This window comes from Pseudescherichia vulneris NBRC 102420 (assembly GCF_000759795.1).
In the GTDB taxonomy this organism is placed as follows: domain Bacteria; phylum Pseudomonadota; class Gammaproteobacteria; order Enterobacterales; family Enterobacteriaceae; genus Pseudescherichia; species Pseudescherichia vulneris.
On sequence record NZ_BBMZ01000006.1, the window covers coordinates 1 to 40,455 of the forward strand.

Annotated in this window: 52 protein-coding genes and 3 pseudogenes; 40 read left to right on the forward strand and 15 right to left on the reverse strand. The window is 54.7% G+C overall.

Annotated features, from left to right (window positions below; all coding sequences use genetic code 11):
- Positions 1 to 197 precede the first annotated feature (197 nt).
- The gene (locus EV102420_RS03800; RefSeq protein ID WP_042389136.1) at positions 198 to 1,451 is read left to right on the forward strand and encodes a tyrosine-type recombinase/integrase; all 1,254 of its coding nucleotides are present in this window, start codon (positions 198 to 200) and stop codon (positions 1,449 to 1,451) included.
- Here EV102420_RS03800 and EV102420_RS22460 read toward each other — a convergent pair whose 3' ends face one another.
- The 12 genes from EV102420_RS22460 to EV102420_RS03840 all read right to left on the reverse strand — a co-directional run bounded on the left by EV102420_RS22460 (position 1,452) and on the right by EV102420_RS03840 (position 6,896).
- On the reverse strand, positions 1,452 to 1,613 hold the full coding sequence (locus EV102420_RS22460) for a hypothetical protein (RefSeq protein ID WP_165570647.1): 162 nt from the start codon (positions 1,611 to 1,613) through the stop codon (positions 1,452 to 1,454).
- Between the two features lie 99 nt (positions 1,614 to 1,712).
- Positions 1,713 to 1,907, reverse strand: a complete 195-nt coding sequence (locus EV102420_RS03805) for a hypothetical protein (protein WP_042389139.1) — start codon at positions 1,905 to 1,907, stop codon at positions 1,713 to 1,715.
- Positions 1,904 to 2,506: an MT-A70 family methyltransferase gene (locus EV102420_RS03810; RefSeq protein WP_042389142.1), complete on the reverse strand. Its 603-nt coding sequence runs from the start codon at positions 2,504 to 2,506 to the stop codon at positions 1,904 to 1,906. The genes EV102420_RS03805 and EV102420_RS03810 overlap by 4 nt, the downstream gene beginning before the upstream one ends.
- Positions 2,503 to 2,661, reverse strand: coding sequence for a DUF1317 family protein (locus EV102420_RS21075; RefSeq protein ID WP_072015183.1), 159 nt, complete (start codon positions 2,659 to 2,661; stop codon positions 2,503 to 2,505). The genes EV102420_RS03810 and EV102420_RS21075 overlap by 4 nt, the downstream gene beginning before the upstream one ends.
- Positions 2,654 to 2,962: a PerC family transcriptional regulator gene (locus EV102420_RS03815; RefSeq protein ID WP_042389145.1), complete on the reverse strand. Its 309-nt coding sequence runs from the start codon at positions 2,960 to 2,962 to the stop codon at positions 2,654 to 2,656. The genes EV102420_RS21075 and EV102420_RS03815 overlap by 8 nt, the downstream gene beginning before the upstream one ends.
- A 10-nt stretch (positions 2,963 to 2,972) precedes the next feature.
- Positions 2,973 to 3,224, reverse strand: a complete 252-nt coding sequence (locus EV102420_RS03820) for a helix-turn-helix transcriptional regulator (protein ID WP_042389146.1) — start codon at positions 3,222 to 3,224, stop codon at positions 2,973 to 2,975.
- A gap of 48 nt (positions 3,225 to 3,272) precedes the next feature.
- A complete protein-coding gene (gene recT, locus EV102420_RS03825; protein ID WP_042389149.1) occupies positions 3,273 to 4,292 on the reverse strand; it encodes a recombination protein RecT in 1,020 nt (339 codons plus the stop codon).
- 9 nt (positions 4,293 to 4,301) lie between these two features.
- The gene (locus tag EV102420_RS03830; protein WP_042389152.1) at positions 4,302 to 5,201 is read right to left on the reverse strand and encodes a YqaJ viral recombinase family nuclease; all 900 of its coding nucleotides are present in this window, start codon (positions 5,199 to 5,201) and stop codon (positions 4,302 to 4,304) included.
- On the reverse strand, positions 5,198 to 5,638 hold the full coding sequence (locus EV102420_RS22600; RefSeq protein WP_174435471.1) for a hypothetical protein: 441 nt from the start codon (positions 5,636 to 5,638) through the stop codon (positions 5,198 to 5,200). The genes EV102420_RS03830 and EV102420_RS22600 overlap by 4 nt, the downstream gene beginning before the upstream one ends.
- Before the next feature lie 141 nt (positions 5,639 to 5,779).
- Positions 5,780 to 5,926, reverse strand: a complete 147-nt coding sequence (locus EV102420_RS22465; protein WP_165570648.1) for a hypothetical protein — start codon at positions 5,924 to 5,926, stop codon at positions 5,780 to 5,782.
- A gap of 71 nt (positions 5,927 to 5,997) precedes the next feature.
- Positions 5,998 to 6,150, reverse strand: coding sequence for a hypothetical protein (locus EV102420_RS22470; protein ID WP_165570649.1), 153 nt, complete (start codon positions 6,148 to 6,150; stop codon positions 5,998 to 6,000).
- A 155-nt stretch (positions 6,151 to 6,305) separates the two neighbouring features.
- The gene (locus EV102420_RS03840) at positions 6,306 to 6,896 is read right to left on the reverse strand and encodes a helix-turn-helix domain-containing protein (protein ID WP_042389154.1); all 591 of its coding nucleotides are present in this window, start codon (positions 6,894 to 6,896) and stop codon (positions 6,306 to 6,308) included.
- Positions 6,897 to 7,049: 153 nt separating this feature from the next.
- On the opposite strand from EV102420_RS03840, the gene EV102420_RS03845 reads away from it, so the two are divergent.
- From EV102420_RS03845 to EV102420_RS22615, 17 genes and pseudogenes are all read left to right on the forward strand, one after another.
- Positions 7,050 to 7,280 carry a hypothetical protein gene (locus EV102420_RS03845; protein WP_042389156.1) on the forward strand — a complete coding sequence of 77 codons (231 nt, stop codon included), beginning with the start codon at positions 7,050 to 7,052 and terminating at the stop codon, positions 7,278 to 7,280.
- A 139-nt stretch (positions 7,281 to 7,419) separates the two neighbouring features.
- Complete coding sequence (locus EV102420_RS03850; RefSeq protein ID WP_042389160.1) at positions 7,420 to 7,614, forward strand: hypothetical protein; 195 nt, start codon at positions 7,420 to 7,422, stop codon at positions 7,612 to 7,614.
- Positions 7,611 to 8,636: a DNA cytosine methyltransferase gene (locus EV102420_RS03855; RefSeq protein ID WP_042389164.1), complete on the forward strand. Its 1,026-nt coding sequence runs from the start codon at positions 7,611 to 7,613 to the stop codon at positions 8,634 to 8,636. Before EV102420_RS03850 ends, EV102420_RS03855 begins: the two co-directional genes overlap by 4 nt.
- On the forward strand, positions 8,636 to 9,457 hold the full coding sequence (locus tag EV102420_RS03860) for a DnaT-like ssDNA-binding domain-containing protein (protein ID WP_042389166.1): 822 nt from the start codon (positions 8,636 to 8,638) through the stop codon (positions 9,455 to 9,457). Before EV102420_RS03855 ends, EV102420_RS03860 begins: the two co-directional genes overlap by 1 nt.
- Positions 9,458 to 9,556: 99 nt before the next feature.
- The gene (locus tag EV102420_RS03865; protein WP_042389170.1) at positions 9,557 to 10,021 is read left to right on the forward strand and encodes a RuvC family protein; all 465 of its coding nucleotides are present in this window, start codon (positions 9,557 to 9,559) and stop codon (positions 10,019 to 10,021) included.
- A 56-nt stretch (positions 10,022 to 10,077) separates the two neighbouring features.
- Positions 10,078 to 10,683, forward strand: coding sequence for a hypothetical protein (locus tag EV102420_RS03870; protein WP_042389173.1), 606 nt, complete (start codon positions 10,078 to 10,080; stop codon positions 10,681 to 10,683).
- Positions 10,680 to 11,192, forward strand: a complete 513-nt coding sequence (locus tag EV102420_RS20810) for a hypothetical protein (protein ID WP_052512317.1) — start codon at positions 10,680 to 10,682, stop codon at positions 11,190 to 11,192. The genes EV102420_RS03870 and EV102420_RS20810 overlap by 4 nt, the downstream gene beginning before the upstream one ends.
- 2 nt (positions 11,193 to 11,194) lie before the next feature.
- Positions 11,195 to 11,557, forward strand: a complete 363-nt coding sequence (locus EV102420_RS03880; RefSeq protein ID WP_052512318.1) for a hypothetical protein — start codon at positions 11,195 to 11,197, stop codon at positions 11,555 to 11,557.
- Positions 11,558 to 11,560: 3 nt separating this feature from the next.
- Positions 11,561 to 12,028, forward strand: a complete 468-nt coding sequence (locus EV102420_RS03885; protein WP_042389174.1) for a hypothetical protein — start codon at positions 11,561 to 11,563, stop codon at positions 12,026 to 12,028.
- Positions 12,025 to 12,369: a hypothetical protein gene (locus tag EV102420_RS20815; RefSeq protein WP_052512319.1), complete on the forward strand. Its 345-nt coding sequence runs from the start codon at positions 12,025 to 12,027 to the stop codon at positions 12,367 to 12,369. Before EV102420_RS03885 ends, EV102420_RS20815 begins: the two co-directional genes overlap by 4 nt.
- Positions 12,366 to 12,569 (forward strand): hypothetical protein, encoded by a 204-nt coding sequence (locus EV102420_RS03895; RefSeq protein WP_042389176.1) that lies wholly within the window; start codon positions 12,366 to 12,368, stop codon positions 12,567 to 12,569. Before EV102420_RS20815 ends, EV102420_RS03895 begins: the two co-directional genes overlap by 4 nt.
- Positions 12,566 to 12,817 (forward strand): hypothetical protein, encoded by a 252-nt coding sequence (locus tag EV102420_RS03900; RefSeq protein WP_042389178.1) that lies wholly within the window; start codon positions 12,566 to 12,568, stop codon positions 12,815 to 12,817. Before EV102420_RS03895 ends, EV102420_RS03900 begins: the two co-directional genes overlap by 4 nt.
- A gap of 114 nt (positions 12,818 to 12,931) precedes the next feature.
- Entirely contained in the window at positions 12,932 to 13,270 is a 339-nt protein-coding gene (locus tag EV102420_RS03910; protein WP_042389182.1) for a hypothetical protein, read from the forward strand.
- 23 nt (positions 13,271 to 13,293) lie between these two features.
- Positions 13,294 to 13,971: a terminase small subunit gene (locus tag EV102420_RS03915; RefSeq protein WP_255211649.1), complete on the forward strand. Its 678-nt coding sequence runs from the start codon at positions 13,294 to 13,296 to the stop codon at positions 13,969 to 13,971.
- Positions 13,968 to 14,222, forward strand: a pseudogene (locus EV102420_RS22605) (terminase); the annotation flags it as partial. The gene EV102420_RS03915 and the pseudogene EV102420_RS22605, both read left to right, overlap by 4 nt.
- Positions 14,223 to 14,522: 300 nt before the next feature.
- Positions 14,523 to 14,990 (forward strand): annotated as a pseudogene (locus EV102420_RS22830) (LAGLIDADG family homing endonuclease); the annotation flags it as partial.
- A gap of 195 nt (positions 14,991 to 15,185) precedes the next feature.
- Positions 15,186 to 16,418 (forward strand): annotated as a pseudogene (locus tag EV102420_RS22615) (terminase); the annotation flags it as partial.
- On the opposite strand, the gene EV102420_RS03925 reads toward EV102420_RS22615, so the two are convergent.
- Entirely contained in the window at positions 16,419 to 16,838 is a 420-nt protein-coding gene (locus EV102420_RS03925) for an HNH endonuclease (protein WP_042389268.1), read from the reverse strand.
- Between the two features lie 918 nt (positions 16,839 to 17,756).
- Between EV102420_RS03925 and EV102420_RS03930 the strand changes: the two genes are divergently transcribed.
- Genes EV102420_RS03930 through EV102420_RS04010 form a run of 17 tightly spaced genes read left to right on the forward strand, consistent with a single transcriptional unit; the run spans position 17,757 to position 34,523 of the window.
- Positions 17,757 to 17,963 carry a hypothetical protein gene (locus tag EV102420_RS03930; protein ID WP_042389186.1) on the forward strand — a complete coding sequence of 69 codons (207 nt, stop codon included), beginning with the start codon at positions 17,757 to 17,759 and terminating at the stop codon, positions 17,961 to 17,963.
- Positions 17,964 to 17,977: 14 nt separating this feature from the next.
- On the forward strand, positions 17,978 to 19,642 hold the full coding sequence (locus EV102420_RS03935; protein ID WP_042389189.1) for a portal protein: 1,665 nt from the start codon (positions 17,978 to 17,980) through the stop codon (positions 19,640 to 19,642).
- Positions 19,642 to 19,947 (forward strand): Bbp19 family protein, encoded by a 306-nt coding sequence (locus tag EV102420_RS03940; RefSeq protein ID WP_042389192.1) that lies wholly within the window; start codon positions 19,642 to 19,644, stop codon positions 19,945 to 19,947. The genes EV102420_RS03935 and EV102420_RS03940 overlap by 1 nt, the downstream gene beginning before the upstream one ends.
- A complete protein-coding gene (locus EV102420_RS03945) occupies positions 19,948 to 20,397 on the forward strand; it encodes a DUF1737 domain-containing protein (protein ID WP_042389194.1) in 450 nt (149 codons plus the stop codon).
- A 10-nt stretch (positions 20,398 to 20,407) separates the two neighbouring features.
- Positions 20,408 to 21,109: a peptidase gene (locus EV102420_RS03950; RefSeq protein ID WP_255211648.1), complete on the forward strand. Its 702-nt coding sequence runs from the start codon at positions 20,408 to 20,410 to the stop codon at positions 21,107 to 21,109.
- A gap of 14 nt (positions 21,110 to 21,123) precedes the next feature.
- Positions 21,124 to 22,110, forward strand: a complete 987-nt coding sequence (locus EV102420_RS03955) for a major capsid protein (protein WP_042389204.1) — start codon at positions 21,124 to 21,126, stop codon at positions 22,108 to 22,110.
- A 50-nt stretch (positions 22,111 to 22,160) separates the two neighbouring features.
- Complete coding sequence (locus EV102420_RS03960; protein WP_042389206.1) at positions 22,161 to 22,601, forward strand: Bbp16 family capsid cement protein; 441 nt, start codon at positions 22,161 to 22,163, stop codon at positions 22,599 to 22,601.
- A 10-nt stretch (positions 22,602 to 22,611) separates the two neighbouring features.
- The gene (locus EV102420_RS03965) at positions 22,612 to 22,980 is read left to right on the forward strand and encodes a hypothetical protein (RefSeq protein WP_042389209.1); all 369 of its coding nucleotides are present in this window, start codon (positions 22,612 to 22,614) and stop codon (positions 22,978 to 22,980) included.
- Between the two features lie 52 nt (positions 22,981 to 23,032).
- Entirely contained in the window at positions 23,033 to 23,353 is a 321-nt protein-coding gene (gene gp10 / locus EV102420_RS03970) for a capsid staple protein (protein ID WP_042389211.1), read from the forward strand.
- Positions 23,353 to 23,958, forward strand: a complete 606-nt coding sequence (locus tag EV102420_RS03975) for a phage connector family protein (protein WP_042389213.1) — start codon at positions 23,353 to 23,355, stop codon at positions 23,956 to 23,958. The genes gp10 and EV102420_RS03975 overlap by 1 nt, the downstream gene beginning before the upstream one ends.
- Positions 23,958 to 26,435, forward strand: a complete 2,478-nt coding sequence (locus tag EV102420_RS03980; protein ID WP_042389215.1) for a phage tail protein — start codon at positions 23,958 to 23,960, stop codon at positions 26,433 to 26,435. The genes EV102420_RS03975 and EV102420_RS03980 overlap by 1 nt, the downstream gene beginning before the upstream one ends.
- The gene (locus EV102420_RS03985; protein ID WP_042389217.1) at positions 26,435 to 26,899 is read left to right on the forward strand and encodes a hypothetical protein; all 465 of its coding nucleotides are present in this window, start codon (positions 26,435 to 26,437) and stop codon (positions 26,897 to 26,899) included. The genes EV102420_RS03980 and EV102420_RS03985 overlap by 1 nt, the downstream gene beginning before the upstream one ends.
- Entirely contained in the window at positions 26,899 to 27,438 is a 540-nt protein-coding gene (locus tag EV102420_RS03990) for a virion core protein, T7 gp14 family (protein ID WP_042389219.1), read from the forward strand. The genes EV102420_RS03985 and EV102420_RS03990 overlap by 1 nt, the downstream gene beginning before the upstream one ends.
- A gap of 9 nt (positions 27,439 to 27,447) precedes the next feature.
- Complete coding sequence (locus EV102420_RS03995) at positions 27,448 to 30,069, forward strand: transglycosylase SLT domain-containing protein (protein ID WP_042389224.1); 2,622 nt, start codon at positions 27,448 to 27,450, stop codon at positions 30,067 to 30,069.
- A 1-nt stretch (position 30,070) separates the two neighbouring features.
- Positions 30,071 to 31,768 carry a hypothetical protein gene (locus EV102420_RS04000; RefSeq protein WP_042389229.1) on the forward strand — a complete coding sequence of 566 codons (1,698 nt, stop codon included), beginning with the start codon at positions 30,071 to 30,073 and terminating at the stop codon, positions 31,766 to 31,768.
- Positions 31,768 to 34,317 carry a hypothetical protein gene (locus tag EV102420_RS04005; protein ID WP_042389231.1) on the forward strand — a complete coding sequence of 850 codons (2,550 nt, stop codon included), beginning with the start codon at positions 31,768 to 31,770 and terminating at the stop codon, positions 34,315 to 34,317. Before EV102420_RS04000 ends, EV102420_RS04005 begins: the two co-directional genes overlap by 1 nt.
- 2 nt (positions 34,318 to 34,319) lie before the next feature.
- Positions 34,320 to 34,523: a hypothetical protein gene (locus tag EV102420_RS04010; RefSeq protein ID WP_042389234.1), complete on the forward strand. Its 204-nt coding sequence runs from the start codon at positions 34,320 to 34,322 to the stop codon at positions 34,521 to 34,523.
- Positions 34,524 to 34,555: 32 nt separating this feature from the next.
- Here EV102420_RS04010 and EV102420_RS04015 read toward each other — a convergent pair whose 3' ends face one another.
- Complete coding sequence (locus tag EV102420_RS04015) at positions 34,556 to 34,816, reverse strand: Rossmann-fold NAD(P)-binding domain-containing protein (RefSeq protein ID WP_042389235.1); 261 nt, start codon at positions 34,814 to 34,816, stop codon at positions 34,556 to 34,558.
- A gap of 192 nt (positions 34,817 to 35,008) precedes the next feature.
- Here EV102420_RS04015 and EV102420_RS22690 point away from each other — a divergent pair, with 192 nt between their 5' ends.
- The gene (locus EV102420_RS22690) at positions 35,009 to 37,072 is read left to right on the forward strand and encodes a putative phage tail protein (protein WP_042389236.1); all 2,064 of its coding nucleotides are present in this window, start codon (positions 35,009 to 35,011) and stop codon (positions 37,070 to 37,072) included.
- Between the two features lie 17 nt (positions 37,073 to 37,089).
- Here the strand turns inward: EV102420_RS22690 and EV102420_RS04025 are convergent, their stop codons facing one another.
- The gene (locus EV102420_RS04025) at positions 37,090 to 38,244 is read right to left on the reverse strand and encodes an acyltransferase family protein (RefSeq protein ID WP_217996433.1); all 1,155 of its coding nucleotides are present in this window, start codon (positions 38,242 to 38,244) and stop codon (positions 37,090 to 37,092) included.
- Positions 38,245 to 38,420: 176 nt separating this feature from the next.
- Here EV102420_RS04025 and EV102420_RS04030 point away from each other — a divergent pair, with 176 nt between their 5' ends.
- The 4 genes from EV102420_RS04030 (at position 38,421) to EV102420_RS04050 (ending at position 40,367) form a co-directional block, all read left to right on the forward strand.
- Entirely contained in the window at positions 38,421 to 38,825 is a 405-nt protein-coding gene (locus EV102420_RS04030; protein WP_042389241.1) for a putative holin, read from the forward strand.
- Positions 38,812 to 39,114 (forward strand): phage holin family protein, encoded by a 303-nt coding sequence (locus EV102420_RS04035; RefSeq protein WP_042389244.1) that lies wholly within the window; start codon positions 38,812 to 38,814, stop codon positions 39,112 to 39,114. Before EV102420_RS04030 ends, EV102420_RS04035 begins: the two co-directional genes overlap by 14 nt.
- Positions 39,098 to 39,652 carry a lysozyme gene (locus EV102420_RS04040; RefSeq protein WP_042389247.1) on the forward strand — a complete coding sequence of 185 codons (555 nt, stop codon included), beginning with the start codon at positions 39,098 to 39,100 and terminating at the stop codon, positions 39,650 to 39,652. The genes EV102420_RS04035 and EV102420_RS04040 overlap by 17 nt, the downstream gene beginning before the upstream one ends.
- A gap of 217 nt (positions 39,653 to 39,869) precedes the next feature.
- The gene (locus EV102420_RS04050; RefSeq protein ID WP_042389251.1) at positions 39,870 to 40,367 is read left to right on the forward strand and encodes a DUF2514 domain-containing protein; all 498 of its coding nucleotides are present in this window, start codon (positions 39,870 to 39,872) and stop codon (positions 40,365 to 40,367) included.
- Positions 40,368 to 40,455: the final 88 nt, after the last annotated feature.

The window sequence follows — 40,455 nt, forward strand, 5'->3', positions numbered from 1 at the left end:
AATGATGAATAGCTAGGTTATAGCTACTCATATCTATTCAAAACTAAATTCAACCCTCTGTTTTTAAGAGGGTTTTTTGTTTATAACTACTCATATCTATTCACTCTACCTCACATTTTTCGCCGGTATACGTGACGGTATTACCCCAAAGGTATATGCTCATCCCGTCATTTTTTATCATCGCACCCGGGTGAAATGTGCTTACCGATACCAAACTAAAAAACCTCAAACCGCAGGACAAAATCTATAAGGTCTCAGACCGTGACGGACTCTATGTAGCCGTTCTCACGTCAGGTAGTGTCTCGTTCCGGTACGATTACCGAATCAATGGGAGAAGAGAGACGCTGGTGATCGGGCAGTATGGCCGTGACGGTATCAGCCTGGCGGAAGCGAGAGAGGAATTAATCGCTGCCAAAAAGCTCCTGAAGTCAGGCCAGTCGCCAGCTGCGGCGAAACGCGACGGTATCAGACGTATACGCGGAGAAGAGACGTTCGCCGCTCATACCGACGCTTACATGAAGTACGTGACCCTGGCGGACAGCACCAGGCAGATGAAACAATCAGTCATTGACCGGGATATCCTTCCGGCACTGGGCAACAAAATGATGACAGAGATCAACACCGGCATGGTGCGAGACCTCTGCGATAAGATCGTCGGCCGCGGCGGGCGTGCTACGGCAATACAGGTCAGGCAGATAATAAATAGTGTTTATCGTCATGCTAACGATCGCGGTCACGGCTTCTTTAATCCTGCGGTGGCTATAAACCCCTCTGCTATCGCCACGTTCAAGCCCAAGGAAAGAAGCCTTAGCCCGGAAGATATCGGCGTCCTATTCCGCGCGCTGGATGATGTAGGCACAATGCCAACCCTGAAGCTTGCCGTTAAGCTGGTGCTGATCACCATGGTCAGGAAAAGCGAGTTTACTCTCGCCACCTGGAAGGAGATCGATTTCCGCAAATCAACATGGTCGATTCCGGCCGGGAGGATGAAGGCATCGCGTGACCACGTTATCTATCTGCCCAGGCAGGCGCAAGATATTATGGTTGCTCTGCAGATGTGCGCTGGTGGCAGTGAGTATCTGGTGCCAGGGCGTTTCAGCGCGAGCAAGCCGTTGTCTAATGCAGCTCTTAACTCAGTGATCGACCGGGCAGTAGCGCAGGCCAATGAAGATGGCGACGTACTGGAGCCGATGACGGTACACGATCTGAGGCGCACCGGCAGCACCCTGCTGCATGAGGCTGGCTTCCCGTCTGACTGGATTGAAAAGGCGCTGGCCCATGAACAGCGCGGCGTGCGGGCTGTTTATAACAAGGCTGAGTATGCAGATGGCCGTACTTATATGCTTCAGCAGTGGGCCGACATGATCGACATGTGGATAGCCGGGGAGCACACCGATCTGGTGCCATTCTCTCCGGCTAAGTATGAGAGGTGGATGGAGAAAGGTGATTAATCACGCCCGTTGCTTCACCTTCTTACCTGATGGCTGCGCCGCCCGGCGGCGCTCACTGCTACGGATGAGCTGCTGCGCGCCGTCATCACCAGGGCCGCGATGATTGCCCAGGGCGCGCATCACGCTTTCACGTTCGTAGCGCTCGATATCACTTCGCGTCACGGCGCACCTCCCGCCAGCGCAGATTGAGCCACTGGCTGACGCATACAAGCGCCAGCAGTACGCCGTAACCAATGCACCAGGCGGCGATCTGATGGTCTGTCATAGCGCCTCCTGCATTTCTGGATCTGCTGGTAACGTCATGTGTGGAACCGGGATAAGCTTAGCGGTATCAACAGCGGAATTAAGCGCAAAAAGGGCTACGATTTTCTTCTGCTCTGGCGTCATGCGCAGCGCCAGGGTTTTACCGCCCATGCTGAAGAACACTGCAACGTTATGGATCTCATCGAGCTTCATGCTGCCTGCTCCTTCTGGTTTTTGATGAACTCAGCAATGCCGGGCAGCAGGCTCACCGCCGGGGATGAACACTGGTTTCCCCACACGTCGAAACCGTGGGAGGACTGGCGGGCAAACAGCTCTATACGCGGCACATCGCCAAGCAGCTGCACCAGTTTCTCCCGCACGTAATCCGGCTTCTGTGAGTGTGCCAGGCGCGGCGCAGTGAACGACTGAACGATCCCGGCATCCATGCGCTCAGGTAGCTTTCCCTTTATGGCAAAGAGGCAATCTTCGCTGTTGGCGCGCGTCATATGGCCCATGCCCATCACCAGTTTCTCGAGCTGCCGGCTGCCGCATTTATTCCAGGTGAAGCCCTTCATGGTCATCAGGCGAAAGCCCCATGCCTCGACAACCTTCAGCGCTTCTACCGGCTGCGTCGGTACCCACCACATGGCCAGCAGACAGTTTTCAGCAGCCAAATCCCACACAGGCAGGCGGCAGATATCCTGCACTCCCATTACCGGGTACTTGAAGCCAGCGCCGCGGTCGCCGTCGGCGGCCTTGTCGCGGTACGCCCAGGGCGGGTCAGCGTAGATAAGGGTGTATTTATCGCTCATGACGCTACCTTCCTGCTGTTAAGTTCTTCCGCCAGGCGCTGCGCCTTCAGCGGGTTTTTGATTACCTTGCCGCGCGGAGCTATCCAGCCCCGGCGGTTAACGGAATAGACCAGGGTGACGCTGCCGACCCTGATGTTATCGGTGGTGTTAGTCATAGATCACCCCGCACTCGCAGCCTGCGCTGATACCGCTGTAATCACCACGGCGCAGCCCGTTGCTGAAACCAATGCAGCGCTGGCGGCGCATGGCGATCCGGGAGCGCTCCACCTCTCCACGCGCTTTGTCCATGCATTTCAGCCAGAGATTGGCCGCTACGCGGTACTGGCCACGCTCCTCACGAGCGATAGCCAGCTTTTCGATCTCCATCGCTGCCGGGGTTACCGCCACCGGCGTGCCCGGCGCTGGCCGGGCTAACACTTTCTCTTCGTGGTGCTTTTCGAGACGGGACTTAGCCATGATGCGCACCTCACGCAGCAGCGGAGCTAACGGGGCGGAAAACGCGCTGCTCAACTGGCGGCTTTTTTCCGGTAAATTCTGCCGGGCTGTTGGCCTGGCGCTTGTCGAGCCACTCCTCGATCTGATCGCCGTTCCACGCGCAGCGGCGGTCGGTGATGTAAAAACGCGGCGGAAACTTTCCTGCCTGCTCCAGGCGATCGATGGTGCTCCACGACAGCGGAACCATCTCCAGCACCTGCTTCTTGCTTAATGCAGTTTTCATAGATACTCCTCGTTGAGGTGGTGCGGCGCGTTCTGCGCCGCGCGGTGGTTATTTGAATTCAGGGCGCAGATCATTCAGCGTCGTCATGAAGCCGGAAAATAATTCGTGTCCAAGGGTGTTTTCTTGTTCCTTTATCTCCTGCTCAATTTTTTCAAACAAAGCCTTTGCATCAGGGGAAGAGGTATCGAGGCTATTAAAAAGAGCCTCAATGTAAGCACGGGCATCTTCCTGCTTTCCGTCCACGGCTTCGTCATCCGGGGCATCTTCATCAACCACCGAATATTCACCTGTAATAACAGCCGCGTTATCCTGACTGACTCCTGCTTCTCCTTTCTCGTCGATTACCACGGCGCGCTGCATCTCAATGGAGACAGGGAGATACTTGAACAGGCGGCGGATTACGGTTTTCTTCGCCATTTCATCGAAGTGATCTACCCACGGGCCGCTGCTTCCTGCCTTGCTCAACGCACGAACTTTTTCAACATCAGCACGGCTCATAACCTCAAATTGCACACCGCCATCTTTAAGGCGCGCTACGGCGTAGACATGAGTTAACTCGCCACGATCACCGCTTTCGCTCGGCACGTGGTCGAGGGTTTCTTCGAGTCCGTATGCGTAGCTGAATTTGTCGTTAACGTGGACAGTGCGTGCTGAAATACTCAGGATCTGACCTGACCGGCGGGCGAGGTCGATCATGCCGCGGTAGCCGATAATGAGCTGTGCTTCAGTAGATACGGTTTTCCAGTTGCCGTTTACCTTCTGGCGCTTATCGAACGGAATCAGGTATGCATGACCAAGCGCGCCACCAGGTTCAAGGCCGAGCTGAGCGCACTGCATTATTGCGCCGAGGAAGCTTGCCTGGTCACATGCTGCCAGTTTTGGAACCTTGCGGATCTCGGTGGTTGCAATGCGCGCCAGACGATCTGCGGTCATATGCTTTGGAAGAGCCAGGGCCATTTGAGCCTTAATTTTTGGATCAGCGAGAAGCCCAGCCAGTGTGGTTGGCTTTTCACCATGTTTGGTTACTTGCTGGCCAATAGCCGCAGCTTTGAGTGCGTTGGTAGACATTTTTTCTCCTTACTTCAATCTGAATACGCGCGATTTAGACGCAGTTTTAAATTTCTCGAACAGCCCTGGGTGTGCTACCTGAAAGGCCTGCTGATCGAATCGATTACTGACCTGCGTTTTCCATGTACAGATCGGCTTGCCATCCAGTGTCAGGACTGAATGCTCTTGCATGTAGAGCTTCAGCTTCTCTTCCGATACAGCGATTTCTTCTTCCAGTTCTTTAAAGCGTGATTTCATGTCACGCAGATCGTTAAAGAGCGTTAATGCCTTTCCATCAGCCTCAATGCTGGTTCCGGCGTCCTTATCGAACATCATGTAGATGTCACTGACGCTGGTTGCATCTGGCGGATTGAGGTTTACTACGCGATCCCAGAAGGCGATTTCTTTTTCCAGGATGGCTTGTATGGTTTCTTCGTCACGCTCGACACGGTAGATACGGAAGTCATCACCACCTATGAGAACGCCGAACACACATACCTGCTTACCTGTCACCATCATTCCGTGCATGGCCTGAGCGGTGTAGTGCACCGGGATTTCATCCGTTTGCACCTCACCCCACTCCTTAGCCTTGAATGGGCTGACAGTTTTAATCTCGATGTTTTCACCGCTGGCAGCCTCTGCATCGATTTCCGCAGCGATAAAGCCGTAGTCGCGGTGGATGTAACGGTTACCGCGATGGATGATCTCCAGTCCTGTCTCTTCAGCCAGCAGATCGATAACGTATGGCTCCATGCGCTGTCCGCGGGTGAAAACCTTCTGCTTGCTCAAATCGATAGTCTTTTCACGTGGCTGAATCTTGTCGAGATATACCTCTAGAGGGGTTCGCCAAGGACTGATGCCGAGGATCCCGGCGACATCACTGCCGCCGAGATATTTGGCACGATTAAGCTGGCCAACGTTCTGCATCATGACGCCTCACGGGCAATGATCATTTCATCAGCTAATTCGTAGGCCCTGCGTGGGATTGGCCCCTGATAGTTACCTGACGGCAGCAGCCCCTGCATGGCGTTAACTGCCAGCTTGTCGCGCAGCGTCATTCCACAATCGTGGTCACCTTCTTTATCGAGCTTGTCGGCCATTTCCCAACGCCCGACAATGCCGGTCAGTTCGCTGATGAATGCAGCCAGGGTTTCTTCAAACTCGACGCTTTCCATAGCGACATTGAGGATCTCAGGGCTCACACCGGCACGCAGGAGGTTGTCGAACGCGGGCAGGATGTACTCGGTTTTCAGAGTTTCCTGCAGCTCGACCTGGCGATCGTGCAGCTGCTCGGCCAGACGGTAATCGCGTTCAAAGATCGGCATCAGCGCCTTAAGCTTCATTTGCTGTTGAACTTTCATCTTCATACCCCGTTGGTATTCCCGCGTTTATCATCTGGTCGTAATTCAGCGTCTGACCGTTGAGCGGGTTAGTTGTTGATGACATGCGCCACAGATACCCGCATGCCAGTCTTGTGACCGTGTACTGCTTACCGCGCCACATTGCGGTTACTCTGGTTTCCACTGTGCATCCACGCTGCGGGCTTCTTTGGTAGTGAAAGCCCAGGTGACTGCTTCGCCGAGGGAGCGGAACTTCCAGCTCATCAGCCCGGAGAGGGTTACACAGTGCCAACCGTTAATGATTCTCCACTGCATTTTTCGCTCCTTGTGTTTACCATTTTGGTAACAATTGGTGCCGTGATAAGCCCCGTTTCCGGGGCGCTAACTCAGAAATTCCAGGCTTTGGCGGAAAGCTCTTTAGCCAGCTTACGCGCCTCAGGCTTACCGCTAACTTCGTAGCGCTCGCCTGTAACCTTGCCGTCTACCCCGATCACCAGGAACTTAGTGCCGCGGCTGGCATAGTAATGAGCTGTTTTCATGCTGCTGTGCTCCTCAAGTGCGTTACCAGTGAGGTAATAATTATCCATATGTGATTGGTAGTCAATAGCTATGAACATAAAAAATTACCCGAAAGGTAATATTTTAGGCGCAAAAAAACCCGCACATGGCGGGCTATTGTTTGATTTATATGAAATTATTCGGCGATTCTTGCGCTCTGCACTATCACAAAATCAACGTATGATTCGATCTTAGCTTTCTCACCTTCAGGTAACAATGCGTAGCGAGGGCGGTCATAGTTGATGACGGTTGCGTCACCAGGGGGGATCAGCATTTCGTAGGCCCGGCGACCGAACGCCCGGGCGATGGCTTCGAGATTGGCAATGGTGATGCTCACCTCGTTACGCAGCATGCGGTTAATGCTCGCCTGGCTGACGCCTGAGGCATCTGCTACGCGCTGCTGCGATGACAGCTCGCGGTTCTGGCCCATCCATAATTTCAGGTTATGCGCTGCCACCAGGCCGATCTCTGACGTGTCGACGGTATCGCGCACATCAGCCTGTAGCGCCAGGTAGTGATCCACGTCCAGCCAGTTGCGTGGCTTGTTGCCGACGGCTTCTATCTTGCGTGCTGACGCATCACCAATATTCTTCTTTCCCGACGTCCAGCGGCTGACCAGGTTAGGCTCAGTTCCCATTCTTTCCGCCAGGCGAGACTGCACGCCGTTAAACTCACGGTCGATCAGGTCTTTTAAATTGTCGCGACGAATATCATGGATGCTTTTCATTGCAGGAAAATTTTCTCTTATATGAATGATTTGATGATTCTCATTATCGCGCATTTACCCCAGAGGTAAATGAACCTTTCAGGTAACATTCCTTGATTTTTATTACCGATTGGGTGAATATTTATTATCTGAAATAAATATCAGGCAATAGCTATGAGCGAGAACGCACAGTTTGATTTTAAAAAGGCCTGGCTGGCTCTGACGCCGGATGAGCGCGAGCGGTTTGCAGTAGAGGCCGGAACCACCGCCCATTACATCCAGACGCACCTGACCGGAAAGCGTAAGATGCCCGGCAAACGCGTGATGGACGGGCTTTACAAGGCATCACGCGCCCGTAAATGGGTACGCACCAAGCCCGAGTTAGTCACCTTTTTCTACTCCTGATCTCACCTCCGACCGCCGCCTGGCGGTCTTTTCATATCTATTCGTACCGTTAAGGTAATAAATATCCATTTATGGTTGATCTTTTTTCGCTGTGAGTCGAAAATAGCCGATATCAATAGCAAAAAGTGAGGTCGCCAACGTGCAAATCATCACCCGTATGCAGGCCGCCAAAGACGGCCTGAACAAATACAACACCGGCAAGCCTTGTCGGCATGGCCACCATTCCCCGCGCTACGTGCTTAACGGTACGTGCGTGCAGTGCGCGCTGGAAAGCGCCAACAAACACCGTAACGAGTTCTCCGAAGCGCTCAGGGCAGCCCAGGGGGCAGCATGAAGCCCGCCGCGTACTACAACGAGTTCGATCCATACGCCGCCCAGTGGTTGCGGAATCTAATCGCCGGCGGTCACATCGCGCCGGGTGAAGTTGACGAAAGGAGTATTGAAGATGTCGCACCTGACGACCTGCGAGGATTTACCCAGTGCCACTTTTTCGCCGGGATCGGAGGATGGTCTCACGCCCTGCGCGTTGCCGGATGGCCCGACGATAAACCAGTGTGGACCGGCTCCTGCCCGTGCCAGCCTTTCTCCTCGGCAGGCAAAGGCGATGGGTTTGATGACGCGCGCCACCTCTGGCCAGATTTTGCCTGGCTCATCGGCGAGCGAAAGCCTGTCGCGGTCTTTGGCGAGCAGGTTGCAGCTGGTAACGCAAACGTCTGGTTCGACCTTGTACAGTCAGACATGGAAAGAATGGACTACGCCTTCGGGCTTGTCCCGTTTACGTCAGCGGGCATCGGTGCGCCGCACATCCGGGAGCGAGCTTACTGGGTGGCCGACGCCTACAACCGAAGCCACGGTAAGAGAGAAACGCTACGCCCAGGGAGGAATGCCGTTCTCAATGGCTGCCGCTCTGACACACTGGCCGACGCCCACTTGCAACGTGAATCCTCAGCCGGAAACACCCCGGGGGTTACAGAATATCGCGGGCGCAGTGAAGTTAGCGGGCTGGACAACTCCAACCACCCGAGACTGGAAGGACACGGCGGGCATGACTGCGCAGCGGGAAGGCCGGGACAGGATGGATCAGTTGCCGAGGCAGGCATACACCTGCGGCCCCTTGAGGTTAACGGTTTTTGGCGTGATGCAGACTGGCTCTTTTGTCGGGATGGAAAATGGCGTCCAGTTGAACCCGGCACATTCCCGCTGGTTGATGGGTTTCCCAAAGGCATGGGACACGGTAAGTCCTCACCACGAGCACTGGCAGGCCGTAACCGAGTCGGCAGGCTCAGAGGCTACGGAAACGCCATAAACGTATACGCCGCTGCCGCATTCATTCGCGCTTATATGGAGGTGATCTGATGGCCGGTGACTGGATAAAAATGCGTGCTGACCTGCACACGCATCCGAAAGTTGTCCGCATGGCGTCCGCATTGAAAGCGGACAGGCTTCGGATAGTTGGCGGACTACATTCCGCATGGTGTCTTTTCGACGTCCATTCTGTGGATGGTTTACTCGAAGGATATGACGCAGACACGCTCGACGACTTGATCGGATTTCCCGGATTTGCACGGGCGATGATTGCCGTTGGCTGGCTCGAAGAAAACGACAGCAACCTAGTAATGCCGCGCTTTGAGGCCCATAACGGGCAGTCAGCGAAGCGCCGCGCACAGGATGCAGACAGGAAGAGAAACGTCCGCAAAATGTCCGCTTCTGATGCGGACAAAAAGCAGACCAGAGAAGAGAAGAGAAGAGAAGATCTAAAAGATAAACCCCACTCTAAGCCATCTGTGGATAATCCGCATGTGGATAACATTGATGGTGGAGAAGGAGAACACGATCCCGGCGCGAACAATTCGGTACTCGACGGCTACGTCCCACCAGGGGGCCTGGGTGCTATCGGAAAGTTCACCATGCACGAAGGATGGAAACCGGATCCGGACATCCTCCGGCAAGCTTCACTGTGGGGCATATCGCTGACAGGCGAAATAACGAAGCAGGAGCTGGCTCAGTTCGTTTCTTACTGGCAAGCCGAGGGTAAGGCATACCATCACACGCAATGGCAGCAGAAGCTCGTACAGAGCGTTAAAACGGTAAGGTCGAAAACAAGCAAACCGGAACGACGGGATATCATGGCTGTATCGGAACCAGATAGCGAGATCCCACCGGGTTTTTGGGGCTGACGGTAACAACCAGACCGAATCTGGCTTAACGAGCGCGGAAGCGCATTTTTTTACTTGCAAATTGTTACCTGTAAGGTAATTATTACCAGTGAGGTAAATATGACGATGTGTGTAGGGATTGACCCCGGTTGCAGTGGTGCGCTGGTGCTCATGGGTTCCATGGGTAGCTACATCGATCACCTGAACATGCCAACCATCAAGGTCGGGACCAAGTCCAGGGTAAACGGCGCAGCAGTGGCCGCCTGGCTCAGGGATTACCAGATCGGGCACGCATACCTGGAGCAGGTCGGAGCTATGCCCGGCCAGGGCACCGCCAGCATGTTCACCTTCGGGCACGCCGCTGGCGTCATCGAGGGAATACTTCAGGGGCTGAACATCCCTTACACGCTGGTGACGCCGCAGGCCTGGAAGAAGTCCGCCGGGCTGATTGGCAGCGATAAGGATGCAGCGCGCAGCCGGGCTATTCAGCTGTACCCGGAACTGCGGGCACTGGATGCAAAAGCCAAGGGCCAGGCTATCGCCGACGCTCTCCTGATAGCCAGATACGGCGCAGGGCTGAAATGAAGATCCTTTTTCATATCAATTAAATCAACAGCTTATACGGGTAACAAGGGGTAAAGATGGAAAGCAAAACCAAAGAGTTAGTCAAGGCCGGGCATGAGCTGGTCGTGCTGCTGGGAAACCAGCACAGCATGATCGACGAGGCATCGCTGGTGCAGCGCCTGACCGCGCAGCTGGATATCACTGCCGCGGCGCTGCGTGAGATGGCAAAGAAGCGTGATGACGAACATGCCGATGTGCTTGCCTGGGAAAAAACTATGTTCAAGGTCTGCGGCGAAGACGGTACAAAGTCTGTTGCCGCTAAGTTTGCCTCACTGGAAGCCAGGTGCGCGGAGCTGGCGGCGGAGAATGCAGCGCTGAAAACTCCCGCACACTGGTTGGCAGCAGCAGACATTGGCGACCAGGCTGCCGAGAACGCGGCGTTAACCGGTGCCAATGATGACGAGCAACTTCTTGCGGGAATGGTGGCCATTATGGAGTCAATAACGACCCCCACTACCGACGCCTGGCAGCGCGAGCAGCGTGCGGTCGGTGCCGAATTAACAAAACAAAAAATCGAAAGCGCAATTAAAACCTGTTACCAGGATGAGCAGATCGGATTGATTGAGGCTGTTGATATTGCTAACTCATTCGCCGCCCAGCTGCGCAACGGGGAGGCTGTATGAGCGACAAATACGCAGCGCTGAAACAGGCGGCTGAGAGCAATATTAATATCCTGGAAAACATCGCTGGATATGCTCCTGAAGACATAGATGGCGACACGGTAGAGCTTCGCTTCGAAGACGAGAACGGCTGCGATACCGGTTGTGATGTGAGCATCGTAGCTCAGTGCCAGAGCGCGGCTGATGTTATGAAACTACTGCTGGCAGAGCGTGATGCTGATAAGCGGCGGATCGCTGAGCTGGAGGCGCGGGAGGTGAAACTACCACCGCTGAGCGATGACCTGATAGCTATCCTAGGCCGTCCTAATTTCACGTGCGCGCATTTGGCAGAATTGATGCGCAAGGGTGGCGACGATATACGGCGTAAAGCAGAGCATGAACAGGCGGCTGTTATCTACTGGTTCCTCAGTCTTTATCTCGAGCATGGCAATAAGTGGGAAGCCGTTGCGAAAGCAGACATTCAGTCCCGTGTCGCCATGGCATCCGCCAGCCTGAAGATTGAGGGGGAATGAGCATGGAGCGTGAGTATTTCGTTTTGAGCGTCAACCACACGGATCGGGGAAACCCATACATCGTCCTTTGGGCTGCTAATGACTCTGGTTACCGCGGGCGCGTTGAAAGCGCGGGGCGTTACACCGAAAGTCAGGTTATGTCGCAACTTGGCTATTACAACAATGGCTGCGATACAGTAGCGGTTCCCTGTGATGTGGCTGAGCCTCTAAGCCATGCCGTTAAGCCTGGATTCTTCGACACTGATGATGGCCGCTGGCTTCGCAATAACCGCGCTACATGGAGCGCATTGTTGGAAAACCTGATCGCAAAACCCAAGCACAATCCTCAGCCAGAATATCGCGGTGCGCCGCGCCGGAAGGACTAACCCATGACAATGAGCAAAGAAAGGCTGGAAGCAGTAGCGTCAGGCAGAAATTATACAGTCTCTACTGGTGATATTGAAAAAATGGCCCGTGAACTGCTGGAGCGCCGGGAGCGGGATAAGCAGGAGCCTGTAGCGTATATGGTTGGTGGTTACACCTTGCTACATGCCCATGATCCTAAAGTGGATGAGTATCTAAACAGGGCTACGCCGCTATACGCCGCGCCGCCAGCGCCGGATATCGGTGACGTCCGAGTAGGTCGACTGCCCACTATGAACCAGGATGAATACCCCGGCCTGGGTGATTGGTGGGTACAACTTCGCATAGGCGAGGATTCTGAAGAGGTATTAGCACGCGTCTATGGCGCTACGCCACAGGAGGCTAACAACCGGGCTGAAGCATTAGCCTGCCGCGCCGCCGCTCTCAATCAAACACACGCCAAGCAACCAGCAAGCAACGGAGGCCAGTCATGAGCGAATTCGACAGCAAGGCGCTCGACTTGGCACGCGAGGTGATGGGGCTGATCAGGCAGGAGCACATCGGCGGGGACGCCCAGCTAATCGCAAAAATTCAGCTCCTATTTGTGGAGGCGATGGAGTATGCCTCGCCTCAGTTGTTCGGTAATGCCGAACAACTCAACTCTCCGGCGGTTCCGGATTGTTGGGTAATTGTGCCGATTGATCCGACATGGAGCATGTTATCAGCAGATGGATGCAGCAAGCATCACGGTGGGCAGAAGTGTTCACACCATGAAAACCGCAAGCGGATATGGCGAGCCATGCTAGCTGCCGCACCGAAGCAGGAGAGCTTATGAGCGCCGAACGCCTCGATTACCAATACAGGAGTCAGGAAGGGCAAACCCTGGAAGATAGTGCGATCATCGTCAGGTGGTGGGCTATGTACTACGACCGGCTTGGTCAGCCAACAGCAGCAAGCGATTGCAGAAGGGCTGCAGGGGACATTGAGCGCATAGCAGCTATGGCTGCAGCGCAGAAGCAGGAGGGTGAGCAATGAAGGTGAAAAAGTTTGGCACCGTCACAACGGACGGAAGCGGTAATCTCTGCATCAGAAACTTCATGTTTTACCCAGAAAATGCTGAAGAAGCAGGTCTCGACCCGAATGATCCGGAGGTTATGCTTCCGGCTATCGCAAATCACCTGCTTAAGATTGTGAAGCACGGAAAGATGGAGCTTACTGACTTTAGTGCGGAGCGGATTGTTTCTGGCGCCTTGCGAAAGGCAAAAGCTGGAGGGCTGAAGTGATGTCAAAGTGTGACGCTTTACTTTACGCAATGGTCATCGGCTTTGGCCTTGCTGCTGGAGTCAGGGTTTACATTGCCTGGGAGTCATTAATCAACCTGGTGTGGGGTGCTATTCGTGCCTAAATCCCCAGCCGAGCGCAAAGCAGCGCAGCGTGCCCGCCAGGCCGCTGCCGGTGGACGCAAGATGGAGCTGATGCTCGACAAGCAGGAACTGGACATGGTGGCGCGCAACTGCGCCGCCCGTCGGCCCGGTCGCGATCCGTACGAACTCAACGAGTACATCGCGCTGCTGATCCGTCAGGACGACGCCAGCCTTAAAGAGCAGGTGGCTAAGATGGCAGGCAGCCAGTGCGGTAAGTGCGGCGATAAGCTGCCGGTCGACAGTTGCCCGTGCCAGGGTGATTCGCAGTGCTGGGCGACCAGCGGCTGGCATAACCTGAAATTAACGGTGTGACATGTCACGATTTACGTTAATCAATTGCAAATGCCGCCGACTATGGCGGCTTTATTTTGCGTGATAGTATTACCATATTGGTAATTATTACTCAGGTGGTAACAATGGCCGCGACGCCCAAACCTCACAAACGCAAATCAACGCAGTTTAAGCCCATCTCTGCAATGATGGAGGCTTACTGCCAGTCATACGTCAGAATGCCGGAAAACCAGCGTCAGGCGGCCATTGATGCAGGGTTTTCGCCCAATACGGCAGCGGCCAAAGCCAGCGTGATGATGCGTGATGAACGCATCCAGAAACGAATAGCCGAGCTGATGGAGGAACGTAATAAGCGATCCCGTATATCGGCTGACTACGTGCTAATGAGGCTGAAGGAAATAGACGAGCTTGACCTAGGCGATATCATGGACGATGACCTGAGCCTCAAGCCGCTGAGTACATGGCCGAAGGCTTGGCGTCAGTTCCTGTCAGGCGTGAAGGTGGCCGAGTTGTTCGAGGGTAAGGGCGACGAGAAAAAGATTATCGGCGTCCTGAAGTCGATTAAGTGGCCTGACAAGGTCAAGAACCTGGAGCTGATCGGTAAGCATGTCGATGTGAATGCGTTCAAGGAGCGTGTCGAGGTCTCCGGCACCGTCACGATTGCCGATCGCATGGCCAGGGCCCGTGACCGCGTTAAGAAACAGTCTGGTGGTTCCGAATGACAGCTAAACAGGAAATTTCTTTTGAAGAGCAGCTGATAGAGGACATTGCTGAATTTACTCACGATCCTCTAAGCTTTGCTATGTACTCATTCCCATGGGGAGAGCAGGGGACGGAACTCGGACATGCAAAAGGCCCCAGGGCATGGCAAGCAGAAGCGTTCGCAGAGATCAGAGATCATCTTCAAAATCCTGAAACGAGGCACGAACCTTGCCTGATAGCCCGTGCATCAGGTCATGGCATTGGTAAAGCGCTACGTCCTGACGATATATTGCCAACTCCTTTAGGGGTGCGATGCGTGTCTGATGTTAGGCCTGGTGATCTGCTATTCGGTGAAAATGGGGAGTCCGTTAAAGTAATTGGTACCAAGTTCTATGAATCATGCCCGTTTTATCGTGTGACATTCTCTGACGGCACTTCTGTAGACGTATCTTCAGGTCATCTGTGGAAGGTGAGAGGGAGAAATTCACGCAGAACAGGATCGCAATCATGGGATGTTCTTGAGACGATCGACATTCTCGAGCGTGGCGTGAAGCGCAGAAATGGCCGAACTATGGCGCGGCAATGGGAAATCCCTACTTCTCCACGTGTTATTTATCCTCAAAAATTTCTACCTGTTGATCCGTATACATACGGTGTATGGCTTGGCGATGGCGACAAGGCCAGTGGTAGGATTACCAATATTGATTCTGAAGTGTGGGAAAATATCTCCTACTTAACACGCTTAAATGGGATAACCAGAACCGCTATCGGCCTCAAGGTGGATTTGATTAATGCCGGGCTTTTTGGCTGTACCACATATAACGCCAGCGTAGATCGACGCTACATTGAGTCTGAGCATCGATTGAACGTTCTTCAGGGCTTGCTCGACACGGATGGTTGGGTTGAAAAAGGTTGTGGTGGTGCGGCTTTTGCTTCTGCATCAAGGCAGCTCACCTGTGACGTGATCGAGATCGCGCGTTCACTTGGTCTGCGTGCAAGAAACGAAAAGTTTAAGCCGAATAAATTTGCTGGCAGTTGGTCTACGCATATTACATGGGACGGCGAGACGCAGTTATTCAGAATAAACAGGAAGCAAAAGCAGTTAGTGGCCGCCGAAAAGCGGTACACCACAAAGTGGATTGAAAGTATTGAGCCAGCAGCGGAAGGGCCAGGAATTTGCTTTGAGGTTGATGGTGGCCTTTTCCTGGCTCGGGATTATGTCGTTACGCATAACAGCGCTTTCATATCGATGCTCATCAACTGGGGCATGGCCACCTGCGAGGACTGCAAGGTGGTGGTCACCGCCAACACCGACAACCAGCTGCGTACCAAGACCTGGCCGGAAATCATCAAGTGGTCGAATCTGTCCATCACGAAAGAGTGGTTTACCACCACCGCGACGGCGATGTACAGCAACGATCCGGGCCATGACAAGCGCTGGCGGGCCGACGCCATTCCGTGGTCTGAACACAACACCGAAGCGTTTGCGGGCCTGCACAACGAGCGCAAGCGTATCATCGTCGTGTTCGATGAAGCCTCCAACATCGCGGATCTGGTGTGGGAGGTAGCCGAGGGGGCGCTGACCGATGAGGACACGGAGATTATCTGGGTGGCGTTCGGTAACCCGACGCGTAACACCGGTCGATTCCGCGAGTGTTTCCGCAAGTACCGGCACCGCTGGAAGGCCAAGCAGATTGACTCGCGCACCGTCGAAGGCACCAACAAAGAGCAGCTCCAGAAGTGGGTCGAGGACTACGGCGAGGATTCGGACTTCGTTAAGGTGCGTGTGCGGGGGATCTTCCCCGATGCGTCGGAGAACCAGTTTATTCCTTCCGGCCTCACGGGCCCGGCGGTGGGCAGGGTCATCACGCCCGACCAGGTACAGCACGCGGCCACGGTCATCGGCGTCGACCCGTCGCACCAGGGTAAAGACCCGGCGGTTATCTACCTGCGTCAGGGGCTGCATTGCCGCAAGCTGGGAGAGTACCCGCGCACCACGGACGATGTGTGGTTTGCCAAGGTGATCGCCGACTTTGAAGACCTTCATCGCGCTGACGCGGTATTCATTGACTACGGCTACGGCACCGGCCTGAAATCTGTCGGTGACAACTGGGGCCGGAACTGGACGCTGATACAGTTCGGTGGTGGCACTGCCGATCCCGAGATGGGAAACAAACGCGGCGAGATGTACAAATCAGCCCGCGATGCGCTGAAGCTGGGCGCGCAGCTGGACAGTCAGGACTTAGCTGACGAGCTCAGCGCGCCGGAGTACAAGGTCAGGCTCAAAGACAGCCGGAAGATTTTGCAGGACAAGGATGAGGTCAAAGAGACGCTGGGCCGCTCGCCCAACAACGCCGACGCGTACGTGCTGACCTACGCTTTCCCGGTAGTGAAGAAGCAGTATGTGCCTGGGCAGCAGCAGGGCCAGCAGGGAAGGGCGATCACAGAATATAACCCCTACGATTAATCACCAGGTAATTTTTCTCACGATCTCGCTAACGTGAGACTGACAAACACCGAACTCTTTAGCCAGGGTTACGGTGTTGCTGTCTTTTGAGCCTCTTACATATCTACGTCGAATTTCTTCCACCTGCTCGCTGGTTAGTTTTGCCCGGCCATTCTTCTCACCATTCAGGTGTGCAGATCTATTTCTTGATGCCCTATCTCTGTTGTTGTCGAGTTGAGTGCCGATTTCAAGGTGTTCTGGATTGATGCAGGGTGGGTTGTCGCACTTATGCCTCACGACAAGGCCGTCAATTTCTGATAGCTCAATACCCTTACTCTGGCAGTAAGCTAGACGGTGAGCCTTGACTACCTTTCCCTTATAGCTTCGTACTCCGTATCCATCTTCACTTCTGTACTTTTTCCACTCGATACACTCGCTCATGGTGATCACCTTAAAAAAAAGCCCGGCGAACCGGGCGAACTGGAAGCAATGATTACGGGTATAACACAGCATCACGGGAGTGATTGGGTTGTGGCGGTGGTGCCTCCACCTGCTGGTATTAGCCAATTCCAGCGACGTACACTGCCCGGAAACGTATTCATCTGGACGGGTTTGGCTCGTCACGCGCGCATAGCCGCAATTACCACAACGGAAGGAGCACTGTTCTCACCCTGTAAGCTACTTCGCACGCTATGCTTCAGGGTTGCTGCGTACTGCACAATGCTCTTTCCTGTTGTGTGCTGACCTTACAGCCAGCGCGGTTGGAATGGTTTCGCAAACACGAAGCTTCACCAACTAGGCAGGATCACCCTGAAAGAGCCGCCTCTTTATTCTTTCAGGCTCCCGATCTATCCCGGTAGTCGTTGTGGTACGCAGTCTATTCGGCATGACAACTCTGCGCAGATGCCCCAAAGCAAACCGGCAGCCTCCCGGTTTACATGCCTTATTCACCACAACGAAGATGACTCTCTCCGATGCATTCATTCATGTGGAATGCAAAGGGATGGTGCAGAAAGCCATCATCGTTGTGCCCTCGTCTCTTCCGAGGTGTCACACCGTATCGCCGCGATGGTGAATCGCTGGTTCGTGTCTATGAAACGATGGCTTGCACATTCCGGCTACCTGTCAGGGCATGAAATACCAAGGGAACCTTTCAGACCGCTATCGGCGCATGTGCCATACACCGAAATAAAACACACACCGCCGTTTGCATTTAACGACCCGGCATAAGAGTCATTCGTTGATGCGTGTTTTATTTACCTAAAAGGTAATAATTGAGGCGCTAACTGTCAATACCCTACGCTAAATAATTCTTATGTGGTTAAATTGGTAATAATTTAAGCCCGCCGGAGTTATGTCATGTGCGTTGCAAAGACCCCAAAAGTTGCCGCCGCCCCAGAGATTCAGGCCGCCCCGCAGGAGCAGGATGCCGCCGTTGTTGACGCACGCGACGAGGAAAACCGCCGCCGCCGCGCCGCATCAGGCCGCAACTCCACGCTGCTGACCGGTGCGCAGGGTGATACCTCCACCGCTAATACCAGCGGCAAGACACTGCTCGGCCAGTAACGGAGCGATTGCAGATGGCGGAATCACTGAAAGAAAGACTCGGGAAGCAGTTTGCGCAGCTGGATAGCGACCGGTCTTCGTTCGTGTCGCACTGGCGCGAGCTGAGCGAGTTCATCGACCCACGCGGATCCCGTTTCCTCGTCAGTGACGCCAACCGCAACGACCGCCGTAACTCCCGTATCGTTGACCCCAGCGCCTCTCTGGCAGCTGATACGCTCTCCAGCGGCATGATGTCCGGCATCACTTCACCGGCGCGCCCGTGGTTCCGCCTGGCGACTCCTGATCCGGACATGATGGACTATGGACCGGTCAAGGTGTGGCTTGAGACCGTGCAGAATCGCATGAACGACATGTTCAATAAGAGCAACCTGTACCAGTCTCTGCCACTGCTCTACTCCAGCCTGGGAAACTACAGCACCGGCGCTATGGCCGTTCTTGAAGACGACGACGACATTATCCGTACCGTGCCGTTCCCGATCGGAAGCTATCACCTGGCTAACTCCGCGCGCGGCAGCGTCGACACCTGCTATCGCAAATTCAGCATGACCGTGCGTCAGCTGGTGATGCAGTTCGGCAAGGATAACGTCAGCATGTCCGTTAAGAGCATGTGGGAATCCGGGAACTACGAGCAGTGGGTAGAGGTGATGCACGCCGTCTATCCGAACGTTGATCGTGATACCGGCCGCATGGATGCGAAGAACAAGCCATACAAATCCGTTTACTACGAGGTTGGCGGCGACGGCGATAAGCTGCTGCGTGAGTCCGGCTTCGACGAGTTCCCCATTATCGCCCCACGCTGGACTGTAAACGGCGAGGACGTCTACGGCAGCAAATGCCCCGGCATGACCGCGCTGGGCCAAATCAAAGCCCTGCAGCTGGAGCAGAAGCGCAAAAGCCAGATCATCGATAAAGTAACCAACCCGCCGATGGTCGGCCCGTCCTCACTGAAAAATCAGCGCGTATCACTGCTGCCCGGCGATATCACCTACATCGACCAGATGACCCAGCAGGACAGCTTCCGTCCGGCGTATCAGGTTAATCCCGACATGTCCGGCCTGCTGGCCGACATTCAGGACACCCGGCAGATCATCGACCGCTGCTACTTCGTCGACCTGTTCCGGATGCTCCAGAGCATTAACACCCGCTCTATGCCGGTGGAAGCAGTCATCGAGATGAAGGAAGAGAAGCTCCTGATGCTCGGCCCGGTGCTGGAGCGCCTTAACGACGAGGCACTAAACCCGCTCATCGATCGCGCTTTCTCCCTGATGGTACGCAAGAACATGATCCCGCCGCCTCCAGAGGTTATGCAGGGCATGCCGCTGCGCATCGAATACATCTCCGTGATGGCCCAGGCGCAGAAGTCTATCGGACTCAGCAGCCTGACGCAGGCCGTTGGCTTTATTGGCCAGCTGGCACAGGTCAAGCCGGAAGCGCTCGACAAGCTCAACATCGACGAGGCTATCGACTCCTACGCGGAAATGTCCGGCGTGTCGCCGACCGTCATCCTCCCACAGGAGCAGGTCGACCAGATCCGCCAGCAACGCGCTCAGCAGCAGCAGCAGGCGCAGGCCGCCGCAATGGCTCAGGCCGCAGCCCAGGGCGCGAAAACTCTTAGTGAGACGCAGACCAGCGAGCCTAGCGCGCTCACCGCGCTGGCAGGCGCAGCAGGAGGCCAGTAATGACTGATACCTGGGACGACGATCAGCCAAACCCGGAGCAGGTGAGGCTCCAGCAGATCCGCACTGAGCGTGACGCTGACGATATCCGGCAGGTTATGGGCACCGAGCAGGGCCGCCGCGTCGTCTGGGCAGTGCTGGAGCAGGGAAAGGTTTTCGGCTCCACGTTCGCTATCGATCCGGCTGTGACCGCATTCAACGAAGGGCAGCGAAATCTGGCGCTGGCATTGTTTAGCCGCGTAATGGCTGTCTGCCCTGAGCAGTATCTGAAGATGGCCGATGAGGCCAACACCCAGGAGGAGAAGTAGATGCCGATTACCGACATCAAATTTGTGCGTGCCTCATCCATCGCCGAGCTGGAAACGATGGTGCCACCACTGTTGAAGGCGGGCTGGCAGCCTTATGGCGCTGTGCAGATCCGGAACACCAATAACGCCAGCGGTGGGTACGACTTCTTCCAGGCAATGGTGATGGGTGACTCAACCACGCCAAACAGCAATCAGAAGCTGACGACGGATGGTGACGCCATCACGGTGCAGAACAACGCAGGGGTAGCGGTTGCTGGAACGCACAAAATCTCGATCGTCAACGGTGTGCTGGTGCTGAAGCTCGACTCGACCGTTGCGCCGCTGATTAACGGCCAGGTGCAGAACGCCGTGCCGGTGACCAACAACGCACTGCTGTCTATCGGCACCACTAACCGCAAAGTGACCAGCACTGTAGCCGCTGGCGCGCTGACCAACTTAACCATCGTTTAAAGGTACCAACATGGGCAATGCATTGTTCAGAAAGTTTTTCCAGTCAGTGCTGATGAGTGAAGCGCCAGCACCTGAATCTTCCGGCGGCGGTGGCGATGCTCCCGCGCCAGCGGCTGATCCCTCTACGCCTGCAGGCAATGAGCCTCCAGCGTCAGAACCGGCTGAGCATGCTGCCGATCCGGAGAAGCCGGAAGGCGAAAAACCTGAAGGTGAAAAGCCGGACGGTGAGAAGAAGCAGGAAGAGAAAAAGCCGGAAGGCGCTCCGGAGAAATATGAGTTTAAGGCTGCTGAAGGTCAGGAGCTTGACGCCACTGCGCTGGAGCAGTTTGAGCCTATTGCCCGCGAGCTGAACCTGACCAACGAGCAGGCACAGAAGATGGTCGACCTGTACGGCACGCAGATCCTGCCAATGGTTCAGAAGCAGCAGGCGGAAGCCTGGCAGAAGACCACTGAGCAGTGGGCTGCCGACGTCAAGGCCGACAAAGAGATCGGTGGCGACAAGCTCACGGCCAACATTGGCGTAGCACAGCGCGCGCTTGAGACCTTCGGCACGCCGGATCTCAAAGAATACCTGAATGCTTCAGGCCTGGGTAATCACCCGGAGCTTATCAAAGTGTTCGTGAAGGTCGGTAAAGCCATGTCAGAAGACGGCATGGTGACCGGCAAAGAAAGCGGTCAGCGTACTGCTGCCGAAGTGCTTTATGGCAAATAAGAGAGGAAACAACCATGGCTGTTAAAGGCTTAACTGCGCTGACGCTGGCTGACTGGGGTAAGCGCGTAGATCCAAACGGTAAGATCGACAAAATCATTGAGCTGCTTGGGCAGACCAACCCGATTTTGATGGATATGCCGTTCGTCGAAGGTAACCTGCCTACCGGTCACCGTACCACTATTCGTTCTGGCCTGCCGCAGGCGACCTGGCGCTTGCTTAACTATGGCGTGCAACCGAGCAAATCCACCACCGTGCAGGTTACCGACTCCGTCGGCATGCTGGAAACTTACGCCGAAGTTGATAAGTCTCTGGCTGATCTGAACGGTAACACTGCTGAATTCCGCCTGTCGGAAGACCGTGCATTCATCGAAGGCATGAATCAGCAGATGGCTCAGACGCTCTTCTACGGTGATACCAGCGTTAACCCGCAGCAGTTTATGGGCCTGTCGTCCCGCTACTCCAGCAAGTCAGCTGGCAATGGCCAGAACATCATTGATGCTGGCGGTACCGGCACCGATAACACCTCTATCTGGCTGGTGGTCTGGGGCGAAAACACCGTGCACGGCATCTTCCCGAAAGGCCAGAAGGCTGGTCTTCAGATGAAAAATAAAGGGCAGGAGACGCTGTTTGATGCTAACGGCGGCCGCTACGAAGGCTATCGCACCCACTACAAGTGGGACAACGGCCTGGCTCTGCGTGACTGGCGCTACGTTGTACGTATCGCGAACATCGATGTGAGCGATCTGTCGGTCACCGCGAATGCTGCCAACATCGTCAGCCTGATGGTGAAAGCGCTGCACCGCATTCCTAACCGTGGCATGGGCAAACCTGTGTTCTACATGAACCGCACCATTGCCCAGGCGCTGGACCTGCAGTCGCTGGATAAAGCGTCCCTGGCGCTGAACGTGAAAGAGACTGAAGGCGAATTCTGGACCACCTTCCGTGGCATCCCGATCCGTGAAACTGACGCGATCCTGGAAACAGAATCCCGCGTTGTGTAACGCCTGTCATTAACTAATGGGCCGAAAGGCCCATGTATGGAGAAAGAAAGATGATCACCGACAAACTGTTGATGCTCTCCGAGAAGCAGGCGGTTACAGCTTCTGCGGCTTCGACTGATGTAATCGACCTGGGACCGATTGACGGCACTGTCCGTGATATCGGTGTGGGCGAGCCGCTGGAATGGTTCGTCAGCGCCGACACCACTGCAACAGCTGCTGGTGCCGCTACGGTCAACGTCAACCTGCAAACCAGCGCGGATAACTCCACCTGGGTAACTCTGGCAAGCTCTGGCGATCTGGCATTGTCTGCACTGACAGCCGGTAAGCGCATTGTTTCACAGAAAGTGCCTCAGGGCGTTCTGCGTTATCTGCGCCTTAACTATACCGTCGGTACCGGCCCGCTTACCGCTGGCGCGTTCACTTCCGGCATCAATCTTGATGTGGACGGGAACAATAAGTACTACGGCATCCGTTCCAAAATCACTGGCTAAGGAGCCGTAAATGTCACAGGAAAAAGCACGTTATCGCATCACGCGCCTGTCTTTCATCGGCAACCAACTGCTGGATGAAGGCGCAGAGGTGGAGTACAACGGCGAGCCAGGCAGCGCGCTGGAGCCGCTGAACGATGCCGCGAAGTCCGCCAAGAAAAAGGCGGATCAGAAGCGTGGCGGCCAACAGGATGTTAAGCCAGCAGAACCAACTGTCATCACTAACGGCAATGATAAAAAGCCTGAAGGCGAAGGTGGCGAGCAGGACGCTGATGCGCTGCGCCAGCAGTATCAGGAGCTGTTCGGTGATCGCCCTGGCAATATGAAGCTTGAGACCATCAAGCAGAAAATTGCCGATAAGCGCAAAGAACTGGGCGTTTAAGCCTCGCGGGTAAAACAGAGGGGCTTCGGCCCCTTTCTTGCAGGAGTGGAATATGGAACTGGTTAACCTGAAAAGCGGTACCGACACCTACCAGGATGAAAGCGGTAAAACGCAGACCCGCGATGATTACCCCTGGGGGCTGAGCATCAACCTGGACAACGAGACGCTGAAAAAACTTGGTGCCACGCCGCAGGCGGTGGGCACTGAAGTAATGATCACCGCACGTGCGATCATTAAAAGCACCTCATCCCGCGAGACCGAAGAGGGCACCCGCCATGATGCCAGCCTGCAAATCACTGACATGGCTATGGCTCCTGCGCATTCTGAAGAGCAGAAGAGCGCCGCTGACACGCTTTATGGTGGAGGTGAGTAATGCCTTCCGTCATCGAGATCTGCAACCTCGCGCTGAGTAACATCGGCAACAGCCGCAGCATCAACAATCTGAACGAGCAAAGCAAAGAGGCCGGGGCGTGCGATCTGCACTATGAGAGCTGCCGTGATTCTGTGCTGGCGGACTTCGACTGGAACTTTGCTACCAAACGTGTGGCGCTGGCTGACACGGGAAATCCGCCCCCGGACTGGCAGTATGCGTACCAGTACCCCACCGACTGCCTGCGTATCACGGAAATTATGGTCCCCGGCCACCGATACCCGACGGCGGCAATGCGCGTCCAGTATGAGGTCGGCGCTGACTATGCCGGTACCGGAAAGCTGATTTACACCGATCAGCCCAGAGCCTGGCTGAAGTACGTTTCCCGTGTGGCGGATGTCAACATGTTCGACGCTATCTTCGTTGAGGCGCTGGCGTGGCGTCTGGCGGCCGCCATCAACATGCAGCTGACCGGCGACGCCTCCCTGGGCAACAACGCGCTGAACATGTACGCGAGCGTCATCCGTAGTGCTGGCACGCACAGCATGAACGAGTCGCAGGAACCGGTAGCGCCGGAGAGCGAATTTACTAATGCGAGGTTGAGCTGATGGCTTTCAGTTGGATCCAGCCGAGCTTTGCCGGTGGTGAGATCGGCCCGTCTCTCTATGGTCGCGTCGACATGGCGAAATACGCCGTGGCTCTGCGCAAGTGCCGTAATTTCATTGTTCGCCAGTATGGCGGCGTAGAAAACCGTCCGGGAACGCGCTTCATCGGTGCGGCTAAATACCCTGGCATGAAGTGTCGCCTGATCCCGTTTCAGTTCTCTACCGTGCAGACGTATGCCCTTGAGTTCGGGCACCAGTACCTGCGCGTCATTAAAGACGGCGGTTACGTGCTCAACAGCAGCAACGTTATTTACGAACTGCCTATGCCGTACAACGAGCAGGATCTGAGCCGCATCAAGTACACGCAGAGCGCCGACGTGCTGACGCTGGTGCACCCGTATTATCCGCCGATGGAGTTGCGCCGGTACGCGCATGACAACTGGCAGATCCTAGCGGTGGAAACCAAGAACGGGCCGTTTGAGGATATCAACGTTGACGAGGCTGCGACGGTCTACGCCAGTGCCACAACCGGCAACATCGTACTGACGTCCAACGCGGCCATATTTGGCGCTGAGCAGGTAGGAAAACTGTTTTACCTTGAGCAGCCGGCAGTCGATTCCGTGCCGGTCTGGGAGACCAGTAAAGCCACCACCACCGGCGATATCCGGCGGGCGGATAGCAACTACTACCGGGCCAATACCAGTGGAAAAACAGGGACGCTCAGGCCGTCACATACCGAAGGTGCTGCCTATGATGGGTGGGGTGGCGACGGTGATGATGATACCGGGATCCAGTGGGAGTACCTTCATAGCGGTTTTGGGATCGTCCGCATCACATCGGTAGCTAACGGGGGCACGTCGGCAAACGCCGCGGTTATTTCTCGCATTCCTGAGAACGTGGTCGGTAGCGGGAGGGGTAGCTATAAGTGGGCGCGATTTGCATGGAACAGCGCCAACGGCTACCCGGGAACCGTCGTTTATTATCAGCAGCGCCTCTTCTTCGCAGCCTCTACTGCATACCCGCAAACTGTCTGGGGCAGTCGCACCGGCGATTACAAAGACTTTGGCAAGAGCAACCCTACCCAGGACGATGACCGGATCATCTACACCTACGCCGGGCGGCAGGTGAACGAGATACGCCATCTTATTGACGTCGGATCGCTGGTGGCCCTGACTTCGGGCGGTGAGTTTGTTGTGACCGGTGACCAGAATAAAACCCTGACCCCATCGTCTTTCTCCTTCAGCTCACAGGGATCAAACGGGGCCAGCAACGTGCCGCCTATCGCCGTGGCAAACATCGCCCTGTTTATCCAGGAGAAGGGCAGCACCGTCAGGGATCTGGCGTATTCGTTCGATGTGGATGGGTACCAGGGCAACGACCTGACCATCCTGGCTAACCATCTCTTCCAGAAACACAGCATCGTCGACTGGTCATTCACTATTGTGCCGTACAGCGCTGCATGGGCCATACGCGACGACGGCATGCTGCTGGCGCTGACCTATCTGCGTGAGCAACAGGTTTTCGCGTGGGCACCACAGCCCACCGACGGAAAATTCGAGTCCACCTGTTCGATCAGCGAGGGCGGCGAGGATGCCGTGTATTTTGTGGTAAATCGCACCGTTAACGGGCAGCAGGTTCGCTATATCGAGCGCCTTGCCAGCCGCCTGTTTACCGAAACCGAGGACGCGTTTTTCGTTGATTGCGGGCTGAGCTATGACGGCCGCAACAAAGACGCGTCACGAACTATGAAGATTACCGGCGGAGTGGATAACTGGAGCTATCAGGACGAGCTTACCCTAACCCTTTCCGGCGCAACGTATTTTGCCCAGACTGATGTCGGCGCGCAGATCCAGATCCCCTACACCGAAACAGATGATGACGACAAGCCAGTGGATAAAGAGCTTCGCTTCACTATCTCCGCCTACGTCAGCGGTAACGTCGTCAAAGTCATGGCGAGCCGAGACATTCCCCCGGCGCTACGCAACACAGCGGTTACTAACTGGCAAATAGCCCGTCAGACATTCCTCGGCCTGCAACACCTCGAGGGGAAGACGGTAAACATTCTGTGCGATGCCAACGTTGAGCCGCAGAAGGTGATCACTAACGGCACAGTGACGCTGGAGAACCCAGGGGCTGTAGTGCATCTGGGCCTCCCTGTTACTGCCGAATTTGAGACGCTCGACATTAATGTTAACGGGCAGGAAACGCTGCTGGACAAGAAAAAACTTGTCCCTTCGGTCAGCCTGGTAGTGAACGCCAGCCGCGGCATCTTCGCGGGCACCGATGCTGATCACCTGTACGAATACCCGCAGCGGGAGTTTGAGTTTTACGACGATCCAGTAGCAGACGCTACCGGCGTTGTTGAGGTGAAACTCGACAGCAACTGGGATAAAAATGGGCGCGTCTATATCCGGCAGTCTGACCCGCTGCCGCTGTCCGTACTGGCTGTTATCCCGCGACTGACGGTAGGAGGCCACTGATGATCTATGCCCGCATAGTCCCGGCCACCGCCGACCATATCGCCGAAATGCTGCCGCGTGTGCGCCAGGCCGATATTGAAGAGTTTCTGGCGATTAACGGATCCACCCCAGAGCAGGTGCTACTGACCGGCCTGAAAATATCGACGTTTGCCTGCGCCGGGCTGATTAACGGACGGGTGGTGACCATATTCGGTGTAGCGCCAGGTTCAATGATCGGCGGCACCGGCACACCATGGCTGGTGGGTACTGACGATCTGGAGCGTTATCAGCGCACCTTCCTGCGCCGCTGCGGCAATGTCGTCAATGCAATGCTGTCTGTTTACCCTTATCTTGAAAATTATGTTGATGAGCGTAACCACGTCGCTAAGGCGTGGCTCCACTGGCTGGGATTCAGGCTGGAGGAGGCCGCACCATTTGGCATCGCAGGTCTTAATTTTCATCGCTTCCACCTGGAGAGAAAATAATGTGTGATCCGGCTACCGCGCTCGCTGGTGCTGCCCTCGCAACCGGGGCGCTCTCGGCTGTTAACCAGTATCAGTCAGGTCGTCAGGCGGCGGCAGTCGCCAGTGCTAACGCTGATTCAGCCGAGGCGCAGGCTCAGGACGCTATCAACCGTGGCAACGCTGCAGCTGATGAGGCTCGCCGCCGTAGCCGTCAGACGCTGGGCACGCAGACGGCAGCCGCAGCAGCTAACGGCGCTGATATCAGCACCGGCAGCGCGCTGGATATCTTTGGCGATACCGCTCAATTCGGCGAGCTGGATGCCCTGACCACCTTGAATAACGCGAGCCGTGAGGCGTACGGTCTGCAACTTCAGGCGGATAACTTCAGCTCCCAGGCTGCGGCGTCAAAAAAGCAGGCCAATGTCGGCGCTGCAACCACGCTGTTAACCGCGCCGCTGCAGGCGTACGGCGCATACAAGATGGCTGGTGGTACGTGGTCGCCATTCTCGCAAACAGCGGCCCCAATTTCCGCAGCTGTAGGCACACCAACCGGTCGATAAGGAGAGATCATGCCAGTCGTACCTACCGTTACAGGCCGCCAGGTAGAAAGCCGCGGCGTCAACGCTCCGGCAATCGCATCGTTCAATACGCCGAATATAGGTGATGCGGTCGCTGATGTCGGACAAAAGGCCATCGGGGTACTGGCCGATGCTAAACAGCGTGCTAACGTGGCGCTGACACAGGAAGCCGCCCTCAAGCTTGATGCCGTAGGCAATGACCTGATGAACAATCCGGAGAGCGGATTCCTCTCCCTGCAGGGCAAGAACGCTATAGGGCAGGCGCAAAAATATAGTCAGCAGTTTGATCAGCAGGTTGATGAAATTGCTGCAGGGCTACCAGATGAGAACGCCCGATCCGCGTTCCTGCAGCAGGCGCAACAGCAGCGCATGGCGTTCAGCACTCAGGCCGGGCGGCATGAAGTAGGGCAGGTGCGGCAGTACGAGGCCGGGATGCAGGATGCCACGCTGAAAAACTTATCCGTGCAGTTCCGCAACCCTGAAATGGCTAATCAGGCTGGCGTAAAGGCCTACCAAAGCATTATTGCGTACGGTCAGGCCCATGGTCAGAGCGACGAAGAGATCGAGCAGAGCTGGGTTACATGGCGCGAGAATGCCGCCAACGGCGCAGCGGAGGCGTGGTACTCGCCGATGTATCAGCAGATGCTTGGCCCCGGCGGCAAGATTGAGGTGACCGACACGCCCAGCGAGGCGCAGCTGTTCTCAGCCATGATCTGGCAGGAGAGCGGCGGTAACCAGTATGGCAAAGACGGAGCGCCGTTGGTGTCCCCGAAAGGTGCCGTGGGCGTCGCCCAGGTCATGGAGTCCACCGGACCGGAGGCTGCGCGTCTTGCCGGTGTACCGTGGGATCGTGATAAGTGGCTGAATGACCCACGCTATAACGCGAAACTTGGCCAGGCGTATTTCGGCGCGCAGATGCAGAAGTATGATAATAACCCCGTGCTGGCGGTGGCCGCGTATAACGCTGGTCCGGGCGCTGTTGATGGCTGGCTTGAGAAGATAGGCGATCCGCGTACTGGTCAGGTCAGCAATGCCCAGTTCGCAGCCGCTATCCCCTACGACGAAACCCGCAACTACGTGGCGAAAGTGACCGGTAGCGCTGGCGCTATCCCGGGGTCGGCAACGATGGAAAACCTGTCACGTCAGCCTTTCTGGAATGCCATGAGCCCGGATAAAAAGTCGCAGATGATGAGTAAGGTTGCGGGTCTGTATGACATGCAGGCCGCTGCCGGGCGCGTGGCTATTCAGGGCCGCATGCAGGACGATCTCGCGAAACTGGAAGCGGGCCAGCCGGTTACTCCAATCTCTGCCCGTGAGTGGGCCGCAGTGATGCCGCTGCAGGCTGCGCCCGCCGAACGTATGCAGATGGAGAAAACCTACCAGCAGTACCAGCAGGCGATGACGCTGCAGCCCGTTTACCAGACTATTGTGCAGGGCAGCGCTCAGCAGGGAATAGCAGCCGTGCAGGCCATGATGCCGAAAGAGTCGGATCCTGACTTTAAATATAAAGCCGAGCTTTATTCTTCTGCCCAGGCGAAATTAAACCAGGTGCAGAAGGCCCGCGAATCGGATCCTGGTAACTGGCTCCAGCAAAACTCCCCCGTCGTTAAGTCGGCCTTTGCCGAGTACCAGAACAATCAGCAGTCAGGGGAGTATCTGGTATCGCGCATCCAGGCAGAAAAAGACCGCCTGGGCATCAACAGCAAAAAGGTGCTGCCGGATACCATGATCGATAGCCTTTTGCAGCGCATCGATAACACACAGGAATCCAGCGTCACGGCCATTCAGGCGGTGGCCCAGTCGTTCGGGAAATACTCCGATCAGGTCATGCAGCAGGTGCAGAAAAACGCGTACCCGGCACTTCAGGTCATCATGGCCACAGAGAATCCGCGTGCTGCTAATGCCCTGTGGCAGAGCCGCGGCGTTAAAACCTCAGACCTGCGCGGCAGCTTTGAGAAAACCGACGCCGACAGCGCTGACTCATCATGGAACGACAAGGCGAAAGACTTCGCCAGCACGATGGTAGTACAGCCCGGCGGCACTGCCGTCTGGAACAACTTCAACGAGCAGGGCAAGCGCCTGACGTACATCAACATGCAGCGCGGCATGTCAGCCTCTGACGCGGCGAAGCAGGCTTATCAGGACATTCTCGGCGAGCAGTACCAGACCAGCGGCACATGGCGTCTGCCTAACCGGGCCGGGGTAGATCTGCGTGACGTCAACGACGGGGCCGGGAAATATCTTGAGTCACTAACTGCTGAACAGATTATGCCGTTGGTTGGCGATCCGCGCCTGCCGGAAGACGTGAACCGCCAGCAGAGCCTGTCACGCATCAAAGACAGCGCTCAGTGGGTAACGAACAGCAACGAGACAGGGCTTACTCTTATGCTCAACGGCCTGATTGTTAATGGTGCCGACGGCCGACCTGTTTCCGTGTCGTTCCAGGACCTGTCTAAGCTGGGAGCGGCTAACCGCTCAACGTGGAACAATCTGCTGAAATTCACCGATACGCCTGTTAAATACACGCCCGGGCAGTCGAAGGGTTATAACGCAGAAAGCCAACGCGATAACCTGATCGACATCTTCCAGGGCGGCCAGCAGTCAGGACGATAATATGCCAATTTATACCGACGATCCGGGGCTGGGGATTAACCAGCCAATCGGCAACGCTCCATCCGGCCTGGGTGAATCGCTGCTGTCGTCCCTTCAACAGGGGTTTGATGAGGGGCCGGCTATGTCCGGCTACCGCTTCGCAAAGGCTGATGCGCTTGCGAACGATCCAAACTCTGCGGTAGTAAGCAAAGCGGATGCCGATGAACGCCTGAAGCAGTACGGCGTGAAGAGTATCAACGTGCCGGAGACTGGCGTTAGCCAGGCATTTCTCGATCACGTCGTTGCTGAGCGTCAGGATTCGCTGGCACGCCAGCAGATCGCCGCATCTGCACCGTCTGGGTGGGTAGCAACGCCGCTTAACTTTACAGCAAGCCTGGCCGGGTCGATGGCCGACCCCGGCAACGTGGCGCTGGCATTTGTGCCGTTCGCCGGTGAGGCGCGTGCAGCATCTATGCTGGGGCGTTTTGGCGAGCGCTTTGTTGCCGGATCCCGTCTGGGCGCTGCGCAGGCAGTAGCGACTGTGCCGTTTACCGCAATGGCAGCAGCTGCTGACGGCGATGACTTCACTTACGGCAATGCACTGGAGAGCACGTTTTTTAACACGCTGGCGGGCGGCCTGATGCATGCAGGCGGCGGGGTGATATCCGACCTGGTGCGCCCACGGCGCGCAGCTGAGCCTGCGGCCGCAGAAACAGCGATTCCTACCCCTGACGCGCAGCCAACGCCGGTGGTGACTCCTGACAATATTCCGGCAGGCGTCAACATACCGGAGCGCGGCACCAATTCAGATCTGGCTGCGGCCATCTCCAGCGACGCGGAGAACTACGCATACAGCCGGGCCTATGACGATGTCGTGCCGGAGTACATGGCTCAGCAGCGGGAGCTACAGACAGGGCAGATCGATAACGTGGCTGATCTGCGCGCCGAATTGACTGCTAACCAGCGCCAGGCGGATGCGCTGGACGCCACAGTGCAGCAGCGCACCACCGATTACCAGGCTCAGCGGATGAAGTTCAGGGATGCGCGGGCGCGGGCGCTGAAAGATGTTCAGGCAGAAAAGGACGCACTCACATCCCGAAACGCCGAGATCAATAATACGCTGGAGCAGAACGCTGCCGCCGAGCAGGCGCGGGGCCGCCAGTCTCAGGTTAATACGGGAGAGATCCCCGACGACCTGAAGGTGCGTATTGCTGAGCGTGCGCAGCAGATTCGGGACGGCATGCAGATGTCGCCAGTGGCCGGGGCTGTTCGTACAGCCGCAGGTGCTATCCGGGAGGCTGACTGGGCTGTAAACCAGCAGGCGTACCGCGCTGCGCTGGCGCACATGATGGAAGGTCGAAGCCCAGACGTTGAGCCTTTCTATGAACTGCATACTCCGGCGCTGCGTGAGCGTGCCATTCAGCGCATACAGAACCCGGTGCGCCAGATGGATGATACAGCGCGCCCGGTCAGCGAAACAGCTGATCGAGTTTACCGTGAAACCCAGCAGGCAGATCACGAGGTCACCGCCGCCGCTGCCGATCTCGAAAACGAGTTTAACCTGAGCAACGCGCTGCTGGACGATATTGCCGTTGATAATCCTGAGTTGGCGGCCACGATGCGCGAAAACCTCAATGCTATTCGTGCCGAGGACAGCGACAATAGCATGAGCAACGCTTTCCGGGCCTTTGCCGCCTGTATGATTAACCGGGGGATTTGATGGCAGCCAATGAGTTTTTGACGCAGTGTGAGCGAACAGTAAACGCCGCCGCAGGGCGTGACCTGTCACCTGATGAAATGGAGTCGCTGGTGCGCGACATGCGCGATACCACCGAACGGATCATGGCGGGCAACGAAGCGCTGTCACTCGAAGAGGCTGCTCTCCGTGCAGCCGAGCAACTGAGTAGCGCCGACGTGCTTGCGAAGCAGATAGAGGCCCGCAACAAGGCTATCAATACCCGTATCGCTGCCCAGCGCCTGGGCGAGCTGCGAACCACATGGAAAGATCGCCCTGATATTGGGCTTGAAGCGCTGCTGGTGGGGCGAAACGATGCGCGCACCGGCTCCCGCCGCTCCGTATCTTCCGAGGTGGCACAGCTGAGAGGCAAGTACCACGCCGGGATCAACTACGATTTCGACAGGGCTGGCCTGGTGAAGTTTATCGCCAGCGGCAGCAACGACCGCGAGATCGCCGAAGCTATGTGGCGTATCGGGCGCGGTGAATCTACCGACGGGATGACACGCCAGTCAGTGTCCGCTGCGCAGATCATCTCGAAGTGGCAGGAGTCGGCGCGCATTGATGAGAACCGTGCCGGAGCATGGATCCGCAAAGAGCCGGGTTATATCGTTCGGCAGTCGCACGACATCATGAAAATCCGGGCAGCTGGTTTTGGGGCCTGGCGCAACGCCATTCTTCCGCGCCTTGATGAGCGCACGTTCGACGGAGTGAGCGACCGGGAACAGTTCATGCGTAACGTTTATAACGGCCTGGCCTCCGGTGTGCACCTCACCTCAGAGAAGCCGGACTGGATGAACGGCTTCAAGGGATCGGCAAACGCTGCTAAGCGCGCCAGCCAGGAGCGCGTGCTGCACTTCAAAGACGGTATATCGTGGCACGAGTATAACCAGCAGTTCGGCACCGGTAGCCTGCGCGAGGCAGTATTTGGCGGCCTGAACAGCGCAGCGCGTAACACGGGCATGATGCGGGTGCTGGGCACCAACCCCGGCAACATGTTCAAGTACCTGACCGACACGATTGCCGATGACGTCAGTAAATCCGGCAACCCGGCGGCGCTGGCTGACTACATGACTAAAGTCCGCAGGCTTAACCGCACCGTCATGCCACAGGTCGATGGATCGCTGAATATCCCCGGCAGCGTGGGCTGGGCCAATGCATCGGCAAACGTGCGCGGCTGGCTGCGTATGAGCCAGCTCGGCGGCGCGGTGATCTCCTCATTCAACGATGTGCCTATTTCCGCTACCGAGATGCGCTACCAGGGGCAGAACTTTATGCAGGCGGTGCTGGGCGCGATGAAAGGGCGCTTTACCCGCTATACCAGCGCTGAGCAGAAAGAGATCCTGTCATCGATCGGCGTCTACTCCGATGCCATGACGCAGGAGATCATCCGCCGTATCTCTGGAGATGACAGCCTCACCGGGAAAATGGGGCGCGCACAGCAGCTCTTCTTCAAATATAACCTCATGAATTTCTGGACGGAGAGCGGGCGCAACAGCAACGCCATGATGATCACCAACTGGCTGGCGCAGAACGCTGACCAGGCGCACGCCCGGCTCCCGGAGGACTTGCGCCGGGTGCTGGACCTGCACGGCATTGGAGATCGTGAGTGGGAGATTTTCCGCCACATGGACATGGCCGACAGCGAAGGCCGTAAATTCATGACGACAAGCGGCATCCGTGGCGTGCCTGATGAAGTGATCGCCGGGTATGTGCAGAGCAAAGGTCTGAAGCCAACCGAGCGTGCTATAGCTGACGCCCGCGACCAGCTGGAAGGTCAACTGCGCGGCTACATCCTCGATCGCCTGAACATCGCTATGTCGGAGCCTGGCGATCGTACGCAGGCATTTATGAAGATGGGGACCGTTCCGGGAACCGTGGCAGGGGAGGCGATCCGTTTCGCCGGTCAGTACAAATCCTTTACCGCCAGCTTCATGCAGAACGTGCTGGGGCGCGAGGTGTTTGGCCGCGGCTATACACCGGCCGGGCTGGGCGAGTCGAAAACGACATCTATGACCAACGCGCTGATGCGTAATGGCAACGGCGCATTCATTGGCGCCGCTAATCTGTTCGTCTGGGCGACGCTGTTTGGCTACACGTCAATGCAGGCTAAGCTGCTGCTGAAGGGGCAGACGCCGCGCCCGGCAGACGCAAAAACTTTCCTCGCTGCGGCGGCGCAGGGCGGCGGACTGGGTATTCTTGGCGACTTCATGTTTGGCGAAGTCAACCGCATGGGGGCAGGGCCGATCACCTCCCTGATGGGGCCAGCGGCATCCAATGCCGATAGCATCATCACGCTGCTGCAGAGCACCACACGCGGCGATGCAGACCTTGGCGACTGGTACCGCACCACCCTGGACAACACGCCTTTCCTGAACGTGTTCTGGCTGCGTACAGCGATGAATGGCTTGATTCTGAACAGAATACAGGATGCCCTTGATCCTGGCTCGCTAGAGCGTTACCAGCGACGCGTAGAGCGTGAGCAGGGCAACGAATTCCTGGTTCCGCCATCTCAATTTATGCTGGGGAAATAACGATGGATAAAGCAAAATTCTTTCTGGTCTATATTGCTATGCTGGCTTTCTTTCTCTGGCCCAGTATCACGATCCTGTTTTTCGATAAGACGAGACTTACTTCAACTGACTTTATCCTGGTGCTTACATTCTTCGGTATCGGATTAGCGCTGCTCATTATGGGGGTGCGAAGACTGCTGGAGTTGCTGGGATTGGTAAAGTCGTGACATGTCACAGCCCGCTTAGCGCGGGCTTTTTCTTATCCGATATTTTTCTTCAGCTGGAGAGTGCAGTAATCGATATGTGTCTGGATCTCGGCCAGAGTCATGTGCGTGGCAGATGCGTAGTTCAGGAGGGCTGTTAACTCTGCTGATGCGCCAGCTACGTTGTGCCCGTCTTTCTCAAGCTCTCTCAATAATTCCATGAGGTGAGATTTTTCAATCAACGACCTGACCCCTGCCGGTGTATGAATTCTCTCTGAAAAACCTCGTTCCAACGGGTGATGGTACCGCCTCCGCATTGCTCTCCCTCCGCATAAACACTGTATATATATACATATATCAGATGTGGGCTTCATTTTCCAGCATGCAATAAAAGTTACCCATAAGGTAATAAGTTCTTTACTTTGCATCATTTTAATGCATATGAGGTTTTTCAGGTAATAAAATGACCAGAGGCACCGCGACGGGCGCTGCGTATCTGGAGAAAGGACATGACGGTTTCTACCGAAGTTAACGAGAACACCTATACCGGGAACGGCACCACCACCGTTTTCCCGTACCAGTTCAGGATTTTTAGTAAGTCGGATCTGGTAGTCCAGGTCATTGACCTGAATGAAAACGTAACAACCCTGACGCTGGACACTGATTACACCGTCAGCGGTGCCGGTGGATATCGGGGAGGAAGCGTTACTCTGATGGCTCCTCTTGCCATCGACTGGAGGATATCGATTGTCCGGGAGCTGGAGATCACCCAGGACACTGATTTGCGTAATCAGGGCAAGTTTTTTGCTGAAACACACGAAGATGTTTTCGACCGCCTGACCATGTTAATCCAGCAAGTATCTCGCCTGTTTGGTCTGGCGCTGCGGAAGCCGTCCAGCATTGCAAACTGGTACGATGCTCTTAACAACTACATCCGCAATGTGAAGGATCCACGTGACCCTCAGGATGCAGCGACAAAGAACTATGTTGATACGCTTGCCGGGAACAACCTCAACAGAACCCTGCGAGTGCCAGAACCGATCAATGAATTGCCTGGTGTTGAAGATCGCCGGAATAAAATGCCTGCTTTCGATAACTCCGGTAATGCCATTGTCGTTCTCCCTCCATCGGGTTCAGCATCCGATGTGCTGATAGAGATGGCAAAGCCAACTGGTGCCGGATTGTCAGGTTTTAACCCGGCTATTAATTATCCTGATGGCACGGTTGGCGAGACACTTAAATCTATAAAATCCACTGATGGATTCAATGCAGTAGGAAGGTTTTTAAACCTAAATGAACTTCGTGCATTCCCTCCCGAGTCGGTTGGAGATGTGGTTTATGTTGTATCTGCGGCAAGCTTATCAATTGAGGATATCCATTATGGCGGTGGCTATTTCCAGGCTGTCAGGAAGCAATCTCTCGTGGAAGATGGTGGAGTTACCATAGTGCCTCCAAGCGGATCCCTGGTGTGGGTTAGAGTAGATCGTGAATCACCGTGTTTGACCTGGTTTGGCGTAAGACCTAACAGTAACATTGATAATCAGAACGAAATAAATAAAGCTACATTGTACGGTAAAAATAATCACACATCTTTACTTGCCCCTTCTGGTGTAATTCAGTACTCAACGGGAGTGCCGATTTATTCACGTAGTGGAATCGTTGGGAAAGGGAAAGATAAAACAATATTTGAGAAAACAACCAACAACAAATTTATTGTCGGAACAACATCGCTTGATGCAATGGCGCTGACAATCCCCGATGTTTATGACCCGGATGGTACTGGTGGGGATAGCTTTTGCATTCTGGCCGTACTATCAGGAGCAACTTTTAGAAGGAAAAATATAACAGACAGAAGTAACGCCCCTGCGTATTCATTATGGTCTCAGAAATTGGCTGTTTCGACAATAAAGGATCTCAGGTTTGAGTGTGGTAACTTTGGATTCTGGGGTGAAAACGTATGGTCAAACATCTTTGAGTCCGTTCAGTTCCTTGGGCTTGGAATAGGACAGTATGCTGGCTTCCAAATAAGCAAGTACAGAACCGCTACAGGTTATGCATTATCAGGCACCAGCAATGTCATGAACATGGTACAGATTGCAAACTATCAGTTTGGATTTATTGTTGACAACATGCAGTATACAACAATGACCTGCTGCACCGCAGATAGCATATTTCCGATGATTGGCACCGATGAGAAAATTGCCGCCGCATACGCATTCTATAATCCATTTGGCATAACAATGAATTCTTGTGGTGCTGAAGGTGTTAGAGGTAATCAGATAATAGTTAGAACAGCCAATTACATGGATTTTGATGCATCCATAACTGTTAACTCGTTTATTGGTTGCATTGAGCAGCAGAACCCATTGATTTCCACGCCAATATTTAGAATTGAAAATACTGCCGGAAGATTCTTATCCGTTATTTTTAATGGTGGGAACCTGATAGCTAACAGCTCTCTTACAAATCTATCTGCAGGATTTATCTCCGGCGCAAACACTTATGTAAGAACCATTATAACAAGGCTAGACCCACCAACCATTAGTGGTGGGGCTGACTACAAAACACTATAGTTAGGTAAGAGAGCCGGTTAAGCTGGCTCTCTTACTTGTGAGTAACTTACTTTTTTCTTTATGAAAGTATATTCAATATATTTGAATGTGAAGCATGAAATTATTGATGAGAGCGCAACTACAAAGCAGGTAATTATTGCGAATTCATTAAAACTAATATTGTATAGTGATTTTGTTGAGTTTATTAATTTAAATGAAACAAACATGACTGGTAAGTGCATCAGGTATGAGCTATAACTGACTTCCCCTAAGTAAACCAGTGGTTTTAGTTTAAATATGCTAGGCGGAATCATCACTACCAAAGAGAAAAACAGAGTGATTATGATAAATCGCATCTGTCCGTAAGGTGCCATATCTATATTAATTAATGCAATAATAATTGCAATTGCAGCAACTGAGGAAAGCGCGCCAAAAGCCTTGCTGTCAATTGGTTTGATTCTATTATAAACCAGTGCAACAAAAGCGCCACTTATGAAATACACCCATAGCGCCGAATTAATGTATGAATCTATAAAGGCTATAACTGAAACGAAAATAAAAGAAGGTATTAAGGTTTTATTAGAAGAAATGATAGCGGCGATTATAGGCAGGATCGCGTAAAATTTCCACTCATAAGGAAGTGTCCATATTACAGCCGTGAGTGGTTCCATTTTTACCCCCAAAACATGAACATCTCCTCCTAAAAAACCAAAGCTATACATTGAAATCATGCTATATACGCTGCCAATTGAGAAGCTGAATTTCTCAGGCGATATTGAAATTGCTATCAATAAAGAGACTGTTATCATAAATATATACAGTGGAGCAAGCCTTTTGATTCTTGAGTAAAAGAACCGTTTCCAGTCAATATTGTTTTGTGTTTTTATTATCCTGTCGGCAAATAAAAATGCAGTTATGCAAAAGAAAATTTGCACCCCTACCTCTCCTGATCTAGCAAAAATATGATAATCAATCTCACTAAAATATGTGTCCTTTACTATGCCAGTATTCATTAAAATAAATACCGCATGGTTCATTACAACCATTGCGGCCGCCACACCCCTAACCCCATCAATATTAAAAAGCCTTCTTGAGCTGAATTCTATGTGTTTGAATAAACCTGATTTTGAAATGACAAAACAGGATGCAGTTGATATAAATATTGAAAAAATAATAAATATATTACTGGTCAAAAAAACGCTCATCATGATCCCGTGATTAATTGTTTAGTAAGTGCGTAAATCATACCACCACTTCGTTTAGTTCATTGAAAGTTTTTTATCGGTAAAAATTACCCGCAAACGGATTATTGTGTACTATATGATCACCAACTAAGGGGGTTCATTATGCACAAAAATCGGTGGCTACCATGTCGGCCTCGCTAACGGTATCAAGTATAAATCAAGGTCTTAGCTTCGGTGCGTTGACAGCATGGCTCGTAGGCGTTCCACCGGAGGTAGCAATTGGCGCACTGGCCGGAGCGGTAATATTTGTTACCTCGGCGGTTGAGTATCCAATACGGCGCAGGCTTCTTCTGGCTCTGCTCTCCTTCATCTGTGGTCTTCTCTTCTTTAAGCCTGCCGCCGCCATCATCATCGGTGTATTCAGCCTGATCCCTACCATCACAGCCAGCTCGTTCGAAACCGGCATAGTTTTCTCCGCTGGCGCTTTCGTTGCGAGCATCGTGGCCGTGCGGGTCGGCATCTGGCTTTATCACCGGTCTGACAATCCTGGGCAGATGCTGCCGAAAAGGGGGGACGATGATCAGCCATGAATTTCTGCTCGTAGCTAATGCCATCATCTGCGGCGTGTTGTCGCTGAGGGTTCTGCTGTTCCGCCGGGAGGGGTCGCGCCATCGCTGGTGGGGCGGCTGGCTTGCCTACCTGGTGATCGTCGTGGCTGCCAGCATCCCGATCCGCATCTTCTACGGACACTACACAACTGTCGACTGGGGTGACGTCATCCTGAACGGCGTGTTTCTGGCGGCAATGCTCAAGACAAAGGGCAACGTCGTGCAAATTTTCAAGATAGCCAGAGGTCCACACCATGAAGATTTCCAGTAACGGCCTGGCCGTGATGAAGCATTTCGAAGACTGCGAGTTGGAGGCATACCCGGATCCCGGCAGCGCCCTGGGTAAAGCGTGCACCGCCAGAAAACTGCCCATGCGGGATTACCGCCTGATTCCTGACTGGCAGAAGCTCAGCGGATCACCCTGGACTATCGGCTGGGGCCACACCGGGCGGGAGGTTAAGCCTGGACTGGTATGGCATCAGGCGCAGGCGGATAGAGTTCTGCTTGACGATCTGGCGCGTTTCGAGGCGGGAGTGGATAAGCTCGTCACTATCTCCCTCAAGCAGGGCCAGTTCGATGCGCTGGTATCGTTCTCCTACAACGTCGGCCTTGAGGCGCTGAAGAACTCCACGCTGCTGGAGATGGTGAACAACAAGCGGCATGACCAGGCGCTGGCGCAGTTCGCCCGCTGGAACAAATCAGGCGGCCGGGTGCTGAAGGGGTTGGTGCGCCGCCGGGCGGCTGAGTCCTGGCTCTGGCGTGATGCATCCGGTGCAGAGGCGATCCGCAAGGGAGTGGCTGCAGCATGATGAACTTCATTAAGTCGCTAATTCCTCGGTGGACCCTTGACACTGTCGCGCTACAGGAAGCCCATGGTAGTTACGAAATAGTGTGCGTTATTGAAGATGTGCGCCCGGGTGAGACGTTTGACGCCGTGTGTGATCTTCGTGTATTCACCTGGTTTTTGTGGTCCTGGCCAGATGGTGAGCCCATCAACCTTCGCGCCTTCACTCCAAAGGTGAATGCATGATCACCTTCCTGAAGGTGTGGTGGAAGCCGCTGGCGCTGCTGGCGGTTTTGGCTTTGTTGGTGGCCGGTGCGCGTATCGCCTGGGTTAAGCATGGACAGGCGCAATACGATGCCGGGTACGCAAAGCGCGGCGAAGATCAGGTAGCTGCAGATAAGCTTACCAGGAAGCAGAGAGAAGAGGAGAATGCCCGCAATGAACGTGAAGCGCAAAACCGTATCGATCAGGCGCGCAACGATGCTATGCTTGCTGCTCAGCGCGCTGGCGGGCTGCGGAACCAGCTCGATACCATCAGGCAGCAGCTCCGAGAGTATTCCACCGCTAACGGCTTTGGGTCGTCAGCCGGAGACACCGGCGTATTGCTTGCCGACCTGCTCAGCAAATCTGTCGAACGAAATCGACAACTGGCAGACTACGCTGACCGGGCAACTACCGCCGGAGCCATCTGCGAAAGGCAGTACGACTCCCTGACGAAGCGGGGCACTTCTCCCCGGTGACGGTATATAAAACGGTACGGTACAATACTGACAACTTAAAAATATATATATATCAGTACTTTGTTTTTACTGTAAACAATCGAGTGGG

What these genes read in the sequence shown, in the direction of transcription:
- EV102420_RS03990 (WP_042389219.1), top strand. Translation starts at nt 26,899, where the DNA reads ATGTGTGATCCGGCTACCGCGCTCGCTGGTGCTGCCCTCGCAACCGGG.
- EV102420_RS03925 (WP_042389268.1), bottom strand. Translation starts at nt 16,838, where the DNA reads ATGAGCGAGTGTATCGAGTGGAAAAAGTACAGAAGTGAAGATGGATAC.
- EV102420_RS03980 (WP_042389215.1), top strand. Translation starts at nt 23,958, where the DNA reads ATGGCTTTCAGTTGGATCCAGCCGAGCTTTGCCGGTGGTGAGATCGGC.
- EV102420_RS04035 (WP_042389244.1), top strand. Translation starts at nt 38,812, where the DNA reads ATGATCAGCCATGAATTTCTGCTCGTAGCTAATGCCATCATCTGCGGC.
- EV102420_RS21075 (WP_072015183.1), bottom strand. Translation starts at nt 2,661, where the DNA reads ATGACTAACACCACCGATAACATCAGGGTCGGCAGCGTCACCCTGGTC.
- EV102420_RS20815 (WP_052512319.1), top strand. Translation starts at nt 12,025, where the DNA reads ATGAGCGAATTCGACAGCAAGGCGCTCGACTTGGCACGCGAGGTGATG.
- EV102420_RS03950 (WP_255211648.1), top strand. Translation starts at nt 20,408, where the DNA reads ATGGGCAATGCATTGTTCAGAAAGTTTTTCCAGTCAGTGCTGATGAGT.
- EV102420_RS03935 (WP_042389189.1), top strand. Translation starts at nt 17,978, where the DNA reads ATGGCGGAATCACTGAAAGAAAGACTCGGGAAGCAGTTTGCGCAGCTG.
- EV102420_RS03985 (WP_042389217.1), top strand. Translation starts at nt 26,435, where the DNA reads ATGATCTATGCCCGCATAGTCCCGGCCACCGCCGACCATATCGCCGAA.
- EV102420_RS22470 (WP_165570649.1), bottom strand. Translation starts at nt 6,150, where the DNA reads ATGAAAACAGCTCATTACTATGCCAGCCGCGGCACTAAGTTCCTGGTG.
- EV102420_RS03855 (WP_042389164.1), top strand. Translation starts at nt 7,611, where the DNA reads ATGAAGCCCGCCGCGTACTACAACGAGTTCGATCCATACGCCGCCCAG.
- EV102420_RS03960 (WP_042389206.1), top strand. Translation starts at nt 22,161, where the DNA reads ATGATCACCGACAAACTGTTGATGCTCTCCGAGAAGCAGGCGGTTACA.
- EV102420_RS04050 (WP_042389251.1), top strand. Translation starts at nt 39,870, where the DNA reads ATGATCACCTTCCTGAAGGTGTGGTGGAAGCCGCTGGCGCTGCTGGCG.
- EV102420_RS03815 (WP_042389145.1), bottom strand. Translation starts at nt 2,962, where the DNA reads ATGGCTAAGTCCCGTCTCGAAAAGCACCACGAAGAGAAAGTGTTAGCC.
- EV102420_RS04030 (WP_042389241.1), top strand. Translation starts at nt 38,421, where the DNA reads ATGTCGGCCTCGCTAACGGTATCAAGTATAAATCAAGGTCTTAGCTTC.
- EV102420_RS03820 (WP_042389146.1), bottom strand. Translation starts at nt 3,224, where the DNA reads ATGAAAACTGCATTAAGCAAGAAGCAGGTGCTGGAGATGGTTCCGCTG.
- EV102420_RS04000 (WP_042389229.1), top strand. Translation starts at nt 30,071, where the DNA reads ATGCCAATTTATACCGACGATCCGGGGCTGGGGATTAACCAGCCAATC.
- EV102420_RS03870 (WP_042389173.1), top strand. Translation starts at nt 10,078, where the DNA reads ATGGAAAGCAAAACCAAAGAGTTAGTCAAGGCCGGGCATGAGCTGGTC.
- EV102420_RS03900 (WP_042389178.1), top strand. Translation starts at nt 12,566, where the DNA reads ATGAAGGTGAAAAAGTTTGGCACCGTCACAACGGACGGAAGCGGTAAT.
- EV102420_RS03865 (WP_042389170.1), top strand. Translation starts at nt 9,557, where the DNA reads ATGACGATGTGTGTAGGGATTGACCCCGGTTGCAGTGGTGCGCTGGTG.
- EV102420_RS03840 (WP_042389154.1), bottom strand. Translation starts at nt 6,896, where the DNA reads ATGAAAAGCATCCATGATATTCGTCGCGACAATTTAAAAGACCTGATC.
- EV102420_RS22600 (WP_174435471.1), bottom strand. Translation starts at nt 5,638, where the DNA reads ATGAAGATGAAAGTTCAACAGCAAATGAAGCTTAAGGCGCTGATGCCG.
- EV102420_RS03810 (WP_042389142.1), bottom strand. Translation starts at nt 2,506, where the DNA reads ATGAGCGATAAATACACCCTTATCTACGCTGACCCGCCCTGGGCGTAC.
- EV102420_RS03880 (WP_052512318.1), top strand. Translation starts at nt 11,195, where the DNA reads ATGGAGCGTGAGTATTTCGTTTTGAGCGTCAACCACACGGATCGGGGA.
- EV102420_RS03895 (WP_042389176.1), top strand. Translation starts at nt 12,366, where the DNA reads ATGAGCGCCGAACGCCTCGATTACCAATACAGGAGTCAGGAAGGGCAA.
- EV102420_RS04015 (WP_042389235.1), bottom strand. Translation starts at nt 34,816, where the DNA reads ATGCGGAGGCGGTACCATCACCCGTTGGAACGAGGTTTTTCAGAGAGA.
- EV102420_RS03975 (WP_042389213.1), top strand. Translation starts at nt 23,353, where the DNA reads ATGCCTTCCGTCATCGAGATCTGCAACCTCGCGCTGAGTAACATCGGC.
- EV102420_RS04040 (WP_042389247.1), top strand. Translation starts at nt 39,098, where the DNA reads ATGAAGATTTCCAGTAACGGCCTGGCCGTGATGAAGCATTTCGAAGAC.
- EV102420_RS20810 (WP_052512317.1), top strand. Translation starts at nt 10,680, where the DNA reads ATGAGCGACAAATACGCAGCGCTGAAACAGGCGGCTGAGAGCAATATT.
- EV102420_RS03955 (WP_042389204.1), top strand. Translation starts at nt 21,124, where the DNA reads ATGGCTGTTAAAGGCTTAACTGCGCTGACGCTGGCTGACTGGGGTAAG.
- recT (WP_042389149.1), bottom strand. Translation starts at nt 4,292, where the DNA reads ATGTCTACCAACGCACTCAAAGCTGCGGCTATTGGCCAGCAAGTAACC.
- EV102420_RS03805 (WP_042389139.1), bottom strand. Translation starts at nt 1,907, where the DNA reads ATGAAGCTCGATGAGATCCATAACGTTGCAGTGTTCTTCAGCATGGGC.
- EV102420_RS03860 (WP_042389166.1), top strand. Translation starts at nt 8,636, where the DNA reads ATGGCCGGTGACTGGATAAAAATGCGTGCTGACCTGCACACGCATCCG.
- EV102420_RS04005 (WP_042389231.1), top strand. Translation starts at nt 31,768, where the DNA reads ATGGCAGCCAATGAGTTTTTGACGCAGTGTGAGCGAACAGTAAACGCC.
- EV102420_RS03845 (WP_042389156.1), top strand. Translation starts at nt 7,050, where the DNA reads ATGAGCGAGAACGCACAGTTTGATTTTAAAAAGGCCTGGCTGGCTCTG.
- EV102420_RS03830 (WP_042389152.1), bottom strand. Translation starts at nt 5,201, where the DNA reads ATGATGCAGAACGTTGGCCAGCTTAATCGTGCCAAATATCTCGGCGGC.
- EV102420_RS03995 (WP_042389224.1), top strand. Translation starts at nt 27,448, where the DNA reads ATGCCAGTCGTACCTACCGTTACAGGCCGCCAGGTAGAAAGCCGCGGC.
- EV102420_RS03965 (WP_042389209.1), top strand. Translation starts at nt 22,612, where the DNA reads ATGTCACAGGAAAAAGCACGTTATCGCATCACGCGCCTGTCTTTCATC.
- EV102420_RS03885 (WP_042389174.1), top strand. Translation starts at nt 11,561, where the DNA reads ATGACAATGAGCAAAGAAAGGCTGGAAGCAGTAGCGTCAGGCAGAAAT.
- gp10 (WP_042389211.1), top strand. Translation starts at nt 23,033, where the DNA reads ATGGAACTGGTTAACCTGAAAAGCGGTACCGACACCTACCAGGATGAA.
- EV102420_RS22465 (WP_165570648.1), bottom strand. Translation starts at nt 5,926, where the DNA reads ATGCAGTGGAGAATCATTAACGGTTGGCACTGTGTAACCCTCTCCGGG.
- EV102420_RS03945 (WP_042389194.1), top strand. Translation starts at nt 19,948, where the DNA reads ATGCCGATTACCGACATCAAATTTGTGCGTGCCTCATCCATCGCCGAG.
- EV102420_RS04010 (WP_042389234.1), top strand. Translation starts at nt 34,320, where the DNA reads ATGGATAAAGCAAAATTCTTTCTGGTCTATATTGCTATGCTGGCTTTC.
- EV102420_RS22690 (WP_042389236.1), top strand. Translation starts at nt 35,009, where the DNA reads ATGACGGTTTCTACCGAAGTTAACGAGAACACCTATACCGGGAACGGC.
- EV102420_RS03940 (WP_042389192.1), top strand. Translation starts at nt 19,642, where the DNA reads ATGACTGATACCTGGGACGACGATCAGCCAAACCCGGAGCAGGTGAGG.
- EV102420_RS03930 (WP_042389186.1), top strand. Translation starts at nt 17,757, where the DNA reads ATGTGCGTTGCAAAGACCCCAAAAGTTGCCGCCGCCCCAGAGATTCAG.